Genomic DNA, 56689 nt, shown 5'->3' with positions numbered 1-56689 from the left:
ACGACGGCTCTGTTCGACCGCATCCAGCGCGCGCTGCCGCACGTGCGCATCACCCACGGCTATGGCACGACCGAGGCCGGTCCCGCCGTGTTCGGACCGCATCCTGATGGCCTGCCCACGCCGCCGCTGTCGGTCGGCTATCCGCTGGACGCCGCGCAGGTCCGGCTGACGGGCGGCGCCACCCCGGACGAAGGCGTGCTGGAAATGAAGAATCCCGCCGTGCTGGGCGGCTATCACAACCTGCCGGAGAAGAGCGCGCAGGTGCTGAACGACGGCTGGTACTACAGCGGCGACGTGATGCGCCGCGACCCTGACGGATTCCACTACTTTGTAGGCCGCGCGGACGACATGTTCGTCTGCGCGGGCGAGAACATCTATCCCGTTGAAGTCGAGAAGCTGCTGGAATCGCACCCCGACGTGCGACAGAGCTGCGTCGTGCCGCTGGCCGACGAAGAGCGCGGCCACATCCCGGTCGCGTTCGTCGTACGGCGTGCCGGCAGCACGCTGGACGCCGACACGCTCAAGCAGCACGCTCTCGATAACGGCCCGGCTTACCAGCACCCGCGCCGCATCCGCTTCCTGGACGACCTGCCGTGGGCGGGCACCAACAAGGTCGATCGCAATGCCTTGCTGCTGCAGGCACGGGCATTGGAAGCCCGGCAAGCCTGGACACAACCCGAAAAGGAGGCCGCATGAGCGCCACACCAGATTCCCTGGCGGGTAAGACCGCCCTCGTCACCGGCGCCAGCCGGGGCATTGGCCGCGCGATCGCGCTGGCGCTGGGCCGCCGCGGCGCGCTCGTCGCCGTGCACTACAACGCGCAGGCCGACGCCGCCGATGAAGTCGTCGGCCAGATCCGGGCGGCCGGCGGCCAGGCCTGGACGTTGCAGGCCGACCTGGCGGACCCCGAGGCGGCCGAGCGGTTGGCGCAGGAAGCACGCGCCAGTTTGCGCGAACGCACCGGCGACGAGGGCCTGGACATCCTGGTCAACAACGCGGGCGTAGGCCTGCGCGCCCGGCTCCCGGAGGTGACTTCGGCGGACTTCGACCGCGTGCTGCAGGTGAACCTGAAGACGCCGTTCTTTCTGATCCAGCATTGCCAGCCGTTCCTGCGCGATGGCGGCCGCATCATCAACATCTCTTCGATGGGCACGCGCGCCGCGTATCCCGAAATGAGCGTCTACGCGCCAGCCAAGGCGGGCCTGGAATCGCTGACGCTGCTGCTGGCCAGCGAACTGGGCGCGCGCGGCATTACCGTGAATGCGGTCTTGCCCGGCGCCACCGCCACTGATCTGAACCAGCGCGCCCGCGACCCGGAACTGAGCCGCGTCATCGCACAGAGCATCGCGCTGGGCCGCGTGGGCCAGCCCGAAGACATCGCGGACATCGTCGCATTCCTGGCGTCCAACGAGGGCCGCTGGGTCACGGGACAGCGCATCGACGCGACGGGAGGACAGCGGCTGTAGACAGGCGCGATGCTGGCGCGGCAAGGCAGCCGAGCCGCCGGCGACGCCGGCATACCCATATACATATGTGATATCGGTATTTTCCACGCGGCCGCATGTCTCTTAGGATTCCAGCGTTCTTCTTCCCTACGCTGGAATTGCCTTGTCACGCCTCACTCCTTTGGATCCCGCCAAGCTGGATCCCGCGACCGCCCAACTCTTCAATCAGCTTCTGCAGGACTACGGCCCGTACGCGAACATGCTGAGCGCGTTCGCGCCCCGCCCGCCGGCCTTGAAGCACTTCTTTTCGTACCTGGTGCAGTCGCGCGAAGACGGGCTGATCTCGCCGCGCCACCTGGAAATCGCGCTGCTGACCGCGTCCAAGGCGCATGCCTGCCATTACTGCGTCACACTGCATACGCCCAAGCTGGCGGCGCACGGCATCTCGCAGGAAGCCATCGACCGCCTGCTGGAACCGCAGGTGCCGGGCCTGGACGAGAAAGACCTGGTGGTGCGCGACTACGCGGTGCTGGTCACGCTGACGCCGGCGCAGGTCAGCGATGCGTTCTACGCGAAGCTGCAATCGTTCTTCAGCGAAGAACAGATCGTCGAGCTGACCATCCGCATTGCGCTGTGCAGCTTCTTCAAGCGCTTCAACGAGGCGCTGGAAGTGCCGCACGAAGACGTGGTGGCGCTGGAACTGGAGCATGGCGCGGCTTGAGGCGGCGTGCAGTCGTTTCGCCATGAGCCCTACCCCGCCCCTGAAACTTGAGATCCGCAATCTCTCCAAGCGCTTCCACACCGACACCGGCCCGGTGCAGGTCCTGGACGACATCAGCCTGAACGCCGCCAGCGGCGAGTTCGTCAGCATCATCGGCCCGTCCGGCTGCGGCAAGTCCACGCTGTTCAACATCCTGACCGGTCTTCTGGAACACGACGCCGGCACCATCGCGCTGGACGGCCGCCCGCTGCCCAACCTGCGCGGGCGCGTCGGCTACATGCTGCAGCGCGACCTGCTGATGCCGTGGCGCACCGTGCTGGACAACGTCCTGGTCGGCCTGGAAATCCGCGGCGCGCCCAAGGCCGAATCCGTGGAACGCGCCCGCGAGTACCTGGACACCTTCGGCCTGCTGCCCTTTCAGGACAGCTATCCGAAGGCGCTGTCCGGCGGCATGCGCCAACGCGTGGCCCTGGCGCGCACGCTGCTGCCAGATCCGGACGTGCTGCTGCTGGACGAACCCTTTTCTGCGCTGGATTACCAGACCCGCCTGTTCCTCGAATCGATGCTGGCCGACACGGTCAGCAAGCAGGGCAAGACCGTAGTGCTGGTGACCCACGACATCGACGAGGCCATCGCGCTGTCCGAGCGCATCTTCGTCCTGAGCGCCCGCCCCGGCCGCCTGAAAAGCGAGCACCGGATCGAGCTGGGTACACGCTCGCCGCTGCATGCGCGCCACGACAGCCGCTTTCCCGGCTACTTCGACCTGCTGTGCCAGGAACTCGACATACAGACCGCCCGCAAGGACGGCACCCACGCATGACCCAGACCTCCGCATCTCTTGCCCAGGGCGTCGCTTCGCCCGCACCCGCGCGCCCGCGTCCGGGCTTTCGCGTTCCTGTCCTGGCGACGCAGCTGTTCATTCTTGCCGTGCTGTTTGGCGCGTGGGAAGCCGCCGTGCGCACCGGCGCGGTGTCTGGCTTTCTTTTTGGATCCCCCGCCGGCGTGGTGCAGGCAGGCTGGAAGCTGATCGTGTCCGGCGAACTCTGGGAGCACGCCAACTACACGCTGTGGGCGTCGGCCGCTGGATTCGTCGTCGGCACCGTGGTGGGCACCATTCCGGGCCTGGCGCTGTGGTATTCGCCCTATGGCGCCAAGGTGGTCGAGCCCTTTCTGGTCGCGATCAACAGCGTGCCCAAGATCGCGTTCGCGCCGCTGGTCATCCTGTGGTTCGGCACGGGCCTGATTTCCAAGGTGGCGCTGTCGATTTCCCTGACGTCGATCGTCGCGCTGCTGGCCGCCTTTCAGGCCGCCAAGGACGCGGACCCGGACATCCAGAAGATGCTCGTGTCGCTGGGCGCCACCAAACGGCAGATCTTCGCCAAGGTCGTCGTGCCGTCGGCGCTGCCCGCCATCATCGCCACGTTCCGCATCAACATCGGCTTCGCGCTGGTGGGCACGGTCGTGGGCGAATTCATCTCGTCCAAGTACGGCCTGGGCCACATCATCTTCGTCGCCTCGTCGCTCTATGACCTGAACACGGTCTGGGTCGGCATCTTCTCGCTGATGGCGCTGGGCTTCGTCCTGTATGCCGGCGTAGACATCGCCGAAAAGCGCCTGCTGCGCTGGAAAGACCAGACCTACGCCACTCAATTCAAACTGTGAAGCGCACATTGCGCCGCTGCAAACCCATGAAAATCCGCACCACCCTGCGCATCGCCGCCGCCGCGGCTGCCTCCCTGCTGTCCGTGTCGGCGATGGCCAATGACAAGGCCGTCGTCTCGGCCGCGTTCAAGTCCGTGTTCTACCTGCCGGTGTATTTCGCCGAGGAACACGGCTACTTCAAGGACGAAGGCCTGGACGTGCGCATCGACGTTGCGTCGTCGTCTACCAACGCGCTGGCCGCCGTCATCTCCAAGAGTGCTGACTTCTCCCTGCACGGCCCCGAATGGACCGCAATCTCCTTCGGCCGCGGCGCGCCCGTCAAGGTGGTGGGCGGCACGCTGAACCGCCTGGGCGTGTGGCTGACCTGCAAGCCCGCCTTCGCGTTCGACGGCTTCAAAAGCCTGAAAGGCGCCACCATCGCCACCGGCGCCATGCCGACCACCAGTTCGTCCGCGTTCATCAAGCTGGTCAAGAACGCCGGCCTGGACCCCAAGCGCGACGTGAACCTGCTGGAAGTGCCCCTGGGCAACGAGATCGGCCCGCTCAGTTCCGGCCAGGCCGATTGCGCGGTGCTCTACGAGCCGGGCGCATCCCAAGCGCAGGCCCAGGGCTTCAAGGTGGTTTCGGCGTTCTCGCGCGAGATCGGCCCGTACACGTTCTCGGCCATCTCCACGCGCCAGGATATTGCGCCCCAGGTCTCGCAGAAGCTCGTCTCCGGCATCGACCGCGCGCTCAAGACGATCCGCAAGGACCCTGCCGCCGCCGTGGCCAGCGGCCTGAAGCTCTTTCCCAACCTGGATCCCGCCGTCGTGCGCGCGTCGGTGCAGCGCCTGATCGACGATGGCGTCTTCGCCGATTCCGTGGCGGTGCCCGAGCAGGCCTTGAAGGACGCGCTCCAGACCCAGATCGACCTGGGCAATCTGGATCGCATCCCTGCCGATGGCAAATGGCTGGATCTCGGTTATGCGGATTCGATTGCCGGGAAGGCCTACTGATACCTCGTCAGAAGCGGTGGCGCATGCCGACCGCGTACTGGGACTGATGCCACGACGGATCGTCCCAGGCGCCCCGCATATAGCCGTAGATGGCGTACACGTTGGTGCGCTTGGACAGGTCAAACACGTAGCCTGCCGAATAGACCTGCTGGGAATGCGTGGCGCCCTCGCGCTCGAGCGCCCCACCGCCCGGCAGGCTGCCCTGCCAGGATGCCATCACGGTGCTCGCGCCCGTGCGCCAGGCGGCGCCCGCCATCACGCCGTGCACCGTGCTGCCCGGAAAGTACACCCGCTGCCCGGGTGACGGCACCGCCGGGATGGTCGAGCCATTGCGCATCACCGACCAGCCGGCATAGAGCGTGAACGCGTCCACCGTCGCGCGGCCCGCCAGCGTGTACGCATATGGCCGGCGGTCGGCCCCGGCGTTCGCCATGGCGGCCGATTGCACCGTCCCGTCCGCCCAGCTCGCGCCTTCGTAGGTAGCGGCAATCGAATAGCCCGGCTGGTCGAACACAACGGCGGCGCTGTACAGCTTGTTGGTGGACGCGGTCTTGAATCCGCCGCCGCCGTCGTAATCCATGCTGGCATCCACACCCGCACGCAGGCCGCCCACGGACGGACTCCAATACGACACCGTGTTGTCGGCGCGATTGGCGTTGTACGGCAGCAGCGCGGTCTGCGCGCCGGTGATCAGGTACGACGCCAGGAACGCATCGTAGTCCGCCAGCGTGGCGGACGAGACCGAGGTCTGCCGCCCCAGCCGCAGATCGCCGAAACCGCCCGACACGCCCACCCACGCCGCGCGGCCGAACAGGCGCCTGCCTTGCGCCGAGTTGCCGTTGTTGGCCAGGAAGCCGCTTTCCAGCTGAAAATTCGCGCGCAGGCCGTTGCCCAGGTCTTCGCTGCCGCGCAGCCCCCAGCGCGATCCGGACTGCACGCCCGACTGCATGTTGATGGCCGTGCCGCGCTCTTGCGTGGAAAACCCCGCGATGCTCAGGTCCACGACGCCATACAGCGTCACCGCATTCTGCTGCGCGTCGGCCGCCCATGGCGCCATCAATGCCGCGACGCCCACGGCAAACTTGCGTGCTGCCATCGCCTGCCTCAAAGGTACTTGAGCCACGCGATATCGCGGCGCGCGGCCTTCAGGCGTCCGAACCAGCGCACGGGCCAGAACAGCGCCACGGCCAGCAGGATCGAAATCACCCACACCGACGCCATGCCATCAACGCCGAAGTATTTGCCCTGGTTCAGGCCCCAGATCGCTTCGCCGCCCAGGTACAGCGTCTTCAAGACATACAGGTGCAGAAGATAGAAGAACATCGGCGCGGCGCCAAACACGCACAACGCGCGGACCCAGGCCGCCGATTGCGCGCGTTCGATCAGCACCAGCAAGCACGGTCCCAACCCCAGCGTCAGCAGCAGGAACATCAGCGACGGCGGGTATTTGGTGATGTTCACAAAGCTCATGACGGTATGGAGCGTGTCATCCTGCACCGCCCACTTCTGCGACTGCCCGTAGCCATTGAGCGCACGCAGGACCACCAAGCCCGCCACTGCCGCCAGCCCGGCCGTCCACAAACGACGCTGGCGTTCGGCGGCGTCCGAACCCGGCTGGAACCACGGGCCGGCCGCATACCCCAGCGCAATCACGCCGATCCACGGCAGCAACGGGTACGACGTGCGCAGGCGCAGCGTGTCGCTGACTTCGATCCAGCCGCGATCATGCAGCACAGCCCACGGCACGTGCATCGCGTGGCCGGCGGCAAAGTGCACGGCATCCAGCGCGTTGTGACCCGCGACCAGCACCACGCCCACGACAACCAGCGCCCAGCGCGGCAGCCACAGCAAGGCCGCGAGCGACAGCATGGACAGGCCGATCACCCAGATCACCTGCAGGTACACGACCGACGGCGGAAACTGGAAGGTCCACGCGAAGTTCACGACGATGACTTCGAGCGCGATCAAGAATGCGCCCCGCTTCGCCAGAAACGCCGCCGTGGCGCTGCGGTCACCCGCCTTCGCCCCATACAGCCAGGCCGACAGGCCCGTCAAAAACACGAACACCGGCGCGCACAGATGCGCCAGCAGGCGCGAGAAAAACAGGTCCGGCGGCGTGGCGGACACGTCCATCGGGTCGCCGACCTGGTGATGCAGGAAAAAGGTTTCGCGCACGTGGTCGACCAGCATGATGACGATGACCAGGCCGCGCAGCGCGTCGATGGACCGCAGCCGGGTGGCGGCGGGAGGGGAAATGAGAGAAGCCATGGAGGAATGCGGGAGATGCTTGAAATGCTGGTGGCACGCCGGGCGGCGCGCCGCGCGAAAAAAGCCAGAATAGTAATGTAATAACATTACTATTCCAAGACAAATCGACGCGCTCGCAGCCCACCCGGCGGTTGGCCAACCTGCACGATCGTCGGTGCGGCCGCCGTTCCAGCGTCTTAACAGGATCTTGAGACACGCCTCCCTAGAATCCGGAACGATTCTCATTGAGGCACGCAAGATCGCCATGGCGCAACAACAAAAAGCACACACCCAGGGCGCGTTCGCCCTGAAAACTTTGGGCATGGCGCTGGGCGCCGCCGCCTCCACGCAGGCCCACGGCCAGACGCCCCCGGCGGACAACGCCGTACTGCTGGCGCCCGTCACCGTGCAGGCCGATGCCCCGCCTTTCAAGGCGGATCGCGTGCAGTCCGGCAAGTTCACCGAGCCGCTGCTCGACACCCCGCAAAGCATCACCGTCGTGCCGCGCGCGGTGCTGGAAGAGCAGCAGGCCAAGAGCCTGCAGGATGTGCTGCGCAACGTGCCGGGCATCACGTTCAGTTCGGGCGAAGGCAATCTCGGCTGGGGCGACATGTTCACGATCCGCGGGTTTTCGGCGGAGCAAAGCATTACCGTGGACGGCATCCGCGACGCGGGCCTGTCCAGCCGCACTGACATCTTCAACCTGGAACAGGCCGAGGTCTTCAAGGGCACGGGCTCCATCGAATCCGGCATCTCGGCCGTGGGCGGGAGCGTCAACCTGGCCAGCAAGGAAGCGCGGCTGGGCTCGTTCTACAAACTGTCCGGCGGACTGGGCACGGATCATTACCGCCGCATCACCGCGGACCTGAACCAGGAGCTGTCTGACAGCGCCGCCCTGCGCGTGAACCTCATGCGCCATCACAACGGCGTGGCCGAGCGCGACGTGACGGAGTTTGACCGGTCTGGCGTCGCGGCCTCGCTGGCAATGGGCCTGGGTTCACCCACCCGTGTCACCGTGAACTACCTGCATCAGGAAGACGACAACATCCCCGACGGCGGCGTGCCGATCCAGCGCGGCACGGGCGGCAAGCGCATGCCCAACGTGGCACGCAATGCCTGGTACGGCGACCCCGGCCTGTACACGGAGCAGACGCGCACCGATCAGGCAACGATGAAGGTCGAGCATGACTTCACCCACGCGGCGCGCGTAACCAACATCAGCCGTTGGCAGCAGACCGACCGCATCGGCGTGCTGGCCCCCGCACGCTTCAATTCCACGTCGCGCACGTCGTACGGCTATGTGGGCGCCGGCCCGCTGGTGCAGAGCGCGGACGGCATTGCCTCGTACAGCGGTTTCACGCCGCTGCGCGATCCCTCGCCCTACGCCCAGTTGCGCGGCAACGACTTCGGCACGTCCAAGCGCTACACCATCCTGGCCAACCAGACCAACCTGAACCTCGACTTCCATACCGGCGGCATCAAGCATGCCGTGGTGACGGGCGTGGAGTTCTACAAGGAAACCTACGGCGACCATGCGCGCACGATCCGCGCCCCGTCCGTGAATCCCGTGCTCGACCTGCGCAACACCGGCGGCGTGGACATGGGCGGCGTGGATACGCTGAAGGGCGATTCGGGAAACAAGGCCGAAGTCTTCAATGCCGGCCTGTACGCCGCGGACACTGTGACCTTCAACCCGCAATGGATGCTGCAAGGCGCCTTGCGTTACGACCGCTACCGCGTCACGCAAACTGCCGGCGCCGCCACGCAACGCGTCACCGACGGCGCCTTCAGCGGCCGCATCGGCCTGACGTACAAGCCCGTGGAGAACGGCAGCGTCTACGTGTCATACAGCCAGGCCGCGCAACCCTCGGCGATGGGCGCATCCACCAACAACAACATCTACGGCGCCACCGGTTCCGACACCTACAAGCCGGCCGTCGCCCGCACGTGGGAACTGGGCACGAAGTGGGACGTGGCGGGCGGTGACCTGTCGTTGACGGGCGCCATCTTCCGCACGAAACTGACGGACTCATGGGAATACGGCGACGACGCCACCGATGTCGTGCGCGCCCTGCCCGCCAAGCGCGTGGACGGCATCGAGCTGGGCCTGTCGGGCAACATCACGCCGCGCTGGTCCGCCTTTGCCGGCGTCAGCGCCATGAAGAGCCGCATCACCAAGGGCGCGAACCAGGGCGAGGAAGCCAAGAACGTGCCGGACCTGACGTTCAACCTGTGGGCCACCTACGCGGCCACGGAAGACCTGTCGCTGAGCTATGGCGCGCAGTACGTGGGCAAGCGGCGCTACACGGACAACAAGTACGTCGGCGGCAAGAACAACAACAGTTCCACCGTATCCGGTCCGTACGGCACGCATCCGGTCTGGGTCCGCGACGACGAGAAGGCGCCGTCCTACTGGCTGCATTCCGTGGCGGCGCGCTACCGGTTGAACAAGAACGTGACGCTGGGGGTGAACGTGGACAACCTGTTCAACAAGTTCTATTACAGCCGCATCGGGGCCTCGCTGGATGGCTTCCAGCTGTACGGGGTGCCGGGCGCGGGACGCACGGCATTGTTCACGGCCGACGTCGCGTTCTAACCCGCAGGGGCCGGCGCGGGGCCGGCCAGGTCCACCCGGAACTGGCTGCCCTGCCCGGGGCGCGACTGAAGCGACACGCGCCAGCCCTGGTGCTCGCAGATGCGCTGGACCAGCGACAAGCCCAGCCCTAGATTGCCGTCGTCCGGCTGATCGCCACGTACGAAGGGGTTGAAGATGGAAGCCTGCCGTTCCACCGGAATGCCGGGACCGTTGTCGTTCACCTGAACGTAATCGGGTCCTGCCGTGACGACGATGCTGGCCTGCGGACCCGCATACTGAAGCGAATTGCGGATCAGGTTGGACAGCACCGCGCGCAGCAGCGGCGCGGGAAACAGCAAGGCCGCTTCCGGCGCACCCGATGCGTTCAGCGTCAACTGCATGCCGCGCCGCTGCGCCACCGGTGACCAGGCGGCCAACTGACCGCGCGCGGTGTCCGCGGCGCTTTCGCGCGGAAACAGGCCGGCCGCGTCGCCGCCGCGCGCCAGCATCAGGTAGGTGTCCAGCCGCTCGCCCATGTCGGCCGCCGCCGCTTCGATGCGGGCAAGGCGCGCCTGTCCCGCCGCGTCCAGCGTCTGCTCCTCGCGCAGCAATTCGCAGGAACTGGAGATCACCATCAGCGGCGTGCGCAACTCGTGCCCCACGTCGGCCGTGAAGAGCTGCTCGCGCCTGAGCGCCTGTTCGAGCTGGTTGTAGGTCGAGTCGAAGGCCGCCGCAAGCTGGCCGATCTCGTCCGGCGGATAGTCTTCGGCCAGCCGGGTCTGCGGCGGCTGCGCGCCGCGCGTATTGACCTGGGCAGCCAGCCGCGCAAGCGGACGCAGCAGACGCCGCGTGGCCAGGATGCCCAGGACGAATGCCAACGCCAGGCTGGCCGCCAGTCCCGTCACTGCGGTCCAGTGCGACGCCGACTGGTTCTGCTCGTATTCGGTGTAGTCGCGCAGCAGCATGTAGCGCTGGCCCTCGAAGTCGTCGACCATCACGTGCCACACGCGATCGTTGCGCTCGATCTTGTGAAAGCCCGGCGCCAGCGGCCGCAGCCAATCGGGAAACGCCGCGCTTCCCGGATCGCCATGAAAGAAGCGGTTGGGCCGCCCCGGGTCGATGCCCGCCAGGAAATCGCCCCGCACCCGCTCCACCGCCATGCCCATGTCGATGCGCTGAAGATGCGCCTCCAGCTTGCCGACGCTCCACACCGACAACCAGGTCAGCAGGCCCGCCACCAGCAGCGCCAGCGCGACATAGGTCAACACAAGATGGCGCGCCAGCCCGCGCCGCGCCGCGCGTCTGCCCCGGTCAACCATCGTTCGCGGCCCGCAGCTGGTAGCCGATGCCATGCACCGTGTGCAGCAGCGGCGTGTCGTAGGGCTTGTCGACCACGTGGCGGATCTGGTGGATGTGGGTGCGCAGGCTGTCGCTGTCAGGCGGCGAGTCGCGCCACAACGCCTCTTCCAGCCGCGCACGATGGACCACCGCCGGGCTGGCGCGCATCAGCAGGGTCAGCAGTTGCAGCGGAGACGGCGGCAGGCGCAGAGGCAGGCCCGCGCGCTCTAGCGCCAAGGTGCCGGTGTCCAGCGTCAGGTCGCCCACGCGCAGCACGCGGGCCGCGCCCGCCCCGCTGGCCCGATGCAGCAGCGCCTTGACCCGCGCGGCCAGCTCGGCCAATGCAAAGGGCTTGACCAGGTAATCGTCAGCGCCCGCGTCAAAGCCGGTCAGCCGGTTGTCCAGCGTATCGCGGGCCGTGACCATGATGACGGGGGTGTTGCACGCGGCCTCGGTGCGCAGCCGGCGGCACAACTCGTAGCCGTCCAGCCGCGGCAGCATCAGATCCAGCACGATCAGGTCGAACTCGCCGGACGCCGCCATCGCATAGCCGCGCTGGCCGTCTTCGGCGCAATCGACGATGTAGCCGCGCCGCGTCAGGTGATGGGTGATGTTGGCAAGAATGTCGGGGTCGTCTTCGATGACGAGAACGCGCATGGCGGGACCGCTCGGCGAATAACAATCAATCTCACATTGTAGGGGCGCGGCCAAGAGCGCGGCGGCGTTGCGGCGCCATTGCCACAGCCGCTGCGCGTCTTAACGAATTCTTGAGGAGGGTTGGCGGACACTGCCCGGCGATAAGAATGGTTCGCGTTACCTGCACCCCGCGGCTGACGCCCCTGAAGGATTCGCCATGCGTTCGATTGCCCTTTTCCGTGCGGCCGTGACCGCCGCCGCCCTGTTCTGCGCCCTGCCCGGCGCCCATGCCCGCGAGGTCACCGACCTGGCCGGCCGCGTCGTGACGGTGCCCGACCACCCGAAACGCATTCTGCTGGGCGAAGGCCGCTTCGCCTTTGCGATGGCGCTGCTGGACCGGCACGATCCCGTGGCGCGTGTGGTCGGCTGGCAGGGAGAGCTGAAGCAACAGGATCCCTACTCCTGGAACCAGCTCGTCAAACGCTTTCCCAAGGCGGCCGACGTACCCCTGATCGGCAAGACGTCGGAAGCCAGCGTCAGCCCCGAAAAGATCGTCTCGCTGCGGCCCGACGTGGCGATTTTCAGCGTCAGCGGCCACGGCCCGGGCCGCAACAATCCGATGATCCCGGCTTTGCAGGAAGCCGGCATCCCGATCGTCTTCATCGACTTCCGCCAGCACCCCGTGCGCAACACGGTGCCCAGCATGCGCATCCTGGGCCAGGCCCTCGATCGCGAAGCCGAGGCGGAAAGCTACATCGCCTTCTATGAAGACCACCTGACCCGCGTGCGCAAGGTCGTGGGACCCGTGCCGCCCGCGCAGCGGCCGCGCGTCTTCGTGGAGATGCTGGCGGGTGTGTGGCCGGCCTGCTGCCATACCACCGGCAACGGCAGCTTCGGCGACCTGCTGGAAGCCGCGGGCGGCGTCAATGTCGCGGCGCCCGTGCTGCCCGGCGCGATCGGCGACGTGAGCCTGGAGTTCGTCATCGACGCCAAGCCGGATGTCTACATCGCCACCGGCAGCCGCTCCGAACCCGGCCGTCCAGGCCTCTTGGCCGGTCCCGGCGCCGATCCGAAGGTAGCCGCCGACAGCCTGGCCACGCTGCTGGACCGCGACGGCATCCGCGATCTGGACGCCGTCAAGCAGCATCGCGCCTACGGCATCTGGCACGCGTTCTACAACTCGCCCTATAACGTTGCCGCCATCGAGGCGATGGCGAAATGGCTGTATCCCGAACGCGCCGCCGCGCTGGATCCGCAAGGCACGCTGGACGCGCTGTACGGCCAGTTCCTGGATCTGGACAACGCGGGCGCCTTCTGGACGTCTCCGGCCGCACCTGCAAAGTAGTCCGCCATGACCGGATTCGCCCCCGCAGCCGCATCGCCCGCGGCGTCTGTTCCCGACGATCCCATCGCCGCCTACCGGCGCGCGGTGCGCAAGCGCGTGCTGCTGACCGCCGTGCTGGTGCTGGCCATCGTCGCCAGCCTGCTGGCCGACATCGCCAGCGGGCCGGCTTCGCTGTCCCTACCGGAGCTGCTGCGCACGCTGCTGCATCCCGAGGTGTCAGACACCGGCACGCGCGTCATCGTCTGGCAATTCCGGTTGCCCTATGCGCTGATGGCGTTGCTGGTCGGCGTGGCGCTGGGCCTGGGCGGCGCCGAGATGCAGACCATGCTGGACAACCCGCTCGCCAGCCCCTACACCCTGGGCGTCTCGGCCGCCGCGGCGTTCGGCGCGTCGCTTGCCATCACGCTGGACTGGCATCTGCCCGCGCTGCCGGCCGGCATGACGGTTTCCGTATCGGCCTTCGCCTGCACCCTGCTGTCCGTGCTGGTGCTGGAACGCGTGGCGCGCTGGCGTGGCGGCTCGACGCTGGGCGTGGTGCTGTTCGGCATCGCACTGGTGTATTCGTTCCAGGCGCTGGTGATGCTGCTGCAATTCGTCGCCAGCGAGGAGGCCCTGCAAGGCATCGTCTTCTGGACGATGGGCAGCCTGGCGCGCGCCAACTGGACCACCGTCGGCGTCATGGCGGCGGCGCTGGTCCTTGCCATTCCGTTTTCGATGCGCGACGCGTGGAAGCTCACCGCCGTCCGGCTGGGCGAGGAACGCGCTGCCAGCTTCGGCATCGACGTCAAGCGGCTGCGGCTTATCAGCCTGCTGCGCGTGAGCGCGCTGGCCGCGCTTGCCGTGTCGTTCGTCGGCACGATCGGCTTCGTCGGCCTCGTCGCGCCGCACATCGCCCGGCTGCTCTTGGGCGAAGACCACCGCTACTACCTGCCGGGCAGCGCGCTGGCCGGCGCGCTGATCCTGTCGCTGGCGTCCGTGGCGTCCAAGACCGTGCTGCCCGGCGCGCTCATCCCGGTCGGCATCGTGACCTCTCTGGTCGGCATTCCCTTCTTTCTCACCATCGTCGTGCGCGCCCTCAAGCGCGCCTGACGGCATCAACCGCAACAAGGAGACACCCCGATGAAATTCCGCCTGACGCTGACGCTCGCGGCCCTGACGATCGCCGGCACCGCCCATGCCGCGCCCGCTTGCTCCATCGACGTCGAAGGCCGTCCCGGCAAGCAATTCGGCCCCGACCACATCGTCGTGCCCGCGACCTGCCAGGACTTCACCGTGCGCCTGATCCACACGGGCAAGAACAGCAAGGAAAAAGCGGGCCACAACTGGGTGCTGACCAAGACGGAAGACATCGATGCCGTGATGGTCGACGGCATCAAGGCCGGCGCCAGCAGCGACTTCCTGGCGCCGGGCGACGCCCGCATCCTTGCCAAGACGCCCATGCTGGGCGGCGGCGAAACGGCCACCGTCACCTTCCCCGTCAGCCGCCTGCGCGCGGGCCAGTCGTACACCTACTACTGCTCGTTCCCCGCGCACGCGCAGCACATGCGCGGCACGCTGGTGCTGCAATCCTGACGATGACGCAGCTACGCATCCAGGCCCTGTCCGCCGGCTATGGCGGGCGGCCGGTGCTGCGCAACGCCAGCGCCGGTCCCATGGCCGAAGGCGCCGTCACCGTGCTGCTGGGGCCGAACGGCAGCGGGAAATCGACGCTCCTCAAGACGCTGGCCGGTTTGCACCCGGTAATGCAAGGCGCGATCTGGCTGGACGGCGAGGACCTGGCCAACGCCAGCCCGTCCCGCCGCGCCGAATGCGCGATGTACATGCCACAGGCCCTGCCGAAGGGCGTGCACATGACCGTCTTCGAATCCGTGCTCGTGGCGGCGCGATCCGGCCGTCACGGACAGCCTGGCCATGCGCTGATGGAAGACGCCATGGCGGTCATCACCGAACTGGGCATCGCGCCGCTGGCCAGCCGCCACCTGGACGAACTGTCCGGTGGGCAGAAGCAGCTGGCGTCGCTGGCGCAGGCGCTGGTGCGGCGTCCGCGCCTGCTGCTGCTTGATGAGCCCTTGTCGGCGTTGGATCTGAACTATCAATTCCACGTCATGGACGTGCTGCGCCGCCAGACGCGACTGCACCGCCTGATCACGTTGGTGGTGCTGCACGACTTGAACATCGCGCTGCGTCACGCTGACCACGCGCTGCTGCTGCACGCTGGCGCGATCGAAGCCGAGGGGCTGCCGGGCGATGTGGTGACGCCCGATACGCTGCGGCGCGTGTACCGCGTGCGGGCGCGCGTAGAGCATTGTCCGCAGGGCCAGGCGCAGATCCACGTGGATGGGCTGGCTGATCGCTCAGCCTCCTGAGTGTCTGACGCCAGTCTCAGCATCGTCGGTGTCTGACACCCCTGCCGCAGCCCCGCAGGGTGCAGACCATCTCACACGGGTGTCAGACACCGGGCTAACGTGCACCGGCCTTCATCATCAATGTCAGACACCCAGCGCAGACACACCGGTATATAGTCACCCCTTGTGCCATTCAGGGAGTCCGCCGTGCCCACCCGCCGCGCCCTCGCGTTTCTGCTCAGCCTGTTTGCCGCGCCCTCCGGCGCCGCCGTGGTCTACGACAATCACGGCCTCGTCGTCGACGTGGCGACCGGCAGCCGCAGCGACTGGAACACCGGTCAGCGCCAGACCACGCGCGCCACCACCATCACCTTCCAAGGCAAGCCCTTGTGCGGCACCGACGTCGGCGCGCTGCTCTATCCTGGCAGCAATGCGCGGCAGGCTCGCGCGTTCTTCTGCCCTGGTCCGGTCGCCATGCTGGAAACCGATGCGGTGCTGGCGTTCTTTACCAGTTCCAGCGCCAGCACCGTGCTCGCACATCTGCAGGTCGTCAACGGCTCCCTACGTGTGCAGCGCCTGCCGCTTTCCGACAAGCCGGACCGCGACAGCATCCACAGCACGCGGTTCGAGGACGCCCGCCTGCCCGGCTGGACGCGCGTGGACTCGGCCTGGAACGAAACCGTGATGATCCGCCATGCGCCGCTGAAGGCGCAAAACCTTGGCCCAGGAAAACTGCTGGATATCGCCGGCGACGTGGCCTATCTGGCAGTGCCGCCGGGCAGAAAGGTCGTCGTGCTGCAGCCGGCCGCCCGCGTACAAGACGCGCACGGCGACCTGCAATACGTGCCCGAGATCACCAAATTCGTGGATGCGCCCCTGGCGTTCCGCGCGGTGCGCCTGAGCGATGGACGCGAGCTGGCGCGGCTGGATTTCGACGACACATGTGTGGGCCTGCCAGCCTTGCAATTCGAACGGCCCGACGCGAAATCCGCTTCCAGCGCCACGCCCGCCATCGCGTTCGACGACGTCCCGGCGTGGCGCGCGAGCGCATTGGAACTGACCCAAACGCAGGGCCGCTCGACGCTGCGCTTGAAGCCCGGCGTGGAATTACCGCGCAAGCCGGGCTGCAAAGGTGGCGGGACATCCAGTTAACGCCCAGATAGCGCCGAAGTAGCGACCGAGTACACAGCGGATTGGACGCCCGCTTGGAAGCCCGGCTGATCATCCGGCTGCATGCCCAGCCGAACATTCAAATCAGAAACTGCCGGTAAGCCTCGTTATCCGTTTCCTCGGCATGCGCATACCCAAGCTGCCGCAAGAACCCATCCAGCGCCGCGTCATCGGCCACCGGCGCCTGAATGCCCACCAGCGCCGAACTGAAGTCAGTGCCTTGATTGCGGTAATGGAACAGGCTGATGTTCCAGTTGGGCGCCATCGCCGACAGGAACTTCATCAGCGCGCCCGGCCGCTCCGGAAACTCAAAGCGGAAAAGGCGCTCGCCACCAGCCAGCGGTGAACGTCCCCCAACCATGTAGCGGATGTGCTGCTTCGAGACTTCATTGTTCGTCAGGTCGGAGGCCGAGAATCCCTCTGCCTGCAGCGCGGCCAGGATTTCGGCGGATTCACCGCGCCGCGCAATCTGCACGCTAACGAAGATGCGGGCTGTGCGCGCATCGGCAATGCGGTAATTGAACTCGGTCACGCTGCGCTGGCCGATCACCCGGCAGAACCGGCGGAAGCTGCCGCGCTCTTCGGGGATGGTGACCGCGAACACCGCCTCGCGCGCCTCGCCCACTTCGGCGCGGTCCGCCACAAAGCGCATGCGGTCAAAATTCATGTTCGCGCCCGACGTGATCGCCACCAGCGACTGCCCGCGCGCGCCTTCGCGCTCCACGTACTTCTTCAACCCCGCCACCGCCAACGCACCCGCGGGTTCCAGCACGCTACGCGTATCCAGGAACACGTCCTTGATCGCCGCGCAGACCGCATCCGTGTCCACCAGGATCACTTCGTCCAAATATTCGCGGCACAGACGGAAGGTTTCCTCGCCCACCAGCTTGACGGCCGTCCCGTCCGAGAACAGACCGACATCGGCCAGGATGACCCGCTCGCCCACGCGCAGCGATTGCGCCATCGCGCAGGAATCCTCGGTCTGCACACCGATGACCTTCACGCCGGGATACACCGCCTTCACATAGGTCGACACGCCAGCCGCCAGACTGCCGCCGCCGATCGGCACGAAAATCGCGTGCAGCGGCTCGGGATGCTGGCGCAGAATCTCCATGCCCACCGTGCCCTGCCCCGCGATCACGTAGGGATCGTCGAACGCAGGAACGAACGTCAGGCCCTGCTCCTGCGCCAGCGTCTGCGCATGCGCATAAGCGTCGTTGTACGAATCGCCGGCCTGCACCACCGTCACGGTCGGGCCGCCGTGGGCGCGCACCGCGTCCACTTTCACCTGCGGCGCCGTCTGCGGCACGACGATGATGGCCCGCACGCCCAGCTTGGCCGCCGAAATCGCGACGCCCTGCGCATGGTTGCCCGCCGACGCCGTGATGACCCCGCGCTCCAGCGCGGCGCGCGGCGTGTTGCGCATCTTGTTGTAGGCGCCGCGCACCTTGAACGAGAACACCGGCTGGTTGTCTTCGCGCTTGAAATGAACGGTGTTGCCCAGCCGGGCGGATAGCCCACGCGCCAGATCCAGCTCGGTTTCACGGGCAATGTCGTATACCCGGGCGGTCAGGATCTGCCGCAGGTACTCCATCGGCGTGGCGGCGCCGGCCTGGAATGCCGAGGGTGCGTGGGAGGATGAATCGGACATGGTTTCTCTGCTTGGGTTACTTGCCCGGCAGAGGCGGCCACAAAAAACCCGCCTCGTGGGGCGGGTGGCTTGTGACTGTTGCGGTCGCGCGCTAACCCACCATTCCAGGAATGATGGTAATAATCAGCGAAATGCGGACAGCGCGGAAATTCATGGGGCGTACTTTCCTCCTATCGCCCGGCTTTGTCAAACGGCGATTGAAGACGCTTTGATGCCAAATTCCGCCCGCCCCGCCCAATGCGTCCCCCAAAAACTGTCATAAGCATATTGCGTCGCCATCAAGAAACAGAACCATTTCCCGGCGCAATGCGTAGCACGGTATTACAATGGAAGGTTCGTGGCGGTCGCACCTTCCAAGGCGGACCCGGATACGGCCCATTTATCGGCCGGCCGGTCCAGCCAAACAATAGGACGGGCGGCAGTCATGTTGGTGGGACGGCTTGCCTGCGCGTCCCGCCATACGAACCCACTCTCGACAACATCTACCGGCGTACGCCGCATAGCATGTTCGGGTTTGCGCGTTAATCGCCTGAGCCGAACAGATTCAAGGATCATGTCTCTTACTCCGAAGATTATCTATACCCTCACCGACGAAGCTCCGGCACTGGCAACCCGTTCGCTGCTGCCCATCGTCCAGGCATTCGCCAAACCCGCAGGCATCACGGTCGAGACCCGCGACATTTCGCTGGCAGGCCGCATCATCGCCCTGTTCCCGGATTACCTCGACGACAGCCAGAAGCTGTCCGACGCCCTGGCTGAGCTGGGCGCCCTCGCGGTCAAGCCCGAAGCCAACATCATCAAGCTGCCCAACATCAGCGCCTCGATGCCCCAACTGAAGGCGGCCATCAAGGAACTGCAAGACCAGGGCTACAAGCTGCCGGACTACCCGGACGCCCCCGCCAACGACACCGAGCGCGACGTCAAGGCCCGCTACGACAAGGTCAAGGGCAGCGCCGTCAACCCGGTCCTGCGCGAAGGCAACTCCGACCGCCGCGCCCCGCTGTCGGTCAAGAACTACGCCCGCAAGCACCCGCACAAGATGGGCGCCTGGACGTCCGACTCCAAGTCGCACGTTGCCCACATGAGCGAAGGCGACTTCTACGGCACCGAAAAGTCGGCCCTCATCGCCGATGCCGGCGACGTCAAGATCGAACTGACCGCCGCTGACGGCACCAAGACCGTCCTGAAGGAAAAGACCCCGGTCAAGCCCGGCGAGATCATCGACGCCGCCGTGCTGTCGACCGCCAAGCTCAAGTCCTTCCTGCAGGCCCAGATCGACGACGCGCGCGCCAACGGCGTGCTGTTCTCGGTCCACCTGAAGGCCACCATGATGAAGGTCTCCGACCCCGTCATCTTCGGCCACGTGGTCTCCGTGTTCTACAAGGACGTTCTGGCCAAGCACGCCGACGCCCTCAAGCAGGCCGGTTTCGACCCCAACAACGGCATTGGCGACCTGTACGCCAAGATCCAGTCGCTGCCCGCTGACCAGCAGGCCGCGATCACCGCCGACATCGACGCCGCCTACAAGACGCTGCCGCAACTGGCCATGGTGAATTCCGACAAGGGCATCACCAACCTGCACGTGCCCAGCGACGTCATCGTCGACGCGTCCATGCCCGCCATGATCCGCGACTCCGGCAAGATGTGGAACGCCGAAGGCAAGCTGCAGGACACCAAGGCCGTCATCCCCGACCGCAGCTACGCCGGCGTCTACCAGGCCGTCATCGACGACTGCAAGCGCAACGGCGCCTTCAATCCGGTCACGATGGGCAGCGTGCCCAACGTCGGCCTGATGGCCCAGGCTGCTGAAGAATACGGTTCGCACAACAAGACCTTCGTCATCCCGGCTGCCGGCACCGTACGTGTCACCGACGCCGCTGGCGCCGTGCTGCTCGAACAGGCCGTCGAAGCCGGCGACCTCTGGCGCATGTGCCAGACCAAGGACGCCGCGATCCAGGACTGGGTCAAGCTGGCCGTCACCCGCGCCCGCGCCACCAAGACGCCCGCCGTCTTCTGGCTGGACGAAAAGCGCGCCCACGACGCCCAGGTCATCGCCAAGGTCAAGCAGTACCTCAAGGACCACGACACCAGCGGCCTGGACCTGCGCATCCTCGACCCCGTCGAAGCCACCAAGTTCTCGGTCAAGCGCATCCGCGAAGGCCTGGACACCATCTCGGTCACCGGCAACGTGCTGCGCGACTACCTGACCGACCTGTTCCCCATCATGGAACTGGGCACCAGCGCCAAGATGCTGTCGATCGTGCCGCTGGTCGCCGGCGGCGGCCTGTTTGAAACGGGCGCGGGCGGTTCGGCCCCCAAGCACGTGCAACAGTTCCTGGAAGAAGGCTTCCTGCGCTGGGATTCGCTGGGCGAATTCATGGCGCTGGCCGAGTCCCTCGACCACCTGGGCCGCACGTACAAGAACCCCACCGCCCAGATCCTCGCCAAGACGCTGGATCAGGCCACGGCCAAGTTCCTGGACGAAAACAAGTCGCCCGAGCGCAAGGTCGGCGGCCTGGACAACCGCGGCAGCCACTTCTACCTGGCGATGTACTGGGCCCAAGCCCTGGCCGCCCAGACCGAAGACCGCGCCCTGGCCGCCCAGTTCGCCCCGGCCGCGATCGCTTTCTCCGAAGGCGAGAACAAGATCCTGGACGAGCTCAAGGCCGCCCAAGGCAAGCCCGTGGACATCGGCGGCTACTACCAGCCGAACGAAGCCAAGGCCAGCCAGGCCATGCGCCCCAGCGCCACGCTGAACAAGGTGCTGGCCTCGATCGGCTAAGCCCCCTGCCCTTGCTGGCCAGTGTTTGCTGGCTGGCGGGCATGTGAAAAACCGGCAGTCCCGTTGGGGCTGCCGGTTTTTTTATGGGGCGCTCTCTGGATGCCTGCGTCCTCGGATGGGTGTCTGACACCCTATGAGATGCCGCTACAAGTTGGCGGCTGTCTCCCGAGGGTGTCAGACACCTAGCACCACCATTCTGCCGTTATCCAAAATCCGACTGACTTACGGCCCACTGGATAGCCTCTTTCGCCTCTTTCAAACGTATGCTTTAGCGAATGCCTGCGTAAAAAATGCACGGCATAAACATGCCCGTTACGGGTACAAGGCCCTGCAGTTCGCCGGCAAGGTCTTTCTTGGCTTGACGGAATCCGCCCTTTTGAGCGCACTACAGGCAGGCGTGTTATTTGAGGTGAACTGTGACCAAACTCATTGAATCTTTGCGCGACGATCTCGCCGCGCTTTACCGGGCCGGGTCGATAGACAAAGTCACAATGCGAGACTTTGACGCCATCTGCCCCGCACCTGTCCGAAGTTTTAGTCCTGGCGACATCAAGCGGCTTCGCGAAGATTTACGGTTCAGCCAGCCCGTATTCGCCCTGCATCTGCATACCAGCGCTTCGACCGTCCGAAAGTGGGAGCTAGGCGACACCCGCCCGACAGGGCCGGCCCTTAAACTGCTGAACATCCTGGCGGACAAAGGCCTGCAAGCCATCCTCTGACGCCCTGCTATCGCTTCGCAGCAACTCCCGGCATCAGCCTGTCCAACCGCAATCTCCCCCGCTCGTCCGTCAATCGGCGCATCGCACCATAAGCCGCGCCCATCGCCGCCATGCCGCTCGCGCCGCACAGCAGAAACATCAACAAGATCTGATACTTGGCCGCGTCCACCGGATCCATGCCCGCAATGATCTGCCCGGTCATGATGCCCGGCAAGGTAATGATCCCGGCCGCCGACATCTGGTTGATGCTGGGTACGATGCCGCGCCGCACCGATTCGCGCAGCAAGGCCGAAAACGCCTGATGCACGGTCGCGCCCAGCGCCAGGCGCGCTTCGATGCCCAGCCTTTCGCGGCGCACGCCCGACAGCATTCCGTCCAATGCCAGACTGGCCGCATTCAAGACGCTGCCCAGCACGATGCCAACCAGTGCAATCGTGTACCGCGGATCAAACCAAGGGTCCGGGCGCAGGGCCGTGTTCAAAATGAACATCGCAGTGACGAGCGTGGTGCTGACCACCGCCAACATCCCGACCCAGCCGTTACCATGCCCGGTCAGGCGGGCCTTCGGCCGGGCCGCGACTTCGCGTGCGGCCAGCGCCATCATCACCGCCACCACCAGCGCCGTCAGCCAGGGCGCGGCATGGGCGAACACAATGCGCAGGATCTGACCCACCAGCAGCAGTTGCACTACCGTGCGCACCGCCGCCCAGAGCACCTGCCGTTGCAGGTTCAACCGCAGTGCGAAGGAAATACCAGCGCTCAGCAGCACCAGCAGCGACGCGATCACCAGATCCAGCGCCTGCAACTTGATCACGTCCATAGCGGCTCCAAGTGGCCTTGCGTCATCCGCCCACGCCGACGCGCCAGGCGCTCGGCCTGCTCGGCGCTATGCGTGACGAGCAGAATGCCTGCCCCGGCCGCCAGGACGCGTGACAGTTCCGCCTCGACTAACGCTGTCGCCTCCTGATCCAGCGCGGCGGTCGGCTCATCCAGCAGCAGGACGCGCGGGTTCTGCATCAGCGCGCGCACCAAACCCATCCGCTGGCGCTCGCCCGTGGACAGCTCATGGACCAACGCGTCCAACTTGGACTCAACCAAGCCCAGACGCCCCATGATGGCGGTAGCACCAGCGCGGTCAGCGAAGTGCGCGGACACATGGTCATCCCACCATCCGGCCTCGGCCTGGCAATACATCACCAGACGTCGCCACTCGAAACCCCGCATGGCCGACCGGCGACGCCCGTCCAGTTCCGCTTCACCATGCCCGGGGTCCAGATCCGCAATCTGCCGCAACAGCAGCGACTTGCCCGATCCCGACGCGCCGACCACAGCCGCGCACTCGCCCGCCGCCAGATCCAGGCTAACTGGCGCCAGGCGCTCGCTGTACAGGCCTCGAAGCCTGAGCAACGGCGGCGCGTCAGAAACAACTTGCGAGGGAATCGGCGCGGATTGCATGGGTAGGCATCATATAGAAAAGCCCGCGGCAAGGCGGGCTTCACGGTATGCGGCGGCGGCTCGGATCAGAGCATATGCGCCAGGAACTCACGGCTGCGCGCATGCTGAGGCGCGGCAAAGAACTCGGCGGACGGCGCTTCCTCGACGATGCGGCCATCGTCCATGAAAATGACCCGGTGCGCCACTTCACGCGCAAACCCCATTTCGTGCGTCACGACCAACATCGTCATGCGCTCGTCAGCCAGCTGCTTCATGGTGCGCAGCACTTCGCCGGTCAGCTCCGGGTCCAGCGCCGACGTCGGCTCGTCAAACAGCATGATGTCCGGCTCCATCGCCAGCGCGCGCGCGATCGCCACGCGCTGCTTCTGACCGCCGGACAGGCGCGTCGGATAGTTGTCGCGCTTGTTCGACAGACCCACCTTGCGCAGCAGCTCTTCCGCCTTCGGCACGATCTCCGCGCGCGACATACCCTTCACGGTAATGGGCGCTTCGATGATGTTCTGCAGCACCGTCATGTGCGGGAACAGATTGAACGACTGAAACACCATGCCCATCTTGCGGCAGATGCGCCGCACGTCGCCGTCGCTGGCGTACTGGCTGCGGCCGCCCGGTACGGAGGCAGCCATTGTTTCGCCTTCGATCTGGATGCTGCCTTCGTCGATGGTCTCAAGATGATTCAAGCAGCGCAAAAACGTGCTCTTACCCGACCCCGACGGGCCGATCACCGCCACGACCTCGCCCTGCTCCAGGTTCAGCGACACGTTGTCGAGCACGCGGTTCGAACCGAACGATTTGACGATATTGCGGGCTTCGATCATGACCGGACGCTGACTAAGCCCGGCCGGGGAATTATTGGTCATATTTTGCATAGCGCTTTTCCATGTGCTGGAAGAACCACGTCAGGAGCAGCGTCATCAACAGATAGAAGGCAGCGGCGACGAGGAACGGCGTGGTCGTGAAATCGCGCTGCACGATGCCCCGCGCGGTGCGCAGGATGTCGTTCAGCGCCAGCACGTAAATCAGCGAAGTATCCTTGACCAAAGTAATGGTCTCGTTGCTCATGGGCGGCAGCACGCGCTGCACCATCTGCGGCAGCACGATGCGGCGCAGCGTCTGCAGGTACGTCATGCCCAGCACCTTGCTGCCCTCGTACTGCCCCCGATCCACCGACTGGATACCGGCGCGGAAGATCTCGGCAAAATACGCCGCATAGTTCAGCGCAAACGCCACCACCGCCGCCGGAAAATCTGGCAGCCGGATGCCGATCACCGGCACGAACGGCAGCGCGAAGTAGATGAACAGCATCTGGAGCATCAACGGCGTGCCGCGCATCAGCCAGATATAGCCATTGACCGCCCGGCTCAGCAGCGGCCACTTCGAGATGCGAGCCAGGGCCAGCACCAGCCCCAGCGGCACGGCCAGCGCCAGCGTGATGAAAAATAGCGTCAAGGTCACTTTCGCGCCTTCCGCCAAGGGCCCCAGAAGGGAGAGTACGTAGTCCATGCAGTGGGTTCGCGCCGCGAGGGCAAGAGAGAATCATGGGCAAGCCCGCCTGGCCTTGCGGCACTGCGGCGGGCTGCGAACTGCAACGGCAAAGGCGCCGCGGCCGTCTAGGCCGTGGGCGCCCTTGCGCTTACTTGATGATGTTGGCGCCGAACCACTGGGTGGCGATGCGGCCGGCAGTGCCGTCCTGCTTCATCGAATCCAGCGTCTTATCCAGCTTGGCCAGCAACTCGGTATCGTCCTTACGCACGCCAACGCCATAGTCTTCCGTACCGAAGTTCTCTTCCAGCACGCGATACTCGCCCGCACGCTTGCTGATCAGGTAACGGCCAACCACCTCATCCACCACGATGGCGTCCAGACGGCCAGCAGCCAGGTCCATCAACGCGGTGACGTTGTCGCCGAACTTCTTCACTTCCTTGATCTGCGCGGCAACCGGGTCCTTGGCGATGGCGTCGGTGGCACTGCTGCCGTCCTGCGCGCCGATGACCTTGCCAGCCAGATCATTCTTGACCTTCACCGGCGACGTGTTGCCCACGATGATGATCTGGTGGTTGGCCATGTACGGCGCGGTGAAGCTGATGTTCTTCTTGCGCTCTTCGGTAATGGTCAGACCGTTCCACAGCACGTCGACGCGCTTGCCGTTCAATTCGGCTTCCTTGGCGCTCCAGTCGATCGGCTTGAATTCCACTTCGATGCCCAGACGCTTGCTGGCTTCCTTGGCCATGTCGATGTCAAAGCCGACGATCTGGTTGCTGGCGTCGCGGAATCCCATCGGGGGGAAGTTGTCGTCCAGGCCAACGACGACCTTCTTGGGCGTGGCCGGCGCTTGGGCGCCAGCGGCAGGCGCGTTGTCGCTGGGACCGCAAGCCGTGAGCAGAGCGGTGGCGGACACAAGAAGTACAGCAGTCAGTTTTTTCATCGTTGTGAGGGCGCGAGGCGCAGGATTGAAGAAAGCCGGGAAAGCGGGCGGTGTGCCGCGAGGCGGTATTTTAGCGTTGTTGGGGGGATTTGCTGGCGGGGTGGAGTTCGCGCAAGCCGTTCCGCTACTGAACGGGACCTTGGATGGCATATGCAGATGGCCTGCCGTCACCGGGGGAACGTCTAGAGCCTCAAGCCATGTTCCGTGGGTGCCAACGTCCCAAATGCCGGGGACCTTCGACTTTCATTAACAGCGGAAAGTGACAAATGAGGGCTTTCGGCCAAATGAGCCGGGCATGTGATTCGAGCCCCAGTCATTCCGCCGTCATCGACACATCCGCAAGAGAACAATTATTCACGTAGGATCAAAACGTACTCGCAACACGGACAACTAACTTTCCATACACATAACTCTTAAGTTTTGCGTCTAACGGTCGTAGTTGGGAACAAGATCTCGATTACCACTAACGGCAGAGAAAGAAAGGCATGGCAAAACTCATTGCGACCAACAAAGCACTTGAGGTAACTCTTGCAAGACTAATCGAAAGCTACCCTAACATCGCTTTTGGGGTGGCGTGGGCATCGTCATCGACAAGGCTCTATGACCTCTTGTTGGAGAAGAAGAACAAAATCAGAACGGGAGTCATCGGCACTCACTTTTATCAAACGCATCCGAATGTGCTAGAGGATTTCGTCCAATCAAAAAGCGTGAAATTTGTGTTGCAGCCCAAAGGCGTTTTCCACCCGAAGCTTTATTTGTTTTGGAGCGAGGAAAACTGGGAGGCCATAATTGGCAGTGCGAACTTCACTGCCGGCGCACTGGGCGAAAACACTGAACTCAGCACGTTAATTTCAGGTGAGGATGGTAATCGGTTCAACGAACTCCAGCAAATTGTTAGTCGCTACGCGGCCGCTGCTAGAACGATAACCGAGCAAGAAGCTTCTAACTATCGCAGAATCTGGCAAGCTAAACAGCCTAGCCTGCGAAAGCTGATGGATCAGTACGGCGAAAGCCAAGCGTCCAAGGCAGCCATAGATAGCCATGTAATGAGCTTGGACTGGCCATGCTTTCTTTCCGAAATCCAGCGTAGCGATAAAACTCATGGTTTTGAAGAGCGTCTCGCTCTGTTAGACCAAATTCGAAGTGCCTTCCTGAGTACGCCGCACTTCAAAGACTTGGATAGTCAAATCCGGAGGGCAATTGCGGGCATCCCTAATGACGCTATAGAAAACTCCGCCTGGTTTGGATCTATGAAGGGTGCTGGGATTTTTAAAAACCGCATTATTAGCCACCCCGAACACATTTCCGCGGCCTTGGATTGCATTCCGCTTGAAGGAACGGTGACACGGCCGCAGTACGAGAACTATGTTGCTGAATTCTTGAAGGCATTCCCTGATGGCAGAGACGGTATTGGTACCGCCACCAGGCTGTTAGGCATGAAGAGACCAGACCAGTTTCTTTGCGTGGATAGCGCAAACAAGAGAAAGCTGGCAAAAGACATCGGAATTAAGGGGGCATCCCACCTCGACTACGACCGCTACTGGGATGAAGTCGTCGAGCGAATTATGGATGCGCCGTGGTGGAAGTCATCGCCCCCGAAATCGAAAAACGGACTTCGAGCGTGGAAGGCGCGTGCGGCAATGCTCGACGCCATCTTTTACGAGCCGAGTTAATTTGCATGCCGCGCACTCCATAGCGGTCACTGTGCGATCTCTGTTCGGAATGGCCGCTCCGGTTCGGAAGCGGCCGAGCGTAGGCGACGGGCGAATAGCAAGCGAACACGCTCGCCTTCCAGCTCGGGCCTTACTCAATACCGGAAAAAAAGGCGCACTGCCCCGGAAACCCAGGTCGTGCGTCACATGCCTTCAAGCATCCCGCCTTTCCCCCTGGAAACGTAGCCGCAACCGACATACCAAACCCATAAGTCGGCGTAGTCACATCAAACCGGCTCTCGCAAACCTTCTTCGCGCTATAAGCAAACGTCATCGCCTCGCGCCGCCCGTTGACCGCGAACGACACCTGAAAGCTGTTCATACTGCTCCACCCTGCCCTAGGCAAAACCACGAACCGGTAATGCGTAGCATCCAGGCGCTCACCAAAGATCTTTAATTGCGCGGACGTGGTCCGCGTCGTAGGCGATGGATACGGCAAGGCCAGCAACGTCCGCGGATCCCCTACCACGCCCAAGTCGAAACCCACGCCCTTTTGATAGAACGGAACCTCGATACTGGGATAGCCGGAATATTCCACGCGCTTCACCGTCGACCCGTACTCCAGCGTACGAGGCTCGTAGTCCGGTGCCCGTGCGAACGTCACGTCCAGCGACATCACCACGTCCGCCGGATTGGCTTCTTCGGTGCGGACATGTTTTTCATACACGTCGGCGTTGCTTGCGCAGCCCGCAAGGGCCACCACGAGCGAGAGGGCCAGCCAACGCAACCCACTGACCGCGGAAATCGGCGTCATCTCATTGCTCCTTTCGCGGTTGAACCGGCAACGGCACTGGCTTCAACCCCTGGCCACTAAATTGCCAGCCCCCCTTCCCTTCCTGCCATCGAAAATTCCGGTTGATCCATTCCGCCTTCAGGTTGTCGTAGAGCCGCCGCTGGTCGATATGCTTACCTTCGTCGAGCGCCTTGCGCGCACGTGCGGCGCTTTGGTCCCACGCCGACTTGAAAGCATCGCGCTGCATTGCCTTGGTGAATGCGACGCTGGCGTACGGCCCTTCGTCCGCGACGCTCAGGCGGATCTCGTTGTCGAGCAGCACGGCGCCGTGGCGATTGTCTGGCGACACCGACACCAGTAGCGGGGTCGACTGCAGGCGCTCCTTGGGTTGCAGATGTTCAAACCACAGCACCTTTCCCGTCGACGTCACGAGCGCCCGCGAACCGGCGGTGAACAGCAGCAGGTCCTGACGTCCGGGCTGCGGCAGACCCAGGTCCGGGTCGCGCGCATCTACAGAGGGACTCAGCACCCGCGCGAGCGGCGTGTCGTTCTGCACTGCGATCAGGATGGTGCCCACGCCCATGAAATCGTTCGAGACCGCCAGGAGGATCGGCTGGCCGCCCTGGGTCGGACCCAGCGCCCTGACGTGCGCGAACTTGTACGCGTTCAGAGGCCGGTATGGCTTGCCGCGGAACGTGAGCTGGTGGAGGGTCGAAGCCGGCTCGCCTACCAATTCGAAATCGCCGCCTAGCGGCTGCAAGGTGTTCGGGGAGGAATCAGTGACCGTTGCTGGCCTCGCCTGCGCGTGCGCCAGTATCGGCAGCGTCATGAATAGCGACAGCCCTAGCGCGACGGTCGTGCATATCCGCGCAATGCGCGGATGCGGTGGAACAGTATTCGTAGGAGGCAGCAAAACGGCATCGGCGGCGGCGCCGCACATGAGAGTGATGCGGGCATTCTAGGTCAAATGCACTATCCACAGCAGGATCGCCGCCCAATGCCCCCCGCGTCACCTTCCACCCATTCCTATATGACCAGGTGTCCAAATCGGCTGGACGCGATGCGGTACGACAAACCCATTTCGGAACAGGCAACGCCAGGCGATTTACCTGTTGGCGATCTCGCGCACATATCAACGCCTAGGCGACATATCAGCGCCCACGCGACACATCAGCGCTTGCGCAACACATCAGCGCTTGCGCAACACATCAGCGCCCGCGCCACATATCAACGCCCGCGCGACACATCAGCCCCCGCGCGCTGCAGGAACTCCACGCCCAACTCCTTCAAATCAACCACCCCCAACAGCCCCATATTGCGCCGCACTTCTTCGTTGATAAGTGCTATCGCGTGCGCCACGCCGCGTTGGCCGGCCACCGTCGCGGCATAGTTGAACGGACGGCCGACGAACACGCAGCGTGCGCCCAGAGCCATCGCCTTCAACACGTCCGTGCCTCGACGCACGCCGCTGTCCAGCATCACTTCCATGGGACCCGCGGCATCCAGGATGGCGGGCAAGGCGTGCAGGGGCGAGACACTGCCGTCCAGTTGTCGCCCGCCGTGGTTGGAGACGATGATCGCGTCCATGCCCATCGCGCGCGCGGCGCGCGCATCGTCCGGATGAAGAATTCCCTTCAGCACCATGTGCCCTTTCCAGCGACGGCGGATGGCCGATACATGCTGCCAGTTCAGGTGACCTCGGTCGGAGAAGTCCCGCAGCACGCTGGACGACATGATGGGCGCGCCGCGTGTGGCGTAGTTGTTCTCGAAGTGCGGCATGCCGTGGCGCGCGAGCGTTCGCAGGAACGTGCCAAACAGCCATCGCGGATGCGTCACCCCCTGCCAGGCGAGGCCGAGGCTGGGCCGTAGCGGCGTGGAGAAGCCTGCCCGCACATTGTTCTCGCGGTTGGCGGCGACGGGCGTGTCTACCGTCAGCACCAGCGTGTTGACGCCGGCGGCAGCCACGCGGTCGATCAGCGCGGCGATCTGCGCTTCGTCGCCGGGAAGGTAGGCCTGAAACCAGGTGTCCGGCGCCGCTTCCATCACGGTCTCCAGGCGGATGAGCGACGAGCCGCTCATGATGCAGGGCACGCCGGCCTCGGCTGCCGCGCGCGCCAGGACGACGTCGCCGCGATAGCTGGAGATCGCGGAGATGCCCATCGGGGCAACGCCCACGGGCGCCGCATAGTCGCGGCCGAGCACCGTGCACCGTGTGCTGCGCGCGGACACGTCCACCAGCACCTTCGGCCGGAAAGCAAATTCCGCAAACGCCTCGCGATTGGCGCGTTCCGATTGGCCGTCTTCGACAGCGCCCGACACATAAGCGTAGATGGGTGCGGGCAGCAGCGCTTTGGCTGCGGGTTCGAAGTCGTGCAGGCTGAGCATGCGGCGCAGGGGATCGGACATGTCTGGCTCCTCCGGCGGCCACTGCTGCGAGTGGCCGTCTATTGTTTTTTCGATATCGCCGGGGACTATAGGCGCGCGCGCCGTTTGAATAAAGTGACTTTATCGAGCGCCTTTCATACACTTTTGTTCACTCTCGATGTCGTCCAGCCTACCGCCCCCCATGACGCTAAAGCAACTCGAGGCCTTCTACTGGGCCGCCACGTGCAAGAATTTTGCGATCGCCGCGAATCGCCTGAATATTTCGGTTTCGTCATTGTCCAAGCGCATTGGCGAACTGGAATCATCGATCGGCGCTGAGCTCTTCAGCCGCAGCGCGCGCAGCGCGACGTTGACAGCGCTGGGCGAACAACTGGTGCCGCACGCCAAGGATCTGCTGCGCAACGCCGACCAGTTCATGCAGCAGGCCAGCAACAACCTCAGCTACTCGGGCCGCTGCCGGTTTGGCGCGGGCGAATTGACCTCGCTGACGTGGATGGCCAAGCTGATCGAAGTCATCCAGCAGGCCCACCCCAACCTGCTCGTCGAGCCATTCGTGGGCGTCGGCGAATTGGTCGAGCGCGGTCTGGAGGAAGGCGAACTGGACTTCGCCGTGATCGCGGGCCCTTCGTCCCGCCCCGCCATCGCGTCCCGCGTTATCGGCAGCGCGCAATTCGAATGGGTCGCTGCGCCAAGCGCCGTCACGAACCCCGCCGCGGTCACCCCGGCCGACCTGCCAGGCCTGACGCTTATCACGCTCCCGCAAAGCTCGGGCGCCATCCGCATTCTCGACGACTGGCTCACCGAGCAGCGCGTATCGCCCGGCCGCAACCAGTGTTGCAATGGCTGGGGCGGCATTGCAGCCATGTTGCAGCAAGGCCTGGGCGTGGGCTTCCTGCCATCAGCGTGGGCCGGCATTCTGATCGAAAGGGGCCATTTGCAACCCTTGCCTGCATTTCCGCCGTTGCGCCCCCTCACCTACACCTTCCAATGGCGCCGTGACGATACCCGGCCGATGCTTGAAACCCTGCGCGCGCAAGCCGAGGCGTGCCTGGATTTCCACGCGCCCACCGGCATGATCTGACCGCGCAGAACGCTGACCCCGCTTGCCACCGTTTCCAAAAAGCGTTGTTTACGCAGTCAAATTATTCGCTTTATCTCCGGAATATGCGGGCGTAGAGTCGCCTCAAACAATCACTCTGGAGACGAGGCGACATGCCGGATTTTGGATTCACCCTGCACGACTGCCCGCCCGGTCCCAGTCGCGAGACGCTCGCGGCTTACCAAGACCTGGCGGTGGCAAACATCAGCGATGCGATGAGCCGCGGCACGGGCACGTCGTCCCTGCGACCCATTCACCGGACGCGCCGGATCCTGGGCCGCGCCTTCACGGTGCGCACCCGGCCTGGCGACAACCTGATGGTGCACAAGGCCATTGATACCGCGCAGCCCGGCGACGTCATCGTGGTTGACGCGGGCGGCGACATGAGCAACGCCATCATCGGCGAAATCATGGTGGGCTGGGCTGCCAAGCGCGGCTTGGGCGGCTTTGTGATTGACGGCGCCATCCGCGACAGCGAAACCATCGGCGAGGGCGATTTTCCCGTCTATGCCCGCGGCGTCGCGCATCGGGGTCCTTACAAGGACGGCCCTGGCGCCATCAACGTGCCCGTCACCGTAGATGGCATGGTCGTGATGCCCGGCGACCTGCTGGTGGGTGACGCCGACGGATTGCTGGCCATCCGGCCTGACGAGGCCCCGGCCATTGCAGAACGCGTTCGCGCCATCGCCCAAGCCGAGGCGCAAGTCCTGAAGGACATCGATAGCGGCACGCTGGATCGCAGCTGGGTCGACGCGGCCCTCAAGTCGCGAGGCGTGCTGTGACGACCGCTACGCCCCGCCACTCGGCACGCCTTTGCAGGCTGGATCTCTGGCTCAATCCGGTGTTCGACGAGATCATCGGCGCCACGCCCGGGATCACGTTGTCGGTGCTTCCTGCGACCGGCGACGACGCCCGCACGCTGGCCGGCCTGAAGACCGCACACGCCTACCATGTGTCCGCGGCCAAGGATGAGCTGCCGCGCCAGTGGTTCGTCAACGCCGAGTTGATCGCGCAATGCCCTGACCTCGTGTGCGTGTCGTCGGGCGGCGCGGGTTACGACACCATCGACGTGGCGGCCTGCACCGCGGCCGGCATCGCGGTCGTGAATCAGGCCGGCGGCAACGCGGAATCCGTGGCCGAACACACGTATGCGCTGCTGCTGGCCGTGCAACGGCGAATTGTCGAATCGCACAACCGCCTGCGCCGGGACACGGGCTTTTCCCGCGAAGATTTGATGGGCCATGAAATCCACGGCAGCGTCATCGGTCTGGTGGGCATCGGCAAGATCGGCACCTGCGTCGCCCGTATCGCGCAAGGCTTCGGCCTGCGCGTCATCGCCCACGATCCGTTGCTGGAAGCCGCCACCATCCGCAGCCGCGGCGCTGAACCGGTCGGGCTGGACGAGTTGCTGGCGCAATCGGACATCGTGTCGCTGCATTGCCCGCTGGACGCATCCACGCGAGGACTGATCGGCGCGAAGGCCTTTGCAGCGATGAAGCCCGGCGCGGTGTTCGTTTCGACGGCGCGCGGAGGCATCCACGACGAGGACGCATTGCATGACGCGCTGCGTAATGGGCATCTGCGAGGCGCGGGGCTCGACGTCTGGGAACAGGAGCCGCCCGAACGCTCGGCCCCGCTGCTGGCCCTGGACAACGTGGTCGCCACCTTCCACACCGCGGGCGTCACGCACGAGGCGCGCCGCAGCGTCGCCCGCTCATCGGCGACGCAGCTTGCCGCGATGCTGCGCGGCGAGCGGCCGCCGCAACTTGTGAATCCGGAGGTATGGCCTCTGGCCGCCAAACGTATCGCCACGCTGACATAACAACGCGGCACACGCGCGGGTCCAGATACAACGGCCGGCGCGGTGACCGCCAGAACCCCTGAGGAGACAACCATGCAACAACAAAACAAGCGCCGCACGCTGCGCACCCTGGCCACCCTGCTCGCGGGCGCCGCAATGTTCTCCGGCGCCGTGCAGGCCGCCGGCTATCCGGACCGACCGATCAACCTGATCGTGTCATACGGACCGGGTGGCGGCACCGATCTGGTGGCCCGGATGATGGCGCCCTACCTGCAGAAGCACCTGGGCGGTGACGCGCGCATCGTCGTGCTGAACCGGCCGGGCGCGGGCGGTGCAATCGGCTTTGCGGAACTGGCGCGCGCGCAGCCGGACGGCTACACCATCGGCTTCATCAACACGCCCAACCTGTTGACGATTCCCATCGAACGCAAGACCGCCTTCACCTGGCAGAGTTTTGACCTGCTGGGCAATCTGATCGATGATCCCGGCGCCTTCACAGTCCTGAACGACAACCCGGTCAAGAACCTTGCGGAATTGTCCGCCTACGCGAAGAAGAACCCCGGCAAGGTTACCGTCGGCACCACGGGCACGGGGTCGGACGACCACCTGGCCATGCTCCGGTTCGAGCGGGCGTCGGGCACGAAGCTCAGCCACATCCCGTACAAGGGCGCAGGCGAAGTGCGCGGCGCGCTGGCAAGCGGCGAGATCACGATCGGCGCCATCAACGTCGGCGAGGCGCTTCAATATCAGAAAGGCGGCACGCCGCTGCGCTTCCTGGGCCAGATGGGCAACACGCGCTCGGCCGCGCTGCCGGACGTGCCCACGTTCAAGGAACAGGGCTTCGATTTTGAACTGGCCTCGCTGCGCGGGCTGGCCGCACCCAAGGGGTTGCCGGACGACGTGCGCACGAAGCTGGTCACGGCGGTCAAGCGTACGGTGGACGATCCGGAATTCCAGGCCAAGGCCCGGGAAATGTTCGCGCCGCTGCGTTACTTGCCGCCCGCTGAGTATGCGAAAGAGCTGAAGGCGGGCGAAGCGCAGTTCCAGCAGCTTTGGAAAGAAGCGCCCTGGCTCGACAAGTAGAGATGTGTTCCCGGGGCGGCGGCCGATGGCTCGGCCCCGCGGCCATCGGCGTCAACGCATCGCCGCCAGCATCAGATCCAGATTCTGCACCGCCGCGCCCGAGGCGCCTTTGCCCAGGTTGTCGAACACGGCCGTCAGCAGTACCTGGCCGTGCTGCGCATTGCCGTAGACGCCCAAGCGAAGATCGTTCGTGCCGTTCAACGCCTCGGGATTCAGGTTCGTGTGCGCGGCGGCCTCGTCACGCGGCACGATCTGCACGTGCTTCGCGCCGGCGTAGTGCTGTTGCAGGCATTCGTGAATTTTTTCGGCATCCACACCAGCAGGCAGCAGGCGCAGGTGCAGCGGAATCGTCAGGACGATGCCCTGGCGGAAAGCGCCATAAGACGGCACGAAAACGGGACGCTGCGTGAGGCCGGCGTGCCGTTCGATCTCGGGGGTGTGCTTGTGCCCCAAGCCCAGACCGTAGACCTGAAACGCGGGACCGCGCGGGCCATCCGCGCCTTCGTAGGCATCCACGCTGGCCCGGCCGCCGCCCGAGTAGCCGGACACCGCGTTGATGACCGCCGGATAGTCGGCGGGCACGAGGCCAGCCTGGACCAACGGCCGCAGCAGCGCAATGGCGCCGGTGGGGTAGCAACCCGGGTTGCTGACCCGCAGCGCGTGGGCGATGCGCTCGGCCTGGCCATCGCTCATTTCCGGAAACCCGTAAACCCAGCCCGCATCCGTGCGATGCGCGGAGCTGGCGTCGATGATGCGCACCTTGGGATTGACGACGGACGCGGCCGCCTGGCGCGCGGGATCGTCGGGCAGGCAGAGGATTGCGATGTCGCTGGAATTGATCGCGTCAGCGCGGCGCTGCGGGTTCTTGCGGTCGGACTCGGGCAGCGTTAGCAGTTGCAGATCGCTGCGGCCGTTGAGCCGTTCGTGGATCTGCAGACCGGTCGTGCCCTGGTCGCCGTCGATGAAAACAAGTGGTTGGGTCATGATGCTGTCCGGGTGGTTCGGCGTTGCCTGATTCGTTCAGGAATGGACCTTATCTTCGATCTGCGGGCGAGATAAGAAAAGTCGAATATCATGATCGTTTGGTTCAGGATTTCTGAACTGAGCCGATATCGGATTTGACCCTGAATCCGCAACCGAAGCCGACACCCAGCCCCGGAAACTCTCATGCGCGAAATCAGCCTGGACCGTCTGCGCACCCTGGTCGCCATTGCCGACCTCGGCTCGTTCGCCGACGCCGCGCGCGCCCTGCATCTGGCGCCGCCCACGGTCAGCCTGCACGTATCGGACCTCGAATCCCGCGTCGGCGCCCCGCTCCTCACCCGGAAACGCGGCCAGGTCCGGCCGACGTCAATCGGAGAAACCTTGCTGGAACGTGCGCGCCGCTTGCTCGCGGAGGCAGACCAGGCGCTGGATGACGTGCAGCGGCAAGTGCAAGGGCTGGCGGGCCGCGTGCGGCTTGGGGCGTCAACCGGGGCCATCGCCCACCTGCTGCCGCAGGCGCTGGAAACATTGGGACGCGATCACCCCGGCATCGACGTGCAAGTCGCGGTGCTGACGTCGCAGGAAACCTTGTTGCGGTTGGCCGAAGGCACGCTGGATGTGGGACTGGTCGCGTTGCCCCAGCCGCCCATCGACGGTCTGGTGCTGCGTCCGTGGCGCCGCGACCCGGTGATGGCCTTTCTGCCGGCGGCCTGGAAAGCGCCAGCGCGCCTCACGCCCGCGTGGCTGGCTGAACGGCCGCTGATTCTGAATGACGCCAGCACGCGGCTGTCGCGCCTGACCGGAGAATGGTTCGCGGCCGCTGGACTCAATCCTCGCGCGCGCATTCAGTTGAACTACAACGACGCCATCAAGAGTTTGGTGGCTGCAGGTTATGGCGCGACGCTACTGCCCCATGAGGCCACCGCGCCGCAACCCGATCCCCGCGTCATCATGCGGCCGGTGCGGCCCGCGTTGTGGCGTCCACTGGGCATCGCGCATCGTGCCGGGCAAGTGGAAGCCGCCACGCAGCACGTACTGGACGTGCTGTGGGAATTACGCGCGTCGGGCGGCAAAGGCGCTGCGGCGACTTAGTCAAACTGGCTTCTGTGCCCGGCGAAAGAACGCCGCCCGCTGGCTTTCCTCGCGCAACCGCCGCGCGCGGGACCGGAACAGATCCTTGCGTCCAACGATGCCCAAAAGGCGGCCGCTATCGCGATCAAGGATAGGCACGCGCCCCGCCCCGGACAACGCCATCCGGTCGGCGATCTGACTGGCCAATTCATCAGCGTGCCCGTACACCAGCTCGCGCCCATCGAGCGCCTGCGCCAGCGTCCGTTCGTCCGGCGCACCTTGCAGCGCCCACGCCAGGGTGTCGGCGCGCGTCACTTCGCCCACCACGACGCCCTGCCCGTCCAGCACCGGATAACTCGTATGCCCCGGCTGCGCGGTCGTGAAATGCGCGACGGCCTGCGCCACCGTCATCGTGTCGGGCAACGTCTGCACCGGCGTGGTCATGACGTCGGCCACGCGCAGCAGATCGAACGGATCCACGCGGTATTCGCGGCTGATATGGTGGCCGCGACGCGCGATCTTCTCGGTCAGAATCGACCGCTTGAGCAGCAGCACCGTCACGCCATACGCAAACACGCAGGCTGCCAGCACCGGCAGCAGCGCGTGCATGTTGCCGGTCAATTCGACGGCAAACAGGGTGGCGGTCAGCGGCGCGCGCATCGTGCCGCCCATCATCGCCCCCATGCCCACCAGCGCCCAAAAGCCGGGATCGGCCTGCGGCAGCACGGGCGACGCCAGCGCACCGATCGCGCCGCCGAAGATCAGCAGCGGCGCCAGCACGCCGCCGGACGTGCCGGAGCCCAGCGCGATCGACCAGATGGCAACCTTGACCACCAGCAGCACCAGCACGGCCTGAAAAGCCAGATCGCCCGCGAGCATGTGCCGGATGTTGTCATAGCCCACACCAAGCGCGGCGGGCTCGATCAACCCGCCAATGCCGATCGCCAGCCCGCCGATGGCCGGCCACCACATCCAGTGGATCGGCAGCTTCTCGAACAGGTCTTCGGCTGCGTACACCAACGAGGTCAGCACGCCTGACCCCAAGCCCGCCAGCACACCCACGGCGGCGCAGGCCACCAGGTGCCACGGCGTGAAGGCCAGCGCGCCGGCATACGAAAAGATCGGGCCGGGCTCCATGATGAAGGCGCGCGTTGCGGCCGCCACCAGCGCCGCCACGGCCACGGGCAGGAAGCTGCGGGGCTTCCATTCGAAGAGCAGCAGCTCGACCGCCAGCAGCACGGCGGCGAGCGGCGTGCCGAAGATCGCGGTCATGCCGGCGGCCGCACCCGCAACAAGCAGCGTCTTGCGTTCGCCGTCGTCCAGGTGAATGGTCTGCGCGAGCAGTGAGCCGATCGCGCCGCCGGTCATGATGATCGGCCCTTCGGCGCCAAACGGGCCGCCGGTGCCGATGGACACCGCCGACGACACGGGTTTAAGGACCGCCACCTTCGGCTGGATGCGGCTCTTGCCGATCAGGATGGCTTCCATGGCTTCGGGGATGCCGTGACCACGGATCTTCTCGGAACCGTAGCGCGCCATCAGGCCAATGATGAGGCAGCCAACGACCGGAATGAACACGGAGCCGAGTCCGAGCCGCCCCGTCGTGATGGGGAGGTCGGCAAACGAAAACAGGCCGTGATAGGCGAGATTGGTGCACAGTGCGATGAGGCGAAGAAGCAGCCAGGCGGCGGCGACACTGGCCAGTCCGACCGGTATGGCAAGGCCCATCAAGAGGACGACGCGACGGTCGGTGGTGAAGTCGCCAAGCCGCAGTCCGGGCTTGGCGGAAGAGGAAATGGGGGGCATGGTCAAGGAAGGGTTGGAAGTATTCGCACGGAGTTTGCGAAAAGTCATATATATCGTAGCACGACATATATTAGAATCGCCGGGTGAACGCCTCCCCGACACCCACTCGCTTGTCTCCCGCCGACTACGAACTGCTCGCGGATTTCCGCTATGCGCTGCGAAAATTCGCGGCGTTCAGCGAAAGCGCGGCCGCGGGCCTGGACCTGATGCCGCAGCAGCATCAGGCGCTTCTCGCTATCAAGGGCACGCGCAAGACCGCGCCCGGACGGCGCGGACTATATGTCGGCGAAATCGCCGACCGTCTGCTGATCCGGCCGCACACCGCCGCCGAACTGGTAGGCCGTCTGGCGCGGCTGGATCTCGTCAGCCGCGAAGCCGACCCCGAAGACGGACGCCGCGTCGAGGTCGTGCTGACTGCCAAGGCCGAGCGCATGCTCGAAGATCTGTCCGCCTCTCACCTCGAAGAACTGCACGCGATGCGCCCGCTATTGACGCGGCTGCTGTCACGCATGGGCGCCGAGACCGGCAAGGACTGATCCAACCGTTTTTCACCCTCGACTGCGTCTGCGCGGCATAAGCTCATGCCGCCCGGAAATAAGCGGCGTGATAAATTGTCGCCCCGCGACATATCAATGCGTCGCGAGGAGAGATTGTCTTGGGTGTTGCATTCAAGCGCTGGCTGGGGTCGTTCGCGCCAGCGCCCGTGGGCGTCAACGGACGCGAGAAACTTTACGGCGCGGTAGGCGCCCTGCTCGGCCTGTTCTGCACAGAGTGGGTGGGACGTCACGCGCTGGGCGCCGACAACCCGTGGTTCATCGCCCCGATGGGCGCGTCGGCCGTGCTGCTGTTTGCAGCACCTGCCAGCCCGCTTGCCCAGCCCTGGTCGCTGATGGCCGGAAACCTGGTGTCTGCCCTGATTGGCGTCTTCTGCGCCCAATTCATTCCTGTCCCTGGTATCGCCGCGGCCGTGGCCGTGGCGCTTGCCATTGGCGCCATGTTTTCGCTGCGCTGCCTGCACCCGCCCAGCGGCGCCGTCGCGCTGACCGCCGTGCTGGGGGGCCCCGCGGTCGCCAAGCTGGGCTACGCCTTCGCCCTGTGGCCCGTTGCGCTGAACTCCGTCATCCTGCTGTGCATTGCCGTGGTCTTTAACGGCGCGCTGAAACGCAACTATCCCCGCCGCCACGCGGAACCGGCTGCCGGCCACAACACGCGCGATCCGATTCCCAGCGCACGACTGGGCTTTTCGCGAACCGACCTGGACGAAGCGCTGAGCCAGCGCGGCGAGCTGCTGGACATCAGCAAGGAAGACCTGGAAGAGATCGTGCTGGCTGCGGAGTTGCGCGCCAGCGTCCGCCGTTTTGGCGACGTGCGTTGCGCCGACATCATGTCGCGCGATGTGGTGACCGTGATGGAAAAGGATCCGCTGGACTACGCGGTCCGCCTCTTCGACAAGCACCGCGTGCAGGCCCTGCCCGTGCTGGATTCAGCGGGCCGCTATGCCGGCATGATCGCTCAGGGCGATGTGCTGGCGAGAAAGAGCCGTCTGACCCCGGTCCCCACGGATGCCGAATCGGCGCCCGACCTGCTCGTGGCCGACTGCATGCGCAGCGAAGTGCCATTCGCTACACCCGGCTTGCCCGTGATCGAGCTGGCCCGTCCGATGTCGGACAGCCTGCATTGCGTGCCGGTGCTGGACGAATCGCGCCATCTGCAGGGGCTGGTGACGCAATCGGATCTGGTGGCCGCGTTGTATCAGATCGCGGTGTCCGCGAACTCGCAGCCCGCGGGCGGTGCGGGACCGCACAAGCTGGCCGCCTGACCCTCCGTAGCCCTACGGATTCCGGTGCGCATTTGCCGCAAGGCATAATTGCCGGCGTGAATCCCCTCTCGCGCACGCGCGCTTTCATCTGCTGGCTGGTCCTGTTCTTTCTGGGCGCAATCTGGATCGCGCGGCAGGAGTACGTGGACCAGTACGAGCGCTTCTTCCAGAGCACCAGCATCGCCCAGCGCATGCTGAGCCAGAAGACGGTGCAGCATGAAGCCGTCCTGGCCACGCTGGCCGCGTTGTCGCATCCTCCCGCTCCCGAACGTCTCTTTCCCAGCCTGCACCCCGCCATGCCGCAATTACTGGGGCTTGGCCATCTGCCGGGCGGCGTCTGGGCGGGCAGCTTGCCCGCGCCGGCTGGCCTGCAACAAGCGGTGGAGCGCGCCCGGCAACTGGGCCGCCCCGTGACGATTGCCGTGGACGACGCGCGCTACTGGCTGGTGTCGCCTTCCGGGTGGAGCCTGCTGATCGACGCGCGGCAGCTCGTGCCGGCCGCCGACTTTCCTCCGGGCCTGGGCAACCTGACCCTGACGGTGGATCGCACCCCGCTACCGCTGCTGGACAAGCAACCCAACGATGCGCTGCCCGGCTGGACGCTGGCGCTGCAAAAGCCGCTGGGCGCGGCCAGCCAGCCGTTTCAGATGCGCAGCACCCGCACGTTGACGCCCGGATTCTGGCCGTGGACCGCCTGGCTGGCCTGGGCCGTGGCCAGCGGCTTGCTGGTGGCCGGCGCCGCCGCCTGGCATCGCTCGCGCGCAGAAGCGCGCCGGCAGCAGGAACAGGTGCGTCTGGCGGCCATGGCGCGCCTGAGCACGCTGGGCGAAATGGCCGCCGGCATCGCGCACGAGCTCAACCAGCCGCTGACCGCAATCCTGGCGCAAACCCGCGCCGCTGCACGCCTGCTGGATGACGAGGACGAGCGCCCGGTCGTGCGCCACGCGCTGCTTGCCAGCGCCGAACAAGCCAAGCGCGCCGCCGACATCATCAGCCGCATGCGCGCGCTGGTGCAGCCCAGTTCGCCCGCGCGGCGCGAAGCTATCGACCCCGACGCGCTGGTGGCCTCACTGCGCTTTCTGCGCGAGCCGGAGCTTGCAAGGCAGGGCATCCGCCTGACCTGGACCAACGCCAGTCCCGGCGCGCGGCCGCTGGGCGATCGCGTGGCCCTCGAACAGATCCTGCACAACCTCGTGCAGAACGCGGCGGATGCGCTGGACGGCGCCTCGGGTACGCGCCAGATCGCATTGGAAGGCCGCGCAGCCGACGGCAGCTATCAATTCAGCGTCAGCGACACCGGCCCGGGCATTGCCGCGGACGCCATGCCGCGCCTTTTCGCACCGTTCTTCACGACCCGCGATCAGGGCATGGGCCTGGGCTTGGCGCTGTGCGATACGTTGGCCGGTTCCATGGACGGCCGCATCGCCGCGCGCAACCTCAGCCCCGCTGGCGCCTGTTTTACCGTCAGCCTGCCGCAGGCCGGAGCCGCCGCATGAATCCCAACGATCATTCCCCGCTGGTCTATCTGGTGGATGACGACGACGCGGTCCGCGACGGTCTTGGGCTGCTGCTGCGCAGCGTTGGCCTGCGCAGCGCGGGCTTTGCGGACCCGATGGCGTTTCTTGCCGCGCTGGCGCAGCCGGTGATCGGCTGCGTGGTGCTGGACATCCGCATGCCCGGCATCAGCGGACTGGACGTGCTGGCGCAGTTGGCCGAACGGTCCGACCTGCCCGTGGTCATGCTGACCGGCCATGCCAACGTAGACCTGTGCCGCCGCGCGTTCAAGGGCGGCGCCATGGAGTTCCTGCAAAAGCCGGTCGACGACGACGTGTTCCTCGATGCGGTCCAGGCGGCCGTGCGCACGCACATCGCCAGCCGCGAACGCCTCGCCGTCACGCAGGCGGCGGCGGACCGCCTGGCACGGCTGTCGGGACGCGAGCACGAGGTGCTGGAGCGCATCGTGCGTGGCATGAGCAACAAGGAGATTGCGCGCGAGTTCGATCTGTCGCCGCGCACGGTCGAGACCTATCGTGCCAACGTCTTCGCCAAGCTGGAAGCCGAGTCGCTGGCGCAGCTGATACGCCAGTACGCGACGCTGCTCGATTGAAGCGCCGCCTCCGTAACGCTACGGAGGCGCGCGCGTAGTCGGGCGTATACCGCGCCCGCGGCCTTTTGGCCACACTGTCTGCTCCTACCGCAACACCCCCGAAAAGGATGCAGACCATGAAGAAACTGTCGCTTGCCGCCCTGCTCTCCACGCTGGCTTTCGCCGGCGCCGCCAACGCTGCCGTGCTGAGCGAAAACAACCTGTCGATGGCAGACGCGCAGAAGCTCGCGACCGCCACCGTCGCCGCCTGCCAGGCCAAGGGCTACAACGTCAGCGCCTCGGTCGTGGATCGCGCCGGCCTGCTCAAGGCCTTTGCGCGCGCCGACAACGCCGGCCCGCACACCATCGAAGCCAGCCGCGCCAAGGCGTTTACCGCGGTGTCTGCCAAGACCCCCACCCTGACCATGATGGAAAACGCGCAAAAGAACCCCGGCGCGGCGAACCTGACCGACATTCCGGGCTTTCTGCTGCTGGGCGGCGGCGTGCCGGTCAAGGCCGGCAACAGCGTGATCGGCGCCATCGGCGTGGCCGGCGCACCGGGCGGCAACCTCGACGCGCAATGCGCCGATGCGGTGCTGGAAGAGAACGCCGCGCTGTTCAAGTAAAAAGCGGCTCGGCTGCGGGCGATCTTCCGACCCCGCAGCCCGTTCAGTCCTGCCGTTCCCGCGCCACCGCGCGCGACAGCGCCAGATGCTTGTTCAGCAGCATCGCATCCGCCGCTGCAGGGTCGCGGCGCTGCAGGCGCTCGCTCTCCGAAGGTTCCAGCTCCGCGGCACGCACCAGCGACAGCAGGTCGCGCGTGCGGGTTTCAATCACGGGGGTCAAGGTGTCTTCGATCAGCTCGCCCTTCACGTACGACTGCACCCGCGTCGACAGATTGCGGGTATGCGTGAAAGTGGCTTCGGCCAGCGCGCCCAGCTCGTACTGGATGCCGGTCTGGCTGGTGACCTCGTCCTTGATCTGGATGAACTTGTAGTTCTGCGAGTCCTTGTCTTTGGACAGGTCAAGCGTCTGCTGCGGCGTCATTGCCAAATGGTAGCTGGCGGTCAGATTGGCGCGCTGTTCCTGCTTGACGCCAAGGTCGAACAAGGGCCGGCCGCTCGTGCTGCTGTTCTGCGAGACCTGATAGGTGAACTGATCGACTTCGGTGGTCCTGTACGGATTGCTCGCGTCCATGGTCTGCGAGATCGAGGCCGAGAAGTCCGCCACGCCCGACAGCAGGCTTCGGTACGTGTAGCCGGCCGCCACGATGCGCGGCGACTGGCTGGACGGGGCGGCGCCGGCTTCGTAGCTCTGGTGCAGTTCGGCAAATGCGTCCTTGAACACCGCCATCTGGGCCTCGTTGCCCTTGCCGCGGCTGCGGGCCGCGTCGAACTGCTGCAGATAATCGCTGACGGCAGCAGCGCGCTGCTGCGCATTGCCAAAGAGCGCGGCCTTGCTTACGTCGACGTCGACCTTCACCACGCCATCGGCGTTCTTGATGGTCAGCGACCGCTGCTTGCTGTCCGCGGAAAAATCGATGGATTGCGAAACGACACCATCCGTCGTGGTCGTGGCCTGCAGCGATACCGACGACAGCACCGCGGAATCAAACTTCGCCAGGCTGGACCACGCCATGCGCGGCGGCACCGACGCCAGGCCATCCACCGCGTCCTGGAACGCCTCGGATAGACCAGCGATGGCCTTGCGCTCGGTCTCGGACAGCTCGCCCTCGGCCACGTCGATCTGCACCCCAATGCCATCAGCGGTGTTGGTCAGGCTGACCTGGACCTTCACGCCGCTGGCCGTGGTGATGCGCAGCGTGTAGGCATCCTCGGCCTGCGTGGCCGTACCTGCCTGCACGTTGCCCAGGGCGTCGATCTGGCCGGCGCCCGGCGACAACCTGGCAGACTGCGAATAATTGCTGCCGTCGGTCTGGAACCGGGCCAGCAGCGCAGAAGCCACGCCTTCCAGACGCCCGGCTAGCGTGCGCGCGGAAATCGTGTCGGCGATGACGGAGGACACCTTGTCCCCCGCCTCGCGCTCCCAGACCACGCCCGCGGCCGCCGGCTGCGAGGTGTAGGTCAGCGCGGGGGACGTGCCTTGGCCAAGCGTGACCGTCGTCGATGCAGGCACGGCCGCGATATCGGTCTTGTCGCCCGCACGGGTCACGCCAGTGGTGGGCGGCGCCAGACCGATCGTGGTCACGGGGCCGATGGAGGCAACAGATGTCATGGCGTCTCTTCCTCTGGAAAGCCGGAGGCAAGCCTGCCACCCGGCCGGGGTTCCTTTGAGAAATGTAACGGCAGCAAAACGCCAGACTTAAGTCCCAGGGCAACGCGGCGACCGGGCGATGCCGGTCCCTACCCCTTCACGCATGGACCGGGGCGGCACGCGCCGCCTGGTTCAGCGCGTCAATCAGGCTGTCCGCATCGCGCGGGCCGTCGTACCGCACGCCATTGATGAAAAGCGTGGGCGTACCGTTCACGCCGCTGCGCACGCCACCGCTGAAGTCCACTTCGATCTTGGAGTCGAACGCGCCGCCAAAGGCGCGATGCAGCACCTGCGGCGACAGGCCGATCTCCTCGCCATAGGCGAACAGATCGCTCTCCTTCAACGCGTTCTGGCGCTCGTAAAGCATGTCGTGCGCCTGCCAGAACTTGCCCGCCTGCGCGGCGGCCTCGGCAAATTCCGCCGCCGCGACCGCGTCCGGGTGCAGTTCCGAAATGGGAAAGTTGCGAAAGACGAAGCGCAGCCGGTCGCCCAGCGCACGCTGCACCGCCTTCAGCACGGGATAGGCCTCGCCGCAATACGGACATTCGTAATCGCCATACTCCACCAGCGTCACGGGCGCGGTATCCGGCCCTTCGGCGTGGTCTTGGGCATTCACCGGAATGAAAAGGCGGCTCATGATTGAACTCCTTGCAAAGCGGGGGCAAGCTTGTCCAGCGCGTCCACGATGCCGTCAGCGCCCGGGTTGATGCCCAGCGGCGACACATAGCTCCACCGGATGACGCCCTCGGCGTCGATGACGAACAGCGCACGATCAGCGATGCCCTCCTGTTCACGATAGACGCCGTAGCGCCTGGCGACCTCGCCCTTGGGCTCGAAATCCGCCAGCAGCGGGAAATGCAGCTTGCGGTCCGCGGCGAACGCGGCGTGGCACCAGACCCCATCCACCGAAATGCCGACCAGCTGAGCGCCGGCCTTGTGGAATTCAGGGAGGATCTGGTTGTACAGCGCCATCTGGTCCCCACAGACAGGGCTCCAGTCCGCGGGATAGAACGCCAGGATCAGCGGCCGGCCGCGCAATTCTTCCAGCGCAACTGTCTGGTCCGGCGTGGCCGGCAAGGCGAAGGACGGAGCGGTCGTGCCGGCAGGCAGGACGGCCGCGGGATAGTCGTATGACATGAAACGTCTCCTGGACGCGCCGCACGCGGCGCCAAGGTCAGGACTGCATGTGGCCGGGTCGGATCAGCGTGCGGCGCGGGTCGATTCGTAGAGGAACCAGGTGCGGCGCTCGGCCTCGTCGATCCAGTTTTCGATCAGGCTGGTCGAGGCGACGTCGTTGTGTTCCTCGCACACGGCGTGCGTGGCGCGCAGGAAGCCCGTCAGACGGCGGTTGTCGTCGGCCAGCTCGGCCAGCATGTCTTCGGGCGTCACGTAGTCGGCGTCGTTGTCGGCCAGGCGCTGCAGGCGCTGGATGTGTCCGATCGAACGCAGCGTCGTGCCGCCTACCTTGCGGGCGCGTTCCGCAATGACGTCCGTCGTGGCGTAGATCTCGTCGCCCTGCTCATCCAGCATCAGGTGATAGTCGCGAAAGTGCGGACCCGACATATGCCAATGAAAGTTCTTGGTCTTCAGATACAGCGCGAACATGTCGGCCAGCAGGCCCGTCAGGGCGGCGGCGATGTCGACCCTGGCCTCGGCGCCCAGGTCGGTGGGGGTGCGCAGGGGAGCGGTGATGCGGCTTTGAAGCGAAAGATCGTTCATGGAATTTCTCCGGGTTGGCTTCAGGGGTTGGCTTCACGATTCGGGCTTCGATTCCCGATGGAAACCAGAATAGCCACGGCGCCCCGCCAGCAAAATCGGCTCATCGTTTTCTCCGGTCATACCAAGGTTTACCCAGGAAATACGCGTGTCTTCTTCCAAAGATGGCTGATAATGTGCGGGTCTCATTGCGTGCCCCCGGTTTCCTGCCCGACGCGCGCGCCCTTACCCAGAGGTGGATCTTGCTCACGTCGACACTCGGCCGCGCACCTGGCCAGCCGCCGCAGCAGTCGCGTCCCGGCGCCCCGGAGACCGCGGGCCCGCATCGCATGCAATTCCTGTTTCGCGCGGCCGCCCTGCTGCTGGCGCTGGTCATTGCCGTGGTGGACACATTCACCGACTTCGACGGCGCCGTGGCCGTGCTCTATGTCGTGGTGGTGCTGCTGGCGGCGCGCACATTCCGGCGCCTGGACATCATCGTGGCGGGCACCGGCGGCATCGTGCTCACCATCGCGGCCTATCTGAATTCCCACGGTCTGAACCATGTGGGTTCGCCCACGGCCCGGGCGCTGGTCAGCCTGGCCGCCATCGGCATTGCGGCGCTGCTGGCGCTGCAGAACCAGAGCGCCACCCGCAGGCTCGCCGCGCAGGCGCGCCTGCTCAATCTGTCGCACGACATGATCTTCGTGCGCGACCACCAAGGCGTGATCAACTTCTGGAACCGCACCGCCGAAGACGCCTATGGCTGGCCCGCCAGCATGGCGCTGGGCCGCGTTGCCGATGACCTGCTGCATACCCGCTACCCCGACCGCCGCGAGGCCATCGAGGCCGAACTCCTGTCTACCGGCAGCTGGGATGGTACGTTGGAACAGAAGACCCAGGCCGGCGCCACGCTGGTGCTGGAAAGCCGCTGGGTGCTTCAACGGGATCATCAGGGCCGGGTCACCGGCGTCATGGAAACGCATCGCGACGTGACCGACCGCAAGGCCGCCTACACCGCGCTGGTCAGCAGCGAAAGACGCTACCGCCGCATGTTCGACGCCAGCCGCATCGGTGTCATCCAGGAAGACTGGCGCGCCGTGCGCACCGAGCTGACCGCCCTGGGTCTGATGGATGGCCCCGCCCTCACCGCCCACCTCGCCCAGCATCCCGAGTTCATCGGCCAGATGCGCAAGCTGACCGACGTGGATGACATGAATCCCGCGTTCCTGGCCATGGTGGGCCGGCCGGCCGCCCCAAGCGCACCCTACTCCGTGGACGACATCCTGTGCGAAGACGACCGCATGTTTGCGCGGTCCCTGACGGCGTTCGCCCAGGGCGACGCCTTCCACGAAGGCGAGACCGAGGTCGTGCACGCGGACGGCTCGCGGGTGCCGGTGCTGTTCACCATCACCTTTCCGCCGGCCGACGACGTGGACGGTTCCGTGCTGGTCTTCGTGGTGGACATCACCGAGCGCAGGCAGGCGCAGGACGCGCTGCTGCTGGCGCAGACCGAACTCGCGCACGCGGCGCGTGTCGCCACGCTGGGCGAACTGACGGCGTCGATCGCGCACGAAGTCAACCAGCCCTTGATGGCGGTCGTCACCAGCGGCGACGCGGGCATGCGCTGGCTGCGCCGTCCCCAGCCCGATCTGCATGAGGTCGAGCTGGCCATGGAACGCATCATTTCCGAAGGCCGGCGCGCCAGCGAGATCGTCAAACGCATTCGTGCGTTCCTCAGCAAGGCGCCGGTGCAGCAGGCCCCGCTGGATATCGGCGCCGTCATCGACGAAGCCACCCGCCTGGTCGCACACGAACTCACGCGCGAGCGCGTGGCGCTGCAGGTGGACATCGAGCCGGGCCTGCCGCTCATCATGGGCGACCGGATCCAGCTTCAGCAGGTGCTGGTCAACCTGATGGTCAACGCCAGCCAGGCCATGTCCGGCCAGACGCAGGCCCGCCAGTTGTCCGTCAGCGCCCGGCGCCACGACGACGGTCTGGTCGCCGTTTCCGTGGGCGATACCGGTCCGGGCATCGCGCCGGACGACCTGGAACGCCTGTTCGATCCCTTCTTCACCACCAAACCGCAAGGCATGGGCATGGGCCTGCCGATCTGCCGCACCACGGCGCAGGCCCATGGCGGCAGCCTTACCGTCGAAAACAAGCCTGGCGCGGGTGCGGCCTTCACGCTGACGCTCGCCACCACGCAGGGGAACCCTTCCACATGAACCACCTCTCCGCCACCGGGGCCGCGCCCGCCGCTCCGCAATCCCAGGTGATCGTCGTTGACGACGAGGCCAGCGTGCGCGCCTCGCTGGACAGCCTGTTCCGCTCGATCGGGCTGCGCACCACCCTGTGCGCGTCGCCCGCCGAACTGCTGCAGACCCAGATTCCCGACGCGCCCGGCTGCATCGTGCTGGACGTGCGGCTGCCGGGCATCAGCGGCCTGGACTTCCAGGACCAGCTCATCCGCCAAGGCATCGACCTGCCGATCGTGTTCATCACCGGCCACGGCGACATTCCCATGACCGTGCGCGCCATGAAGGCCGGCGCGGTCGACTTCCTGTCCAAGCCATTCCGCGAACAGGACATGCTGGATGCGGTTTCGGCTGCCATCGAGCGTGACACCCAGCGCCGCTCCCGCGATGCAGCCATGGACGGCCTGCGCGCCCGCTACGAGACCCTAACCCCGCGCGAGCGGGAGGTCATGGCGCACGTGGTGTCGGGCTTGATGAACAAGCAGGTGGCGGGCCTGATCGGCCTGAGCGAGATCACCGTCAAGATCCACCGCGGCCACGTCATGCGCAAGATGGGGGTCCGATCGCTCGCCGATCTGGTCCGCCATGCCGAGGCGCTGGGCGTTTCCGCGTCCTGACCCGGGGATGGGACAAACCTCTGTATGATTTTCGCGGCAGGCGCAAAGGTTCATAACGGAATATGCCGGGCATCGGATGCGCATCGTGATCCGACCGGCCCGAAGGATTTTCTTACATGAACCACACTCCCACTATCGCGGTTGTCGACGACGACGATGGGGTCAGGATCGCGCTGTGCAGCCTGCTTCGCTCGCTTGGTTACGAGGTGCGCGCCTATGGCTCGGCCCCCGAGTTCCTGAATGACCCGCGAGGCAGCGACCCGGACTGCATGATCACCGATGTCCAGATGTCGCCCATGACGGGCGATCAGCTGCAGGCCGAGCTCATCGCGTCAGGGCGCCGCTTTCCCCTGATCTTCATGACGGCCTTCCCCACCGAGGCGGCGCGGCAACGGCTGCTGGCGCTGGGCGCCTGTGCCTACCTGGACAAGCCGGTGGACGGCGAAGCCATGGCGCAGTGTGTGGCCGACGCGTTGCAAGGCGCGCAGCCCGCGTAAAGGCGGGAGGTGGCAGATTGGACACATCCGCCGCCAAACCCCGCCTATACCTTTGTATGACGCGCCAAGCCCAGCGTAGGATTTCCCGGTGACGCATAAGGCCCTAGTCTATCCCTGCGGTCCAACTACCCCCCCGGAGAACCAGACATGAGCACGATCACTACCCCCGACGGCGTTGAAATCTTCTACAAGGACTGGGGCCCCAAGACGGCCCAGCCCATCATGTTCCACCACGGCTGGCCGCTGTCCAGCGATGACTGGGACGCCCAGATGCTGTTCTTCCTCGCCCAGGGCTATCGCGTCATTGCGCACGACCGCCGTGGCCACGGACGCTCGACCCAGGTCAGCGACGGCCACGACATGGACCACTACGCCGCGGATGCCGCCGCCGTGGTTCAACATCTGGACCTGCGCAACGCCGTGCACATCGGCCACTCGACGGGCGGCGGCGAAGTCGCCCGCTACGTCGCCCGCCATGGCGAGCCGCAGGGCCGCGTCGCCAAGGCCGTGCTGGTCAGCGCCGTCCCGCCGCTGATGGTCAAGACTGAGTCCAACCCGGGCGGCACGCACATCGAAGTCTTCGACGGCTTCCGCAAGGCGCTGGCCGACAACCGCGCGCAGTTCTTCCTGGACGTGGCCGCGGGCCCGTTCTACGGCTTCAACCGCGACGGCGCCAAGGTCTCGCAGGGCGTGATCAACAACTGGTGGCGCCAGGGCATGATCGGCGGCGCCAAGGCGCACTACGAAGGCATCAAGGCCTTCTCCGAGACCGACCAGACCGAAGACCTGAAGGCCATCAGCGTGCCGACGCTGGTGATGCATGGCGACGACGACCAGATCGTGCCGATCGACGACGCCTCGCGCCTGTCGGTCAAGCTGCTCAAGAACGGCACGCTGAAGGTGTATCCGGGCTTCCCGCACGGCATGCTGACGACCCACGCGGACGTGATCAACGCCGACCTGCTGGCATTCATCAAGAGCTGATCCAGTAGTTGCGAAATGAAAAAGGAAGGCACCGCGCCTTCCTTTTTTTTCGCCCCGATGACGGCGGCCTCAGCCGTCGCCCTTCAGCTCTCGCTCCACCACTTCCCGTGTCAGCGTGGGCACGAACATCTCCACGAAGTGGAAGGCATAGCCGCGCAGCCATGCGCCGCGCCGGATCGCCAGCCGCGTCAGGTTGATCTCGAAAAGATGCCGCGCATCGATGGCGCACAGCCGGCTGTCGCGCTCGGCGTCCCAGGCCACTGCGGCCACGATGCCGACGCCCAATTCCAGTTCCACGTACGTCTTGATCACATCCGCATCCATCGCGGTCATGACGATGTCGGGCGTGATGCCTGCGCGTGCAAAGGCTTCGTCGATATGCGCGCGGCCCGTGTAGCCGCGTCCATACGTGATGATGGGATAGCGCGATAGCTGCGACAGCGTGACGCCGTCGTGCTGGCGCGCCAGCGGATGGCCTCGCGGCACGATGACGCTGTGACTCCACCGGTAGCACGGCAGGTTCACCAGGCCTGGGTAGTCCGCCACGGCTTCGGTCGCCACGCCGATGTCAGCCTCGCCTTCTAGCAGCATCTCCGAGACCTGCCTGGGCGAGCCCTGGTGCAGATGCAGCACGACCTCGGGGTAGCGCTGGCGAAATTCCTTGATGACCGGCGGCAAGGCATAGCGCGCCTGCGAGTGCGTGGCCGCGATCGAGAGCACGCCTGTCCGGCTGTCCGCATACTCCGCGCCCGCATGCCGGATGTTGTCGGCCGCCTGCAGGATCTGCTCCACCAGCGGCAGGATCAATTCGCCGGGCGGCGTAAGACCGATCAAACGTTTGCCCGAACGCACGAAGATGTCGACGCCCACCTCTTCTTCCAGTTCACGGATCTGCCGGCTGACGCCAGGCTGGGAGGTGTGCAGGCTTTCTGAAACGTCGGTCAGGTTGAAGTCGCGGCGCACGGCTTCGCGCACGGATCGCAATTGCTGAAAGTTCATCGAGCGCGCCTCAGTCCAGGATAGCCAACTGATTGCCAGAAGGATCCTTCACGTACATGACACGCGGCAGCGCATCCGGCAGCGAACACACGGGATGATGACCCGCCTGGCGCAGGCGCGACAGGATGTCGTCGTAGGCGCTGGCCTTGATGCCCAGGTAGTCGGGTTTGACCGCGCGGCTCACTTCGTCCACCGGCGACAGCGACAACGTGGCGTCGCCCAAGGCGAATCGCAGGCGGTCGCCGTCGCCCGGCATCTCTTCCAAACCGATGATCCGATGGTAGAAATCGCGGACGGCCTGATACCGTGGCGACAAGAATGGAAGCTGTACCGATTCGATCGAAAGTCGCGATGACATGCCCTGCCGCCTGCTATGGAACAAGGCTGATTCTAGGCCGCGCAAGTACAACCAGACAAAGAGGTTGTAATTGCTTGGACATTGCCAGAAGCCTTAAAGACGCGGGCTTATTTGCATATGTTCGACGATCGTTTGCTCGCGTTGGCACAACGCGCCACGCGGCGGCTTCAACAACAAAAAACGGGCCCTCAGGCCCGTCTTGTTGCAAGCGGCATCGTGCGCCGCCGTCAGTTCGGCTTTTGGTCCTCGCCCGCATAGCCGTCGATATACGAACGGCCGGAACAACGCACCATCGCCACGCAAGCGGGGCTGCCGGTCTTGGCGCTGCAAGCGGCACGCGACTCATCGCGGGCCGTCTTCGGGTCCGGGTTGAGGACGGTGAAGTTGGTGCCGCGCCCCTTGGCTCCCTTGGGCCACGCGAGACCGACGCAGCTGTCGGTGTACGTCAGCACCTTCCGGCAGCCCTTGCAGTCTTCCCAATCCAGCAGCTTGGACAGCGCATCGTTTTCGTTGGGATAGCCGTCGGCATAGAGAAGGCCGCCTTCTTCGTTTTCGGCGATGGCGCCCCAGTATTCGCGCTGGTTCAGCTTGGCCGACAGCCGCTCCAGATCGGCGGGCGTGGCCTTCACGGGCGCCTGCATGTCGGCGGCGCTGTAACCCGGGCCCACGCACAGCGGCATGGTGGTCAGGCGGCATTTGCCGTCGGGACTGCCGGCGGTGCAGCGCCGGATCGCCTTCTTGGCGGCCATCTCGGGCGACACGCTGTTGCCCGGGAACAGATCCTGAACGGAATTGCGCGCATACACCATGCAGCTGTCGGAGAACCAGCTCAAGACCTTGCATTCCTTGCCGCCGGCCTTGCGGCATTCGGCCAGCGCGGCGGCTTCGGCCGCCTTGCCATCGGTTTCGGGCAGCACCCAGAAAATCCGGGAATGCTTGCCGTCCGTGGCGATGCCGCCGTAGAGCTTTTCGGCGGCGTGCGCCGTGGGCGATGCCAGCCCCGCCACCAGGGCCAGGGCCGCAAACGCGGCGCGGATCAGGAATTGAAAGCGAGCGGGCATGATCGTCGTGAAATCCAGTGGATTGGGCGGGGACGATCTTAGCGCAGCGTTCCCGGGGTCCGTCCCTCTATGGCGTTGCGCAACCGGCATATTAGGTAACAAATTTCACACTTCGGATTGCGAACTCCGGCCCCTTTTTTCGGTAAAAATGTCGCACTTTCCAGCGCGGGCCATCCTTGTCTCGGCCGCGCGAATTGCCGTCGAGGGCGCCAGGGATCAATGGCCCCGTCACGAACAGAAACAATCGGCGCCGTGTCCTCGCCTACCGAGGGACCTGCCACCCCGCAAGCCTGGACCACACACCATGAAGCCGACACCGCATTCCAACCCACACCGCAGCTCATTCCTTCTGTTGACCGGCCTGCTCCTCACGCTGGGCCTGGCCGGCTGCGCGCCGATGCCCACCGGCGGCAGCTCCACGATGCCGTCGCTGAGCCAGGTCTTCAAGTCGGGCCTGTCGTTTTCGCCCAGCGTGAACGTCGCCAAGAACATGGAAGGCCGCTCCATCGACGACGCCATTGCGGCGCTGGGCGAGCCGTCCAGGATCCGGCCAGTCGGCAACACGATGGAACTGGAATGGTCGGACTACCAGTCCGCCCCCTACACCGAGTGGGTGGTGGACAGCACCAGCCAGCAGGTCGTGGGCATGATCCCCGCTACCAACACCACGGCGGCCACGCCGGTGTTCCAGAACAGCAGCACCGGCCACTACGCCAACCGCACGCGTGTGTATGAGTGCAAGGTGCTGATGCGCATGCAGGACAGCGTCATCACCGACACCAGCGTCGATGGCAACGTGTGCCCGGAGTTCATCAGCGCGCTGCGCAAGTGGGCGGGCGAGGCCGAGGCGAAGAATTACGTAGTCAAGTAAGTAGCGCGTGCAATGCTGCGCCATCGTTAGAAGATGATTTTGATCCCGGCGTTGAGGTTGTAGTTGCTGGATTTGCGGCTACCGATACCTTGCTCCGTGCCGGCTTGAACATTCAGGAAGGTATTTCCGCCCAGCAGGCTGTCGTATCCCAGCGTCAGACCCGCTCGCGGACCCGCAAGTTTGTTTTTGAAGGTGATGTCGCCCTGCGTGGCCGTCGCATAGCGGCTTGACGAGTGGCCTGCGGTGGTTAGAGAGTTGACCGTCGCCCAAGCCGTACTGGCCTTGGCGGAATCGGCATCCCATGTCCTGGACAGGCGCAGGCCCAGTCGGCCCGTCAAGCTGTTCACGCCGGGAAACTCCACCGCGCTTGCGTCGTCCTGACCGCCCGAGAACTTGATCCGCTGATAGATCACCTGCGCCTGGGGCTCAAGCCGGAGGTTGCTGGTGTCGTCGCCAACGGCGAATGATTTTCCGGCCTCCGCGGAGATCAAGCCGCCCCACCCCGTGGTCGTCAACTGACCTGCGCCCGCAGCCGAATTGGCCATGACGTCGTAGCGGCTGACCTGCGTGACCAGATCCAGATAGCTGCCCTTTCCATCCAACAGCGTGTAGTAGCCGCCCAGGCTATACGCCGTCTGCTCGCTGCGCCCCGCGTCGACGGTTTCTTTGCTGACTTCCAGATAATGGTCCACGTCGGTCTTCATGGTGCTGGCTGACGCAAAGACCCCCGCACTGCGCCGCGACAAGCCTTGAAAGTTTACGTAGACGTCGGTTCCAAGCTGGACGCCCGCCAGCCTGGAGCGCGTCGCGACGTCTTGCGCGGCCAGTCCGGCGCTGCTGCCGTGATTACGCCCCAAGTCCGCCAGGCTGCGTGCCCACACGATGGGGTAAACCTTGCGGGCCAGGCTTTCCGTGGCCCCCATCCGGTCATTCAGCGTGCCGACGGTCAGTTCTCCGTGGCGCGCGGCCTGATTGCCCAGTTGGGAATACAGGGAAACCTCGGGCCGCGCTTCGCTGCGCACATACCAATTATGCGGAGCAACCTGTACGCCATTGACAACATTTGATCCGTGTTGCAACCGGTAGAGAAAAGCCCCTCTGCGGTTTGCCCCTGGCGTTTCCTCCCGTTGCACGAACGCGTTGTCGGTCGGGCCATTTGCCTGGACAACCATCACGCCGTCGCCGGTAAGCGCGTCCCCAACGGAGGATTCATCCATTTGCAGAACCAGATGTGTCGTTCCGACGGCGCCGCCGTTGAGCCGAATGAGATCGGTGAATCCGGTTTCCGTCGACTGCACATGCAGTTGGACGATACCGTCCTGGCCGTTCAGGTTGTCGGCGACCAGCACGCTGCCGCCGGATAGGCCATTGGCCGTGCCGGGCGGCATGAAGTTGATGCGGCCGGCAAGGTTGATCTCGCCAGCGAAGCTAATTATGGTCCCGTGACTGGTGGTCGCGTATACGGGGTTGTATGCGGGATTGTCCGGCCCGGTGAACATGTTCCAGCGGCTGGAGGCATCCACGTTCAATGTGTCCGGCACATGCATCCAGCCGTTCAACTCTGCATTGCGCAAGGTCAGCGTGTGTTGCGGCGGGAGCTTTGCCATGACGCCCGCCGCGCTTGACATCGAGCCCAGCGTCGTACCGTCAATGGCCAGTTCTCCCTGGTTCAGCAGTGTCAAGCCGGTGTAAGTCAGCGGCCCCGTCAGCGTCGTCAGGCCCGGGCCCGCTTTCACCACGTTCCCTGTGCCGGCGATCGCATTGCCGAACACGAAGTCATCCGCGCGGTTGAACGCCAGCGTGCCGTGGTTGATGAAGGCGCCGCTTCCAATGGCGCCGCTTGTGCCGCCCGCGCCGAGTAGCAGCGTGCCGTCGTCAATATGCGTGACGCCGTGGAAGTTGCCGTCGGCTGCGATGGCCAGGGCGCCCCCGCCCGTCTTGGCAAAGTCGCTGCCGTCTCCGGTCAGCACGCCGTGCAGCACTGACTGCTGTCCGTCGTCGACGCTGATTGCGCCCGTGCTGTCAACGACCACATCATGATGGAGGGCCGCGTTGTCCTGGAGCTGCAGCGTTCCGCCGTCCAGCGTCACGGCATCGAGCGTGCTGCCAAGACTGTCGCCGCTGGTAATGGCCAATGTGCCGCCCGTGATGCGCCACGCGGTGCGTGCCTGCGTGGGCGCATGGACCAATTGCCAGGCGCCTTCGGAGGCTTTCTCGAAAGCGGAGAAGCCCTGGTACACGTCCTTGTTGGCGCCAACGCCCCCCGCAGCGCCCAACTTCGAAACGTCGAAAGCCATTGAAGCGCCGGTCGTCGGGTCGACGCCTGCCGCGCCGTCAAGCACCAGCTTGTTGTTGGTGGATCGGGTGGCATCCACGGTGCCCTGGATATCGCTGCCGGCCTGCAACCTCAGCACTGAATTGTGGGCCGTATCGGCGTACAGGATCGCCACCGATTGCTCCGACCCCGTGCCCGGGACAATGCGGCCGGCGTTCGTGATCACGGTGTTGGCGCCCACGACATGTATGCCATAGCCGCCCAACGACGTGCCGCCAGCGCTTGACCCCGTAGGCCCGCCTTCGGCGCCGCCGCCTCTGCCCCCCAGGCCACCGGGCGCGCCGCCACCCCCGCCTCCGGCGCCAGTCCGGGAAGAAACGATGTTCGCGCCGTTCGTGCCATTCAGGTTGTTGGAGGCGCCAGGCTGCCCGCCACCCGCGCCGTAGGCCAACCCGCCGCCGGCCCCGGCCGCTCCACCGCAACCACTATCGGCGCCATTGGCGCTTTCGCAGCCAAACGGATTGAGGCTGCCGCCCGCACCGCCGCCGCCGGCGCCAAAAAAAGCGGAGCCCACGGTGCCATCCAGCCCTGGCTGACCGCCGTTGCCGCCGTCGCCTGGCAGCATAGGCACTCCATTCAAGGGAATATCGCCGCCACCGCCGCCGCCGCCGCCCGCGCCGCCCACGCCATCGCCGCCTCTCCCGCCGGCG

At 65.4% G+C, this 56689-nt stretch carries 53 protein-coding genes (1 of these 53 cut by a window edge); 30 read left to right on the top strand and 23 right to left on the bottom strand.

Features of this window, described 5'->3' with window-relative positions; genetic code table 11:
• The 6 genes from B2W22_RS27245 to B2W22_RS27220 form a co-directional block, all read left to right on the top strand.
• On the top strand, window positions 1–696 hold the end of the coding sequence (locus tag B2W22_RS27245) for a class I adenylate-forming enzyme family protein (RefSeq protein WP_286940303.1). Its footprint begins 846 nt before the window's first position; the window shows 696 of its 1542 coding nt (coding positions 847–1542); the start codon falls outside the window, past its left edge; its stop codon occupies window positions 694–696.
• Window positions 693–1466 carry an SDR family oxidoreductase gene (locus B2W22_RS27240; RefSeq protein ID WP_286940302.1) on the top strand — a complete coding sequence of 258 codons (774 nt, stop codon included), beginning with the start codon at window positions 693–695 and terminating at the stop codon, window positions 1464–1466. The genes B2W22_RS27245 and B2W22_RS27240 overlap by 4 nt, the downstream gene beginning before the upstream one ends.
• Window positions 1467–1608: 142 nt before the next feature.
• Window positions 1609–2166, top strand: a complete 558-nt coding sequence (locus B2W22_RS27235; RefSeq protein ID WP_105239048.1) for a carboxymuconolactone decarboxylase family protein — start codon at window positions 1609–1611, stop codon at window positions 2164–2166.
• Between the two features lie 22 nt (window positions 2167–2188).
• On the top strand, window positions 2189–2986 hold the full coding sequence (locus B2W22_RS27230; RefSeq protein WP_175136445.1) for an ABC transporter ATP-binding protein: 798 nt from the start codon (window positions 2189–2191) through the stop codon (window positions 2984–2986).
• Window positions 2983–3828 carry an ABC transporter permease gene (locus tag B2W22_RS27225; protein ID WP_175121444.1) on the top strand — a complete coding sequence of 282 codons (846 nt, stop codon included), beginning with the start codon at window positions 2983–2985 and terminating at the stop codon, window positions 3826–3828. The genes B2W22_RS27230 and B2W22_RS27225 overlap by 4 nt, the downstream gene beginning before the upstream one ends.
• Window positions 3829–3854: 26 nt before the next feature.
• A complete protein-coding gene (locus tag B2W22_RS27220; RefSeq protein ID WP_175136444.1) occupies window positions 3855–4823 on the top strand; it encodes an ABC transporter substrate-binding protein in 969 nt (322 codons plus the stop codon).
• 7 nt (window positions 4824–4830) lie between these two features.
• On the opposite strand, the gene B2W22_RS27215 is transcribed toward B2W22_RS27220, so the two are convergent.
• Both B2W22_RS27215 and B2W22_RS27210 read right to left on the bottom strand, forming a co-directional pair.
• Window positions 4831–5919 carry a porin gene (locus B2W22_RS27215; RefSeq protein ID WP_286940300.1) on the bottom strand — a complete coding sequence of 363 codons (1089 nt, stop codon included), beginning with the start codon at window positions 5917–5919 and terminating at the stop codon, window positions 4831–4833.
• Between the two features lie 8 nt (window positions 5920–5927).
• Window positions 5928–7091 carry a DUF1624 domain-containing protein gene (locus tag B2W22_RS27210; protein ID WP_286940299.1) on the bottom strand — a complete coding sequence of 388 codons (1164 nt, stop codon included), beginning with the start codon at window positions 7089–7091 and terminating at the stop codon, window positions 5928–5930.
• Between the two features lie 244 nt (window positions 7092–7335).
• On the opposite strand from B2W22_RS27210, the gene B2W22_RS27205 reads away from it, so the two are divergent.
• Complete coding sequence (locus B2W22_RS27205) at window positions 7336–9666, top strand: TonB-dependent receptor (RefSeq protein WP_286940298.1); 2331 nt, start codon at window positions 7336–7338, stop codon at window positions 9664–9666.
• Here B2W22_RS27205 and B2W22_RS27200 read toward each other — a convergent pair.
• Window positions 9663–10913: a sensor histidine kinase gene (locus B2W22_RS27200; protein ID WP_286940296.1), complete on the bottom strand. Its 1251-nt coding sequence runs from the start codon at window positions 10911–10913 to the stop codon at window positions 9663–9665. The two genes, B2W22_RS27205 and B2W22_RS27200, sit on opposite strands and share 4 nt — an antisense overlap.
• A gap of 43 nt (window positions 10914–10956) precedes the next feature.
• Window positions 10957–11640, bottom strand: a complete 684-nt coding sequence (locus B2W22_RS27195; RefSeq protein ID WP_175185222.1) for a response regulator transcription factor — start codon at window positions 11638–11640, stop codon at window positions 10957–10959.
• A 196-nt stretch (window positions 11641–11836) separates the two neighbouring features.
• Between B2W22_RS27195 and B2W22_RS27190 the strand changes: the two genes are divergently transcribed.
• The 5 genes from B2W22_RS27190 to B2W22_RS27170 all read left to right on the top strand — a co-directional run bounded on the left by B2W22_RS27190 (window position 11837) and on the right by B2W22_RS27170 (window position 16461).
• Window positions 11837–12964 (top strand): ABC transporter substrate-binding protein, encoded by a 1128-nt coding sequence (locus tag B2W22_RS27190; RefSeq protein ID WP_286940295.1) that lies wholly within the window; start codon window positions 11837–11839, stop codon window positions 12962–12964.
• Window positions 12965–12970: 6 nt separating this feature from the next.
• A complete protein-coding gene (locus B2W22_RS27185; protein ID WP_286940294.1) occupies window positions 12971–14053 on the top strand; it encodes a FecCD family ABC transporter permease in 1083 nt (360 codons plus the stop codon).
• Window positions 14054–14083: 30 nt separating this feature from the next.
• Window positions 14084–14536, top strand: a complete 453-nt coding sequence (gene azu, locus B2W22_RS27180) for an azurin (RefSeq protein WP_175121435.1) — start codon at window positions 14084–14086, stop codon at window positions 14534–14536.
• Window positions 14537–14538: 2 nt separating this feature from the next.
• Window positions 14539–15330, top strand: coding sequence for an ABC transporter ATP-binding protein (locus B2W22_RS27175; protein ID WP_175185220.1), 792 nt, complete (start codon window positions 14539–14541; stop codon window positions 15328–15330).
• Window positions 15331–15516: 186 nt separating this feature from the next.
• On the top strand, window positions 15517–16461 hold the full coding sequence (locus tag B2W22_RS27170) for a hypothetical protein (protein WP_286940291.1): 945 nt from the start codon (window positions 15517–15519) through the stop codon (window positions 16459–16461).
• Between the two features lie 97 nt (window positions 16462–16558).
• Here the strand turns inward: B2W22_RS27170 and ilvA are convergent, their stop codons facing one another.
• Window positions 16559–18130: a threonine ammonia-lyase, biosynthetic gene (ilvA, locus tag B2W22_RS27165; protein WP_286940290.1), complete on the bottom strand. Its 1572-nt coding sequence runs from the start codon at window positions 18128–18130 to the stop codon at window positions 16559–16561.
• A 553-nt stretch (window positions 18131–18683) separates the two neighbouring features.
• Between ilvA and B2W22_RS27160 the strand changes: the two genes are divergently transcribed.
• Window positions 18684–20912, top strand: coding sequence for an NADP-dependent isocitrate dehydrogenase (locus B2W22_RS27160; RefSeq protein WP_175121431.1), 2229 nt, complete (start codon window positions 18684–18686; stop codon window positions 20910–20912).
• Between the two features lie 416 nt (window positions 20913–21328).
• Window positions 21329–21631 carry a helix-turn-helix domain-containing protein gene (locus B2W22_RS27150; protein WP_286940289.1) on the top strand — a complete coding sequence of 101 codons (303 nt, stop codon included), beginning with the start codon at window positions 21329–21331 and terminating at the stop codon, window positions 21629–21631.
• A gap of 7 nt (window positions 21632–21638) precedes the next feature.
• Here the strand turns inward: B2W22_RS27150 and B2W22_RS27145 are convergent, their stop codons facing one another.
• The 5 genes from B2W22_RS27145 to B2W22_RS27125 all read right to left on the bottom strand — a co-directional run bounded on the left by B2W22_RS27145 (window position 21639) and on the right by B2W22_RS27125 (window position 25511).
• Entirely contained in the window at window positions 21639–22451 is an 813-nt protein-coding gene (locus B2W22_RS27145; protein ID WP_286940287.1) for an ABC transporter permease, read from the bottom strand.
• Window positions 22442–23086 carry an ABC transporter ATP-binding protein gene (locus tag B2W22_RS27140; protein ID WP_286940285.1) on the bottom strand — a complete coding sequence of 215 codons (645 nt, stop codon included), beginning with the start codon at window positions 23084–23086 and terminating at the stop codon, window positions 22442–22444. The genes B2W22_RS27145 and B2W22_RS27140 overlap by 10 nt, the downstream gene beginning before the upstream one ends.
• A gap of 65 nt (window positions 23087–23151) precedes the next feature.
• Complete coding sequence (locus B2W22_RS27135; RefSeq protein ID WP_175121977.1) at window positions 23152–23904, bottom strand: amino acid ABC transporter ATP-binding protein; 753 nt, start codon at window positions 23902–23904, stop codon at window positions 23152–23154.
• A 31-nt stretch (window positions 23905–23935) separates the two neighbouring features.
• Window positions 23936–24589 carry an amino acid ABC transporter permease gene (locus B2W22_RS27130; protein WP_175121427.1) on the bottom strand — a complete coding sequence of 218 codons (654 nt, stop codon included), beginning with the start codon at window positions 24587–24589 and terminating at the stop codon, window positions 23936–23938.
• A gap of 130 nt (window positions 24590–24719) precedes the next feature.
• On the bottom strand, window positions 24720–25511 hold the full coding sequence (locus B2W22_RS27125; RefSeq protein ID WP_056561484.1) for an amino acid ABC transporter substrate-binding protein: 792 nt from the start codon (window positions 25509–25511) through the stop codon (window positions 24720–24722).
• Window positions 25512–25996: 485 nt separating this feature from the next.
• Between B2W22_RS27125 and B2W22_RS27120 the strand changes: the two genes are divergently transcribed.
• The gene (locus tag B2W22_RS27120) at window positions 25997–27184 is read left to right on the top strand and encodes a phospholipase D family protein (protein WP_286940284.1); all 1188 of its coding nucleotides are present in this window, start codon (window positions 25997–25999) and stop codon (window positions 27182–27184) included.
• A gap of 130 nt (window positions 27185–27314) precedes the next feature.
• Here the strand turns inward: B2W22_RS27120 and B2W22_RS27115 are convergent, their stop codons facing one another.
• The 3 genes from B2W22_RS27115 to B2W22_RS27105 form a co-directional block, all read right to left on the bottom strand.
• Complete coding sequence (locus tag B2W22_RS27115; RefSeq protein WP_218344004.1) at window positions 27315–27977, bottom strand: hypothetical protein; 663 nt, start codon at window positions 27975–27977, stop codon at window positions 27315–27317.
• 1 nt (window position 27978) lies between these two features.
• Window positions 27979–28785, bottom strand: coding sequence for a hypothetical protein (locus B2W22_RS27110; protein ID WP_286940282.1), 807 nt, complete (start codon window positions 28783–28785; stop codon window positions 27979–27981).
• 398 nt (window positions 28786–29183) lie between these two features.
• The gene (locus tag B2W22_RS27105; RefSeq protein WP_286940280.1) at window positions 29184–30362 is read right to left on the bottom strand and encodes an alpha-hydroxy acid oxidase; all 1179 of its coding nucleotides are present in this window, start codon (window positions 30360–30362) and stop codon (window positions 29184–29186) included.
• Between the two features lie 160 nt (window positions 30363–30522).
• On the opposite strand from B2W22_RS27105, the gene B2W22_RS27100 reads away from it, so the two are divergent.
• The 4 genes from B2W22_RS27100 to B2W22_RS27085 all read left to right on the top strand — a co-directional run bounded on the left by B2W22_RS27100 (window position 30523) and on the right by B2W22_RS27085 (window position 34324).
• The gene (locus tag B2W22_RS27100; protein ID WP_175121420.1) at window positions 30523–31422 is read left to right on the top strand and encodes a LysR family transcriptional regulator; all 900 of its coding nucleotides are present in this window, start codon (window positions 30523–30525) and stop codon (window positions 31420–31422) included.
• A gap of 131 nt (window positions 31423–31553) precedes the next feature.
• Window positions 31554–32222 carry an RraA family protein gene (locus B2W22_RS27095; protein ID WP_175121419.1) on the top strand — a complete coding sequence of 223 codons (669 nt, stop codon included), beginning with the start codon at window positions 31554–31556 and terminating at the stop codon, window positions 32220–32222.
• Window positions 32219–33262 carry a hydroxyacid dehydrogenase gene (locus tag B2W22_RS27090; RefSeq protein WP_175121418.1) on the top strand — a complete coding sequence of 348 codons (1044 nt, stop codon included), beginning with the start codon at window positions 32219–32221 and terminating at the stop codon, window positions 33260–33262. Before B2W22_RS27095 ends, B2W22_RS27090 begins: the two co-directional genes overlap by 4 nt.
• Before the next feature lie 72 nt (window positions 33263–33334).
• Window positions 33335–34324, top strand: a complete 990-nt coding sequence (locus B2W22_RS27085; protein ID WP_175121417.1) for a Bug family tripartite tricarboxylate transporter substrate binding protein — start codon at window positions 33335–33337, stop codon at window positions 34322–34324.
• 51 nt (window positions 34325–34375) lie between these two features.
• On the opposite strand, the gene argC is transcribed toward B2W22_RS27085, so the two are convergent.
• Complete coding sequence (gene argC / locus B2W22_RS27080; RefSeq protein WP_175121416.1) at window positions 34376–35308, bottom strand: N-acetyl-gamma-glutamyl-phosphate reductase; 933 nt, start codon at window positions 35306–35308, stop codon at window positions 34376–34378.
• A 183-nt stretch (window positions 35309–35491) separates the two neighbouring features.
• On the opposite strand from argC, the gene B2W22_RS27075 reads away from it, so the two are divergent.
• Window positions 35492–36400, top strand: a complete 909-nt coding sequence (locus B2W22_RS27075) for a LysR family transcriptional regulator (protein WP_175121415.1) — start codon at window positions 35492–35494, stop codon at window positions 36398–36400.
• Here the strand turns inward: B2W22_RS27075 and B2W22_RS27070 are convergent, their stop codons facing one another.
• Window positions 36401–38185, bottom strand: coding sequence for a chloride channel protein (locus B2W22_RS27070; protein ID WP_175121414.1), 1785 nt, complete (start codon window positions 38183–38185; stop codon window positions 36401–36403).
• 83 nt (window positions 38186–38268) lie between these two features.
• Here B2W22_RS27070 and B2W22_RS27065 point away from each other — a divergent pair, with 83 nt between their 5' ends.
• The 5 genes from B2W22_RS27065 to B2W22_RS27045 all read left to right on the top strand — a co-directional run bounded on the left by B2W22_RS27065 (window position 38269) and on the right by B2W22_RS27045 (window position 42716).
• Complete coding sequence (locus B2W22_RS27065) at window positions 38269–38721, top strand: MarR family winged helix-turn-helix transcriptional regulator (protein ID WP_175121413.1); 453 nt, start codon at window positions 38269–38271, stop codon at window positions 38719–38721.
• Window positions 38722–38840: 119 nt separating this feature from the next.
• Complete coding sequence (locus tag B2W22_RS27060) at window positions 38841–40004, top strand: HPP family protein (protein ID WP_175121412.1); 1164 nt, start codon at window positions 38841–38843, stop codon at window positions 40002–40004.
• Between the two features lie 56 nt (window positions 40005–40060).
• On the top strand, window positions 40061–41500 hold the full coding sequence (locus B2W22_RS27055; protein ID WP_175121411.1) for a sensor histidine kinase: 1440 nt from the start codon (window positions 40061–40063) through the stop codon (window positions 41498–41500).
• Window positions 41497–42111, top strand: a complete 615-nt coding sequence (locus tag B2W22_RS27050; RefSeq protein WP_105239080.1) for a response regulator transcription factor — start codon at window positions 41497–41499, stop codon at window positions 42109–42111. Before B2W22_RS27055 ends, B2W22_RS27050 begins: the two co-directional genes overlap by 4 nt.
• A 116-nt stretch (window positions 42112–42227) precedes the next feature.
• Window positions 42228–42716 carry a GlcG/HbpS family heme-binding protein gene (locus B2W22_RS27045; protein WP_056566538.1) on the top strand — a complete coding sequence of 163 codons (489 nt, stop codon included), beginning with the start codon at window positions 42228–42230 and terminating at the stop codon, window positions 42714–42716.
• A gap of 43 nt (window positions 42717–42759) precedes the next feature.
• Here the strand turns inward: B2W22_RS27045 and B2W22_RS27040 are convergent, their stop codons facing one another.
• From B2W22_RS27040 to B2W22_RS27025, 4 genes are all read right to left on the bottom strand, one after another.
• Entirely contained in the window at window positions 42760–44325 is a 1566-nt protein-coding gene (locus tag B2W22_RS27040; protein ID WP_286940276.1) for a hypothetical protein, read from the bottom strand.
• Between the two features lie 136 nt (window positions 44326–44461).
• Window positions 44462–45001, bottom strand: coding sequence for a DsbA family protein (locus B2W22_RS27035; protein WP_286940274.1), 540 nt, complete (start codon window positions 44999–45001; stop codon window positions 44462–44464).
• Complete coding sequence (locus B2W22_RS27030; protein WP_175183552.1) at window positions 44998–45501, bottom strand: redoxin domain-containing protein; 504 nt, start codon at window positions 45499–45501, stop codon at window positions 44998–45000. Before B2W22_RS27030 ends, B2W22_RS27035 begins: the two co-directional genes overlap by 4 nt.
• A gap of 63 nt (window positions 45502–45564) precedes the next feature.
• On the bottom strand, window positions 45565–46083 hold the full coding sequence (locus B2W22_RS27025; protein ID WP_175121407.1) for a Dps family protein: 519 nt from the start codon (window positions 46081–46083) through the stop codon (window positions 45565–45567).
• Window positions 46084–46409: 326 nt separating this feature from the next.
• On the opposite strand from B2W22_RS27025, the gene B2W22_RS27020 reads away from it, so the two are divergent.
• From B2W22_RS27020 to B2W22_RS27005, 4 genes are all read left to right on the top strand, one after another.
• A complete protein-coding gene (locus B2W22_RS27020) occupies window positions 46410–48287 on the top strand; it encodes a PAS domain-containing sensor histidine kinase (RefSeq protein ID WP_175121406.1) in 1878 nt (625 codons plus the stop codon).
• Complete coding sequence (locus B2W22_RS27015) at window positions 48284–48934, top strand: response regulator transcription factor (protein WP_279971057.1); 651 nt, start codon at window positions 48284–48286, stop codon at window positions 48932–48934. The genes B2W22_RS27020 and B2W22_RS27015 overlap by 4 nt, the downstream gene beginning before the upstream one ends.
• Window positions 48935–49050: 116 nt before the next feature.
• Window positions 49051–49431 carry a response regulator transcription factor gene (locus B2W22_RS27010; RefSeq protein ID WP_286940272.1) on the top strand — a complete coding sequence of 127 codons (381 nt, stop codon included), beginning with the start codon at window positions 49051–49053 and terminating at the stop codon, window positions 49429–49431.
• A gap of 147 nt (window positions 49432–49578) precedes the next feature.
• Window positions 49579–50415 carry an alpha/beta fold hydrolase gene (locus B2W22_RS27005; RefSeq protein ID WP_286940270.1) on the top strand — a complete coding sequence of 279 codons (837 nt, stop codon included), beginning with the start codon at window positions 49579–49581 and terminating at the stop codon, window positions 50413–50415.
• Window positions 50416–50484: 69 nt separating this feature from the next.
• Here the strand turns inward: B2W22_RS27005 and B2W22_RS27000 are convergent, their stop codons facing one another.
• From B2W22_RS27000 to B2W22_RS26990, 3 genes are all read right to left on the bottom strand, one after another.
• Entirely contained in the window at window positions 50485–51414 is a 930-nt protein-coding gene (locus B2W22_RS27000) for a CysB family HTH-type transcriptional regulator (protein WP_175136403.1), read from the bottom strand.
• Window positions 51415–51424: 10 nt separating this feature from the next.
• Window positions 51425–51772, bottom strand: coding sequence for a VOC family protein (locus B2W22_RS26995; protein WP_286940268.1), 348 nt, complete (start codon window positions 51770–51772; stop codon window positions 51425–51427).
• A 227-nt stretch (window positions 51773–51999) separates the two neighbouring features.
• Window positions 52000–52833, bottom strand: a complete 834-nt coding sequence (locus tag B2W22_RS26990) for a DUF4189 domain-containing protein (RefSeq protein WP_239213770.1) — start codon at window positions 52831–52833, stop codon at window positions 52000–52002.
• 304 nt (window positions 52834–53137) lie between these two features.
• Here B2W22_RS26990 and B2W22_RS26985 point away from each other — a divergent pair, with 304 nt between their 5' ends.
• A complete protein-coding gene (locus tag B2W22_RS26985; protein WP_286940264.1) occupies window positions 53138–53704 on the top strand; it encodes a hypothetical protein in 567 nt (188 codons plus the stop codon).
• Window positions 53705–53730: 26 nt separating this feature from the next.
• Here B2W22_RS26985 and B2W22_RS26980 read toward each other — a convergent pair whose 3' ends face one another.
• Window positions 53731–56604, bottom strand: a complete 2874-nt coding sequence (locus B2W22_RS26980; RefSeq protein WP_286940263.1) for an autotransporter outer membrane beta-barrel domain-containing protein — start codon at window positions 56602–56604, stop codon at window positions 53731–53733.
• Window positions 56605–56689 lie beyond the last annotated feature (85 nt).

Source organism: Achromobacter sp. UBA4530, assembly GCF_002388205.1.
In the GTDB taxonomy this organism is placed as follows: domain Bacteria; phylum Pseudomonadota; class Gammaproteobacteria; order Burkholderiales; family Burkholderiaceae_B; genus Achromobacter; species Achromobacter animicus.
The sequence above is the reverse complement of the archived record's forward strand: the minus strand, read 5'-3'. Positions and strand labels throughout refer to the sequence as shown.

What these genes read in the sequence shown, in the direction of transcription:
- B2W22_RS27240 (WP_286940302.1), top strand. Translation starts at nt 693, where the DNA reads ATGAGCGCCACACCAGATTCCCTGGCGGGTAAGACCGCCCTCGTCACC.
- B2W22_RS27230 (WP_175136445.1), top strand. Translation starts at nt 2,189, where the DNA reads ATGAGCCCTACCCCGCCCCTGAAACTTGAGATCCGCAATCTCTCCAAG.
- B2W22_RS27225 (WP_175121444.1), top strand. Translation starts at nt 2,983, where the DNA reads ATGACCCAGACCTCCGCATCTCTTGCCCAGGGCGTCGCTTCGCCCGCA.
- B2W22_RS27220 (WP_175136444.1), top strand. Translation starts at nt 3,855, where the DNA reads ATGAAAATCCGCACCACCCTGCGCATCGCCGCCGCCGCGGCTGCCTCC.
- B2W22_RS27215 (WP_286940300.1), bottom strand. Translation starts at nt 5,919, where the DNA reads ATGGCAGCACGCAAGTTTGCCGTGGGCGTCGCGGCATTGATGGCGCCA.
- B2W22_RS27210 (WP_286940299.1), bottom strand. Translation starts at nt 7,091, where the DNA reads ATGGCTTCTCTCATTTCCCCTCCCGCCGCCACCCGGCTGCGGTCCATC.
- B2W22_RS27205 (WP_286940298.1), top strand. Translation starts at nt 7,336, where the DNA reads ATGGCGCAACAACAAAAAGCACACACCCAGGGCGCGTTCGCCCTGAAA.
- B2W22_RS27195 (WP_175185222.1), bottom strand. Translation starts at nt 11,640, where the DNA reads ATGCGCGTTCTCGTCATCGAAGACGACCCCGACATTCTTGCCAACATC.
- B2W22_RS27190 (WP_286940295.1), top strand. Translation starts at nt 11,837, where the DNA reads ATGCGTTCGATTGCCCTTTTCCGTGCGGCCGTGACCGCCGCCGCCCTG.
- B2W22_RS27185 (WP_286940294.1), top strand. Translation starts at nt 12,971, where the DNA reads ATGACCGGATTCGCCCCCGCAGCCGCATCGCCCGCGGCGTCTGTTCCC.
- azu (WP_175121435.1), top strand. Translation starts at nt 14,084, where the DNA reads ATGAAATTCCGCCTGACGCTGACGCTCGCGGCCCTGACGATCGCCGGC.
- B2W22_RS27175 (WP_175185220.1), top strand. Translation starts at nt 14,539, where the DNA reads ATGACGCAGCTACGCATCCAGGCCCTGTCCGCCGGCTATGGCGGGCGG.
- ilvA (WP_286940290.1), bottom strand. Translation starts at nt 18,130, where the DNA reads ATGTCCGATTCATCCTCCCACGCACCCTCGGCATTCCAGGCCGGCGCC.
- B2W22_RS27160 (WP_175121431.1), top strand. Translation starts at nt 18,684, where the DNA reads ATGTCTCTTACTCCGAAGATTATCTATACCCTCACCGACGAAGCTCCG.
- B2W22_RS27145 (WP_286940287.1), bottom strand. Translation starts at nt 22,451, where the DNA reads ATGGACGTGATCAAGTTGCAGGCGCTGGATCTGGTGATCGCGTCGCTG.
- B2W22_RS27140 (WP_286940285.1), bottom strand. Translation starts at nt 23,086, where the DNA reads ATGCAATCCGCGCCGATTCCCTCGCAAGTTGTTTCTGACGCGCCGCCG.
- B2W22_RS27135 (WP_175121977.1), bottom strand. Translation starts at nt 23,904, where the DNA reads ATGATCGAAGCCCGCAATATCGTCAAATCGTTCGGTTCGAACCGCGTG.
- B2W22_RS27130 (WP_175121427.1), bottom strand. Translation starts at nt 24,589, where the DNA reads ATGGACTACGTACTCTCCCTTCTGGGGCCCTTGGCGGAAGGCGCGAAA.
- B2W22_RS27125 (WP_056561484.1), bottom strand. Translation starts at nt 25,511, where the DNA reads ATGAAAAAACTGACTGCTGTACTTCTTGTGTCCGCCACCGCTCTGCTC.
- B2W22_RS27120 (WP_286940284.1), top strand. Translation starts at nt 25,997, where the DNA reads ATGGCAAAACTCATTGCGACCAACAAAGCACTTGAGGTAACTCTTGCA.
- B2W22_RS27115 (WP_218344004.1), bottom strand. Translation starts at nt 27,977, where the DNA reads ATGACGCCGATTTCCGCGGTCAGTGGGTTGCGTTGGCTGGCCCTCTCG.
- B2W22_RS27110 (WP_286940282.1), bottom strand. Translation starts at nt 28,785, where the DNA reads ATGACGCTGCCGATACTGGCGCACGCGCAGGCGAGGCCAGCAACGGTC.
- B2W22_RS27105 (WP_286940280.1), bottom strand. Translation starts at nt 30,362, where the DNA reads ATGTCCGATCCCCTGCGCCGCATGCTCAGCCTGCACGACTTCGAACCC.
- B2W22_RS27100 (WP_175121420.1), top strand. Translation starts at nt 30,523, where the DNA reads ATGACGCTAAAGCAACTCGAGGCCTTCTACTGGGCCGCCACGTGCAAG.
- B2W22_RS27095 (WP_175121419.1), top strand. Translation starts at nt 31,554, where the DNA reads ATGCCGGATTTTGGATTCACCCTGCACGACTGCCCGCCCGGTCCCAGT.
- B2W22_RS27085 (WP_175121417.1), top strand. Translation starts at nt 33,335, where the DNA reads ATGCAACAACAAAACAAGCGCCGCACGCTGCGCACCCTGGCCACCCTG.
- argC (WP_175121416.1), bottom strand. Translation starts at nt 35,308, where the DNA reads ATGACCCAACCACTTGTTTTCATCGACGGCGACCAGGGCACGACCGGT.
- B2W22_RS27075 (WP_175121415.1), top strand. Translation starts at nt 35,492, where the DNA reads ATGCGCGAAATCAGCCTGGACCGTCTGCGCACCCTGGTCGCCATTGCC.
- B2W22_RS27070 (WP_175121414.1), bottom strand. Translation starts at nt 38,185, where the DNA reads ATGCCCCCCATTTCCTCTTCCGCCAAGCCCGGACTGCGGCTTGGCGAC.
- B2W22_RS27050 (WP_105239080.1), top strand. Translation starts at nt 41,497, where the DNA reads ATGAATCCCAACGATCATTCCCCGCTGGTCTATCTGGTGGATGACGAC.
- B2W22_RS27045 (WP_056566538.1), top strand. Translation starts at nt 42,228, where the DNA reads ATGAAGAAACTGTCGCTTGCCGCCCTGCTCTCCACGCTGGCTTTCGCC.
- B2W22_RS27040 (WP_286940276.1), bottom strand. Translation starts at nt 44,325, where the DNA reads ATGACATCTGTTGCCTCCATCGGCCCCGTGACCACGATCGGTCTGGCG.
- B2W22_RS27035 (WP_286940274.1), bottom strand. Translation starts at nt 45,001, where the DNA reads ATGAGCCGCCTTTTCATTCCGGTGAATGCCCAAGACCACGCCGAAGGG.
- B2W22_RS27030 (WP_175183552.1), bottom strand. Translation starts at nt 45,501, where the DNA reads ATGTCATACGACTATCCCGCGGCCGTCCTGCCTGCCGGCACGACCGCT.
- B2W22_RS27025 (WP_175121407.1), bottom strand. Translation starts at nt 46,083, where the DNA reads ATGAACGATCTTTCGCTTCAAAGCCGCATCACCGCTCCCCTGCGCACC.
- B2W22_RS27020 (WP_175121406.1), top strand. Translation starts at nt 46,410, where the DNA reads ATGCAATTCCTGTTTCGCGCGGCCGCCCTGCTGCTGGCGCTGGTCATT.
- B2W22_RS27015 (WP_279971057.1), top strand. Translation starts at nt 48,284, where the DNA reads ATGAACCACCTCTCCGCCACCGGGGCCGCGCCCGCCGCTCCGCAATCC.
- B2W22_RS27010 (WP_286940272.1), top strand. Translation starts at nt 49,051, where the DNA reads ATGAACCACACTCCCACTATCGCGGTTGTCGACGACGACGATGGGGTC.
- B2W22_RS27005 (WP_286940270.1), top strand. Translation starts at nt 49,579, where the DNA reads ATGAGCACGATCACTACCCCCGACGGCGTTGAAATCTTCTACAAGGAC.
- B2W22_RS27000 (WP_175136403.1), bottom strand. Translation starts at nt 51,414, where the DNA reads ATGAACTTTCAGCAATTGCGATCCGTGCGCGAAGCCGTGCGCCGCGAC.
- B2W22_RS26995 (WP_286940268.1), bottom strand. Translation starts at nt 51,772, where the DNA reads ATGTCATCGCGACTTTCGATCGAATCGGTACAGCTTCCATTCTTGTCG.
- B2W22_RS26990 (WP_239213770.1), bottom strand. Translation starts at nt 52,833, where the DNA reads ATGCCCGCTCGCTTTCAATTCCTGATCCGCGCCGCGTTTGCGGCCCTG.
- B2W22_RS26985 (WP_286940264.1), top strand. Translation starts at nt 53,138, where the DNA reads ATGAAGCCGACACCGCATTCCAACCCACACCGCAGCTCATTCCTTCTG.
- B2W22_RS26980 (WP_286940263.1), bottom strand. Translation starts at nt 56,604, where the DNA reads ATGCTGCCAGGCGACGGCGGCAACGGCGGTCAGCCAGGGCTGGATGGC.